Here is a 44,322-nt window from a genome sequence, read left to right on the forward strand (position 1 = left end):
TCATACAGCGTCAAAGCCTTATGCCATGCGGCTCAACGAATTGTTCAAGGCAGACTACTTACACCGTACCTTGCGCTTAAGCTCATTGGCCCGCTGACCATCGGCCTTTGCTTGTGCGGACATAGCGCGCGCGTCTTCGGCCTCGGCCAGCGATTGCGCCGCCGGCTACCGCCACTGCGCAGGCTCCTGCGGTACACGCCATTCTCGCGGCATCGGGTGCCTCTTGGCGTTCTCGTCCATCGCCGCGGTTGCCAGAAGTGCTTCAAGCCGCAGCAGTCCTTACCCTGCCCCCGCAGGGTGTGCTCAATGCATCGGCACGCCAGTGCGTCAATATTGCCGCGGACACACTTAGCTCCTTGGTCAAGCGCTGCACAGACATACTCTCCGGCGGAAACAGCCCCAACACCGCTTTGTCTTTAAATGATAACCGTACCGCCTAACCTCTACCGATTACCTATATCGCTCTGTTATTCCGATTTCTATCGAGGCAACATCTATTCCGACTCCAGAGGGCCTAGAACCCAAATTTGGCTTTTCCTGCACGCAATCTCGCCAATTTTCCCAAATAGAGATGCAGTATGCTGCCTTGCCAGTAAGGCTACCGGATACGCCTTATTGCCTATAACTCGCCGTGCACGTCAAATGAAATTGCTTCGTTTTACGAAACTTATATTCGTACATAATATGAACAATTTCTAATGAAACGTTACCGAACAAACCCGTGTCCCCATATTCCAAATCGTACCTCATGCAAATCATCCCAAATGCCCTTTCTTACGCATCATCCCTTCTACTTGATCAATGGTCATCTGTCGACGATGCCGCGAGGCGGGCACCGTGCAATGACGTCGATTACGGCGTTAGCACGCGTCTCGAAATTATTCCGGGCGATATATTCAGGACCGGCACGCTTCAGCTTTCGACACGGAGCATTGTCACACTCGCATCAACGAGCAAGAGCCTTGCAACTTTTGTGGAAGCATTGTTTCCGCAGATCTTCAACACGATCTCTGAGATAAGAGCCGTTCACACGGGCTGGACGCCGCTTCTTTCGTCCGACGTAATAACGAGTATTCAGGCACATCCTTGCAAAATGGATCAGACTGTTCTGCTCCGAAAATTAGTCATGGGAATACCAGCTTATAAAATATCTTTAGAACGTGCTCTGCCTTACGGTCTTTCTAACTTCAGTTCCGAATTGAACACCGTCATTGCCACAATTGAAAAGGAAATCAGTACGTCTACTCAATCAACTCAAGAAGCGTTGTCTCTGCTCGACATTTTGGTGATACGCTTTATGTCAGACAGCAGTTTTACACGAAACACGCTGGCAGATTCACTACTCCTTATCGATAAGCAATTATTGCCAGCAATGATCGTATCTGTGAACGCAGAACCGTTGTTGCGGCGCTTATCTTACGAAATATGTACATATCTCTGTGTTTGCCGTGAAGTGAATGCCTCGGATGAGGTCGCGGGTATCATTGCGGATAACTTATTCTTCGACCAAAATTGGACGCCTCCCGTATGGGATTCTGAATATTGGTATAGGCGAAGCAAAGGTAGATATGTGCGAATACAAATGAAGCGCAGCTTAGGAGCATTTACCCAATCTCGGCGGTCTGCTATCGACAAATGTATCGCGTCCGGCATCCATCTTGCACTCCCTTATCAACCCGGCGCGAAATTTGACGAGCTATGCCAGTCGTGGCGAAAAGACGATGTCGCTTTCGTCATCCAGGCAGAGGAAGCGACGATCGCTGCGGAACCGCATTACGATTTCGGAGACCAAATAATGCTAGCTACCCACCTTCGCTCCAAATGAGCCGTTTCTGCTACTGCACTTGATTTATGAGGCGGTTGCGGACCCTACAAGCGACAAGATGATGCTGTTGGCGAGACTGCCTCACTTTCCCGTACTGTCCGCTGTTAAAGTGTTTTGTGTATAGCGGGCGCTCATAATGAGCGTTCGGCAAATCGGTTTAACGCATGTAAGCACGCAATATTATGATGCATACGACGCAAATCGCGTCGTATGGTAGTCCCTCCATTTTTAATGGTCGTCGAGGGTAGAGGCTAGGCTGCGATTGTCAACTTCTGTTTCAGCGGAACGCCACCAATGGCTGTATTGGGCCGCTCGTGATTGTATGACCATAGCCACTTCGTCGCATAGCCTTGCAATTGCACGACGGTGTCGAAATGGTAATGGGGGCAAGCCAATCGTATCTCACGGTCTTGTTATATCGCTCGATGTAGGCATTCTGTTGTGGTTTTCCGGGCTGGATAAATTGCAGCAGGATGCCACGCCTTTCTGCCCAGTCTTTCAGTGCTTCGCTGACATATTCGGGCCCGTTGTCACAACTAATTTTCAGGGGTGTTCCACGCCATTCGATGACTTGATTCAACGACCGAATAACACGTAGTGCTGGCAACGAGAAGTCTACGTCGATGCACAATCCTTCACGATTGAAGTCATCAATCACATTGAACAACCGGATGCTACGGCCATCTGAGAGCTGGTCGTGCATTCAGTCCATCGATTAACACGCGTTCAATGCCGGCGGCACCGCCAAGGGCTCAGGCTGTTCGCGAACAAGGCGTTTGCGCGGTTTAATACGTAAATTCAGTTCCAACTCCCGGTATATCCGATAAACCCTCTTGTCGTCTAATTGGTCAACAATCCGATTCACTGTGGTCTTTGTCGTCTTCGTAGTCGCGTTCAGCACACGCTACAACATGCAGCCAGACGTCGCACTCGCTCCGATGTGATTCACGCTATCCTGACTGCGATAGCAAAGAAGGTGACGGAGTCGAGCATGGCGACGAACTCAGTTCAATCGGTAAGCCCACGACAACAATTACTGCGTTTAGCATTTAGGCAGACAGAACGACGCTTTTGTCTTTATACAGTTCTCCCGATTTCCAGATGCTCAGCATCACTGTGGACAGTTTTCGGGCCAATGCAACGACTGCCTTCTTATATCCTTTCGCCTGTCGAATCGTGCTGGCCCAGCGAGCCAGACTGGTTTCTTTTCCATATCGCGACAGCAGGCATGACGCCGCTTCGTACAACAACGACCGGGTTTGTCTATTGCCCTGTTTGGAAATGCCACCATTTCTGTCGACTTCGCCGGATTGATATTTTCGGGGCGTCAAGCCTAGGTAGGCGCCGACGTCCGCAACTCGGCGAAAGCGCGAGGGGTCGTCAATGGCCGTCTTGAACGACATCGCCGTCAATACACCAACACCGGGGATGGACATAAGTGCTTTGCAAACCGGGTCCCGAGCCGCTTGCTTCTCCAGCATTTTGCCGAACTCTCTGATTTGCCGGCTTACATGGCGCCACGTATCCAATAGCATTAGCGCAACCGATTTCACGGCTTCGACGGACGGATCGGCAGTCAAAACCTCCTGCCTGAAGACTTCATTACGTCCTGGTGAAAGGACCACGCCAAATGTCTTTAGCAAGCCTCGGATCTGATTATTTATCACCACTCGCACACGCACCAGTCGGTCGCGTTCGGTAAGTATCAGCCGTCGGTTATGACACTCCAGGGTTTTGACGTATGTCGGCCGGTACCAGCCCGTACGAACCAGATTGGCAATACCTCGCGCGTCGTTCTGATCGGTCTTGTTCAACTGCACGGTAAGTGCCGCATGGACATGACGAGCGTGAATGCAATCAATATCTACGTTAAGCCTTTTCAGCGAATGGAACAGCTAAACAGAGAGCGGGCCCGTTTCCATGCCTACCTTGACACTGCTGTAACCCTTTGTCTCAAGAAACTCCTTAATTAACTCTGGTCGCGTCTCGATCACGCCCTGGCGAACCACCTTTCCGTCGTCGTTGACAATACAAACCGATGTGTTTTTCTGCGCAACATCAAGCCCGACAAATGCGTTCATGGTAGTTCCCCAGACGTGGAAGTTGCGTTTAGATTACCGCATGTGATTCCAGGCAAACCCTTTGACGTTTCGCAGGTACAAAAAACATAATCCGAAGCCCCAATTGCGCTGATTGTGCGTCAGCTTCACCGGCCAATCAGCGATGACATCGTTTTCGGCGCATTGCTTGGATTCATAGCGGTAGCAGGTCTCGCTGATGCCGAACGCCATGCACGCCTGGCGAATATTCATCCCGCGTTCCTGTACAGCTCGTTGGGCCATCTCGCGTCGACGAGATGGCTTCACCACTTTTTTTCAAGCGCCTCGCGCACGACCTCCGCTTTCAGACGCTCTTCGGCATACATCTTCTTCAGTCGAGCGTTCTCGGCCTCTAACTCTTTCATTCGCGTCATTAGCGCCGCGTCCATGCCGCCGTACTTCGAGCGCCATTTGTAGAAGCTCGCGCTGCTCATTCCGTGCTCACGACAAAGCTCCGGCACGGGCGTTCCGGCCTCTGCCTGCTTCAATATCGCGATAATTTGGCTTTCTGTGAATCGGCACGTCTTTATGCAGAATTTCCTGTCAGTGCTACTGCGAGAAAATTCTACCCTGAACGACCGCTATTCTGTGGGGGACGACCGCCAAGTGGATGCTGGAAATCAAGGTAACGTGCAAGACGTTACGGAAAAGATGTGCGATGAGTCGCAATCGGCTATATCGCCGTGGCGGGCTTCATTATCCGCGTCGTCACGCCTGCCGGCGGGCGATGACGATATCCAATGTTGGCGCGCCTGCGATGATCGCAAGAAAGCGATCGATATTTCGATGCGCGCCTGGATGGGCGCGCGCATCAGCGACATAGGCTTCACCAAAAAAATGGACGCCATGCGCGGCGGCGTCACGATCGAGCCTGCCAAACAAGGGCAGCAGATACTGACATATTGCCATTGCGCCGCGCTGACCTTCCTTATTGAGGATACGCGTCTCTAGACGACCGGTCGGATCAATCAGGTCGATATGATCGATATCCGTGATCGGCGGCAGAAGGGCGATATTCTCCAGAAAATGGGGTCCTGCGTTAAGTCGCCTCGATTGTTTATCGCTTGTCATCGTATCCATGCCCTTTATTCGGCTTCCATTCCTGCCAATTTCTGGCTTCGCGTATTCGATATACCGTAGTTGCTGGCATGCGCCAGATCAAGCGGATACGTGTATAAGATGATCGGGCCGTAGTTCCGATAGCGTCGCAACCCCCATCCATGCAGACAAGGCCGTTACTTCGCCCATGCGCCGCGTGAGCAACGTTTCCACGGCTTGCTCGCCGTCGGTGGCAAGGGCGTACACAACCGGCCGCACGAGTATCGACATATTGGCCCCGAGTGCGCTCGCAACAAGCACATCGGCCGCATGCCGCACGCCGCCGTCGAACAGCACGGCCGTTGGTGGCGTACGCTTCAGTGCCGCGGCTACGCTCGAAAGGCAGGAAATCGACGGCGCCCACCGATACGATTGACGTACGCCGATATTCGATACCATGACGCCATCGGCACCAGCCGCCACCACGCTCGCGGCATCGTCGGCATGTAATACGCCTTTCACGATAAGCGCCCCCCCATCGGCATGAATCGCAGCCGCGAGTGTCTCCAATGCGTCGATGTTCCATCCGGGAAACGCCGGCAGATGCGCGACGCCGTTTTCCGCGCCGATCGTCGACCACCCACGCGCAGCGACTTCCGCCGCGACGTCAACGCCACCGGGATACAGCCCGGGTACCGGATGCGCGGCGGCCAGCACGGTCAGCACGACGCCTCGCGCGCCTGCCGCCAAGGCGCGTTGCGAAAGCGTGATCGCGCGGTCAAGCGGTCCCGCCGCACGAATCTGCAGCCAGTAATCCACGCCGGTCGCCTTGACAGTAGGTAATGGTGTAACCGCCTCTTCGGAGACAATAAGCGGTAAATGAAGACGGGCGCATACGCGTGCGATGGCCGCCACGCCATCGGATCCGAACAAGCGGTCCGCGGCAAACGCGCCGACGCCAAAGGGCGCGGCGTAGGCACGGCCGAACAAGGTACAGCGGATATCGACAGTCGAATGCCCAGTCAGAATGCGCGGCACCAGACGATAGTGCGCCAATGCCGATTCATTCGGATCTGTCGCTTCCGACGGCATATCCGTAGCTCGCCCGCACAAGTAACCGAACAGATGTTCACCCAATGCCTGTCGCGCGCTGTCTGACAAGTCACTCATCTGGTCCCTCCAGATAAGGCAGTGAGTGTTTGCGAAGATATCGGCGATGTTACGGCGCGGCGCGGCGCTGTATCCGAATCCTCAGGGTATACAGCGCTCGACTGTCCATCCGACTGCCCCGGATGCCGGAGGAAGGCAGCGAACTCATTGCTACGAGGAGACCGTAGGATATGCGGGTCACCCTGCTCCATGATGCGACCATCATGCAGGAACACAATCCGGTCGGCAACAGTGGCCGCAAAGCCCACATCATGCGTGCTAAGCAGCATCGTAATCCCGGTCTTCGCAAGCGAACGTATCGTTTCATTGACTTCACCGACGAGTTCAGGGTCCAACGCGGATGTCGGCTCATCGAGCAATATGATGCGCGGATCACTCGCCAGTGCCCGGGCGATGCCGACACGTTGCTGTTGCCCGCCAGATAGTTCGAATGGCATGCGATCCGCCAAATGTCCCAGGCCCACCTTGAGCAACGCGATGCGTCCTCGCCGGGCGGCATCGATGCGCGGCACCCGATGAACGCGAAGTGGTATCACTGCTGCATTTTCCAGCGCGCTCAAATGTTGGAACAACGCGAAGTTCTGGAACACAAGCCCGATACGCGCGGCGGCGCGCCGCGCTGGCACATGTCGTGCCGGAACCGGGCGGCCGCTGTCGTCTTCCGTCAGTGATTGACCGTCAACCCGGATTGATCCTGCCGCCAACGGATTAAGTGCAAGAATGGTCTTCAACAACGTGCTCTTGCCCGATCCCGACTTGCCTAGCAGCGCGACCACTTCGCCGGCACGCACCGAAAGATCAATGCCCTTCAATACCTCGTTGCCTTCATAGCGCACCTTCACCCCTTTCAGGACCAGTTGCGGGGACATGGATGTCGTGCTTGCCGCGTCCGTCGGCAATGCGTCCAATATGTGCGGATCATCGGAAGGCGTTTCATATTTCACCGGAGCCATGCGGGGCAATGGCCCCTTGTCACTAGCAAGCGGCGGACCATTCGATAAGCCGCACCGGTCATCGATGACCTGCGTGCCTGCCCCATCCGGCGGCTGCATCGATCGCGCCCGGATGGATTGTCCATGCTGCGCGGGATCAACCCTTTTTTCACACCATCTTTGCACTGCGGAAATCGCGGCCGAGAGCGCGATATACATCACCCCCGAAGCGAGCAACACCGGCAGGAACGCAAAATTCTGAGACACGATGGTCTGACTGCGCAGCGTCAGTTCGTTGACACCGACCACCGACGCGAGCGATGTCGATTTCAACAGCCCAACTGCCTCGTTGCCAAGCGTCGGTACGATGGCGCGCAATCCCTGTGGAATGACCACATACACCAACTCGCTCACCGTCGAGAATCCGAACGCTTTAGCGGCGAGACGTTGATCCCTGTCAACTGACTTGATACCACCTCGAACGATTTCTGCGCAAAACGCGGTCTCATTTATCGTCAAGGCAAGTAAGGCGCTCATGAATGGCGACAACGTGAGGCCCGCCTGCGGCAAGACGTTGAACAGTAGAATCAACTGCAGCAGTTGGGGCGTGCCACGAATAACGTAGATATAGGCCCGTACCGGATAACGCAGCCACGCCCAACGGGCATCAGAAGCGAGCGCCAGCATAAAACCAATGACGAGACCGCCGATCATCGCGCCCACAAGCAGTTCGATGGCAACGATGCAACCCTGAAGGAGAAACGGAAACGTCAAATAATGAAGGAAGTTTTGCATAAGACCTTAAGTCGCATCGGCGGCCGGGCGTTCGGATTTTCCGTCCTGGCCCCACTTATCCAATAAGGCACGCTCGATACCTTTCTGTTGAATGAGCTTCATTGCAGCCAATACGCCACTGCGCAATGCCGTGTTTTCCTTGGCAATGGGAAAGCCGTTCAGAATTGGCAGATCCACCGTGAAGGCCGTGGTCAGTCCGGGTGCGGAAGCTGCCAACGCTTTTGCATCCGATTCAGCCGTCAAATAAATATCCGCGCGGCCGCTTTCGACGGCTTGCACGCTGGCATCTGTCGTCTGCAGCAATAACAGATTGACCGCTGGCTTCTTTTCCGCCACGCATTTTTCGCTCAATGGCGGAACCAGACTTACAGCCTCGTAAGTGCCTGCCGCAGCCGCCACCGTACTGCCGCAGAGGTCGTTTATCGAATGCAATTTCTTTGGATTGCCCTGCTTCACGACTGACCCGTCGATCACCGCGAAAGACGAGATGAACGCTACCTGCTTGCGGCGCACATCGGTGACGTAGAGATTCGGCCCCATGTCGAAACGCCCTCCGGCGATGCCGGTCACGAGTACATTAAATGCCACATTCTGGAAGGTGTGCTCGAAGCCGAGGCACGCACCCATATAGGCAATCAGGTCGGGATCGAGACCAACGATCTTAGACGGATCATCTTTGTCGGGTGCTTCGAATCCCGCGGTATAACCGCCCAGCCCGACAGTCAGATGCTTGCCATTCAGCGTCGGATACGTTTTGCGTAGCGCCACGCATTCGCTGCTTGCGGCGAAGGTCTTGAGGGACGGCATATTGTCCGCACCCGCAGCGGTGACGTTACCCGAAAAAAAAGTCGACGCCAATATGGCTGCGCCCAATGCCCCTCCTGCCGTCAACTTAAAGACGGCAGGCGTTCCGCGGGATAGAAATTGGATCATCTGAAGACCTCTGACAATGAGTGGATTGAAAAGTGAGGTACGAAGAAAAGCATGTTTTTTCGGTTGCCAATTTTTGGTCAGATGGCGGGTAGAAGATGACGTGTCGGCCATAACGTCAGGCCGCGGACCATGGCGACGACCCGATCCTCGAAGGCGATATCGACATAGGGATCGTGGCGTGGGTTGATGCCTGGGAAAGCGTTACCTTCGGCCATTGATGGCTGCACCGGAACGCGAGCCACCAGGGCAACGGCCCAGTCGTTCACATCGGGCCCGAACAACGCCGCAGGTCGGCGCGACGCTTTGCGCAAGACACGTTCCGTGGGCACGTTCATCCGTTTCGCCAGACTCAGAAGGGCGGGCAAGAAGCGATGCTGGGACTGAAGACCGGGGCCGCGCGTTGCGCCTTCCGCCACATGATCGGTGGCGATCAAGTCGATGTCGTCAAAACAGCCTTGCAGCGCAATACATCGTGCGTCATCGAGCAGTGGCGGACGCACATTGAACGTGCCGCGTAGCGATGCCGTCATGGGTAGCAGATAATGCGGCGCACAGGCGAGCACGATCAATGCGTCATCGGTCGCCGCCGTGCCGGCGATAGCGCGCAGGCGGGAAATCGCATCTGGATGGGTAGCGTGCCGGATAACCACTGGCTTCCCCATCGCTACCGCACGTTCCACGACCCGTTCCGGGTCATCGGTGTACACCATCGGTAGCCAGTTCGCTCGCCATACCGCTTCCAGATTGCTATTGAATGTCGCGTCACGTCCGTAGAGCTTGCAGGCCGCTAAAACCGACGGGGGCGGTACGCGAGCGAATGCCGCAAACCAATCGACGAATCCGGTGTTGTCACAATCCGGCATGGCCGACAACAACAGGCGGATGCGTGGCATGTCGGCATCTTGCGCGGACCGCAGCAATGCTGCGGCATCCGCCGGATCGGCCATACGCTGCCAGGCGATGCTGGCGTTCAGGTTGGCAACGCCGCCCGCCAGGGCGATTTCGCGATCGGCTTCACTAAGATGTCCGCCGCGCAATGTCAGAAGCGTGTCCGCATCGTAGAGGGCAGGGTACGCGCGCCATTCGCGCGCATCGACGATGCGCGTATCAGCATCGCGCCATTTCGGGACGTTGAAAACCCGACGCTCGCCCAGCAGGCCCGCGTCGTCTCTCAGGTTTTCGAGCACCATTTGCATAGGGGTATACCGCTTCTTTTGCGGATTAGAATTTGTGTCGGATACCGACGACCGCTAGAACCTGCTTGCTGTTCGAGGAGGCGTCGTTGTAGTCGCCGACATTCGCCGTGGCGGCGACTACGGCGGTACCTGCCGAATTCAACGTTTGGCCACTTGCCTTCGTATAGCCCACGATGCCGTATACGTCGGTTCGCTTCGACAGGAAATAGTCGATGCCGGCAGCAATCTGGTGGTAATTCGCGGACGCGGCACCTGTTGCTTTGGTGAAGCCGTAATTGATGGCAGCGTTCAGGTCGGGACGGATTTGATAGGCCAGGTAGCCGCTCGCCACATTGAATTTCTCTGTATCGTGGAACACAGCGTTCGGCACATACGTTTTGTATTCGGAGTTGGAATAGCGGGCGCCCACGGTGAACTTGTCGAACGCATAAGACACCGCCGCATGCACGGTCTGGAAGGATCCGGCACGGGCCCCGTAACCGGCCGTCACCAGACTGCCGTCGTTGATGAAACCGCCTGATGTCGCGCTGCTGCCATTATCGTTCTTCGTGAACAAATATCCGCCCGCAAGGTGCAACCCGCCTGTCGCATACGAAAGCGCAGCACCGAATGTTTGCCCGCTGCTCATGCTGCCAGCAACACCACCAAAGCCATACAACGCCTCTGCCTGCATGCCACCAACCGTAGGCGAGACGTATTTCACCGTGTTGTTCACACGAATGCTGTTGTCGTTGTTGTCGGCATCCCCTGGTGTGGTGAAGAATGCACCAAACACGCCGTCGCCCGTGATGCCTTGGACTTGGTCCGTCACCGGGTCATACTGCCTTCCCATCGTTACCGTACCGTACTGCGTGCTGCCGAGGCCGACCCACGCTTGACGTCCGAACTCACGGCCGCCATTGCCCAAAGCGCCATTACTGAGATTGAAGCCATTCTCCAATTGGAACCGCGCGCTAATGCCGCCGCCGAGATCTTCGACACCCTTCAAGCCCCAACGGCTGCCTGACATGGTGCCACTTGCGGCCGCCCATTGGGTGCCACCGCCCACGTTATTGCCATATGCGATGCCTTCGTCCGTCACGCCATACAGCGTAACGCTGCTCTGCGCGAGTGCCGGTACTGCGATGAGCGCGCCCAAAAGCGCGAACGACGGGGCGACCAATGGTGTCAGTTTCATGCTTATTTTTCCGTATGCGTGGTTGGCTTATGTGAATGCGAGACCATCATAGGAATGACAAAATCCGGCAACAAACGAGATTTCCGCCGCCGAGTGATGAGAAGAAGTCATGCACCATCTTATGTAACGCGATCGAGCCAGGCCTTTACGGCGTGATTGAACACATCCGGTTGTTCAAAATAGGCTGAGTGACCGGCATCCTGTATTTCAAGGAATTCGGCGCCCGTCGTCGCGGCGGCAAGCGCGGCGATCTCCTGGGGCGGGAATAGCACGTCTTCGTTGCCTGCGACGAACAATATAGGTAGCCCGAGTGCCCCGAGCTCGGCCGGTGTCGCTTGCGCCTGCTCGCCCGTCAAGGACCGTACATTTGTCTCGTTAAAGCTTGCTAAAGCAGTGTAAAGGTAAGACTGTGCCGGCGCGCGTGCTTGAAACGTTGGCCCAAGCACACGCTCCAACTGCGTGAGTGCATTGGCGCGGGCGACAACAGGTGCCATCCTTGCCGCCATGTCTGGCGGCAATTGGAGGCCGACCATCGTATCGGCTAGAACCAATGCGCTGACTCGGGCTGGATGCCGTATCGCAAAGTGGATGGCTGTCCCGCCACCCATGGACTGAGCGATCAATACCACTCGGTCAAGCTGCAGCGCGTTGAGCAAGGCGTGCAAATCGTCGACGAATGCACCGCGACCCGCGGCTTCTGCATCGGTCGAGTTGCCAAAGCCACGGGCGTCCACGACCAGCAGACCGACCTGTGTACGCCAGGCGGCAATTTGATGGAACCAACTCGCGTGATTACCGCCTACGCCGTGAAGTAGTACCCACACCGGCTTGGCCGGCTTGACGGCCTGAGTTGCCACGACGGGAGCCTCTACGCCATGCAGTTCGTAATACAGGCGGCTTGCACCGCGATTCAGGTAAGGCATGCCACTTCCTCAGTTGGGGTGATGCGGAGGGCGTCTGCGCGCCACGACGGCAAACAAGGCCTCTATCGCCGCCGGTCGTGGAGCTAGTCATTATGCGTAGCGCTATGCATGCCGGACAAACGCCTTTTTCTCAGGTCACCATGACGTCAGATCATCCGTTTCATTGGGGTCGGCCAGCGTTTGCCTATTGGTTCGGCAAGGCATTGACGCGATATGCGATCCGAACCGCCGGGGATTCATGCCGGCATGTCGATGCCGCCGAGTCTGGCATGAGTTCACCTCATCGCGCTGCGCGAAAAACTCCGTTGTTCTTTGCATTTGCTCTGCCTAGAATGCATCGCCTAACCGGGAGACGTTTGATGATGGGCATGCAGGTTCGCCACGCGCTACGCGTTGGCATTGCCGGGCTCGGCACAGTAGGCAAGACATTGGTCGAGATGATCGAAGCGGGCGATCCCGCAATCCAGGTGACAGCGGTTGCCGCCCGGTCGCCCGAGCGGGCCCAGGCGTGGCTCGGCGAACGCCGCTGGCGCGTTGATGCCCCCGCGGTGGTTGGCTTCGACGCGATGCCAGCGCTGTGCGACGTCGTGGTCGAATGCGCCCCATCCCATCTGTTGGCCGCAATTGCCACTCCGATGCTTACCGCGGGTAAGATCGTCATCCCGCTGAGTGTGGGTGCATTGCTCGACCGCATGGACCTAGTCGACATTGCCCGGGGGACAGGGGGCCAGATTTGCGTACCAACCGGTGCGCTACTTGGTCTCGATGCCGTGACGGCGGCGGCGCAAGGTACCATACGGTCGGTTCGGATGGTGACGCGTAAGCCTGTAATCGGCTTGCTAGGTGCGCCGTTTCTCGAACAGAACGACATTGATATCGCCGATATCAAAGCACCGATGCGAATTTTCGAGGGCACACCACGTGAAGCGGCTGTTGGGTTTCCCGCCAATCTGAACGTGGCGGTGGCACTCGCACTCGCGGGGATCGGTCCGGACGCGACATCGCTTGAGATATGGGCGGATCCAGGATTGCAGCGCAATACACATACCATTACTGTCGATGCCGACTCGGCCAGTTTCACGATGACCATCGAGAATATCCCTAGCGAAAACCCGAAGACGGGCCGAATTACAGCGTTGAGCGTTCTGGCACTTCTACGCAAACTGCACGCGCCGTTGCGAGTGGGTACGTGATCAATCGCCCGGAAGAGCATGGACTGCCGCAGCGACCCCGGGTGGTCGATTGTGGCCATGCTCATGGCGAGCGCCCTCTTCTTTTTCAGGATCGGAAAATGATGAACAGCGACATCGGTAAAGATTGCGCAGTTGAACACGGGTTTTTTTGCGCCGCGACGTCTGGCACACGCCAACGTCTTCGTCTCGGACTACCAACGGGCTAGCCGGTTTTACCGGGACGTATTCGGTTTTGAAGAGGTGTATAGTCAGCCCGACAACAAGGCATCCTTCATCAGCAACGGCAATACCTATCATGACTTCGCGCTGGTGGACATCAATAGCCGCTACGCCAAGCCTGGTCAGAAACCGGATTTGAATCACTTTGCGTTCGAGGTCGAGAGCGAAGCTGCCCTGGTCGCCGGCTATAAGGCTGCCATCGCCTCTGGGGTGTCGTACAAATCGACCGAAGATCATGACGTTGCCCACTCTTTGTATCAAAAAGATCCCGATGGCAACGAAGTGGAAATCTATGCGGACATGGTCGCGGACTGGCGCTCCGAACGAAAAGGGGTGTTCAGCAAGAAAAAACCGATCTGGATTCCAGGAGAGACGAATATTCCATTGGACAAACACTATTATCCAGTCGATCCCGAAATTCGTTCTATCCCTGACTCCCTGGTGCATGGTCGACGCGTCACGCACATTGCACTGGTGACGCGCGATTACGCAGCCATGCTCGCCTTCTACACAGGTATTGTTGGCTTGCGCGTGATTGCAGGCGGCGGTGCCGACGAGTATGCGCTGCTCGCAGGTACGCACAGCATGGGTGATATCGTTTTGTATCGCCCCGGCCTGGCTTCGAATTTGCCCACCCATCATATCGGGGTGGAAGTCACGAGCCTGGCTGATCTGGACGCGGCAGCCACGCGTATTGCCGACTTTGGTGCGCAGGTGATCGGCCGCTTTTCACATCCGGCGCGCGACGTGGTTTTCGTTACTGATCCGGACGGTTTGCCGATCCAGCTGTATGTCAACAAAGCGTGGCGACCGGAAGTAATCGCAACGATTTCGCCGTCGGAACGGCCATATTTGGTGTGAATGCGCGTGGCATGCCGTTCCGTATTAGAGCGTGGCATAGATTCGGGGCGCATCGCCCTCCCCCGTCGTCGCTTCTGCCGGGGGCACGTCCGTCGCATCACGTTGGCTGAAAATCCAGTCGCGGAACGCCTGCACCGCGTCGGTATCGGCCTGGTGCTCGCGGCAGAGAAAGCAGTACGAACCCGCGCTTTCTTGCGCCAGATCCAGTGGCACGGCAAGCCGGCCGGCGTCGATGTCGGCGGCAGCCAATGCCTTCGGGACCAATGCGATACCGGCGCCGGCCAGTGCGGCCTCTAGTACCATGAAAAAATGCCCATGCGCGGGCGTTTGCTCCGGGATTGCGTACTCGATGCCGCTTGCACGAAACCAATCGGGCCATGCGTGAATCCGGGTGGCCATATGCAGCAGCGGTAATTGCGGAATCTCCAGCAACTGTTCGGCACGCTGGAGTGGGGGCAGACGTTCCAACAGGCTCTTGCTACATACGGGAATAAGAACGTCGGGCATCAAGGGATAGCAGCGGACATTGCTCCAATCCTCCGTCATCTGGATATCGATACGCGGCCGCGGGCCATTCGACGTCTGAGGAGAGTCCGGAATCTGCCCGACGCGGATGGCAACATCAATATCCTCGCGCCAGAAGTTGATCGGGCGAATGGAGGTGATCATCCGAATCTCGATATCGGGATGAGCAAGAGCAAAAGATGGGAGGCGCGGTATCAACCAACGCATCGCAAAAGTAGGGAGCACGTTTACATTCAAGATACGGTGACGCTCTCGATTCACCAGGCGCAGCGTCGCCTGCTCGACCCGGTCGAACGCCTCGCGTACAACCGGGAGGTACTCGCGACCGTGCTCGGTGAGATCGACGGTACGGGTAAGCCGTCGAAACAAGGATACCCCCAGCGCGTCCTCCAGGGACTTAATTTGACGGCTGATCGCACCTTGGGTGACGAACAATTCGTCCGCGGCGCGACTGAAGCTCAGGTGCCGTGCGGCCGCCTCGAATGCACGTAGCGAGTTCAGATTGGGAAGTCGTCGAGCCATTTTGTCGCGTTCTGGATGGTGCTGAGATAAGCAAACCGTGAATATTGTCGCACGCAAAAAAAACGAGAGGTCAATAAGATATTAAAGATACATCAGATGACCTGTGACATTTTTCGAATATGAATTTCACGCGCAGCCCTTGTTGTAGAAACGAAATAATTTCATGCACGTTGTTGTTTTTTATTACTTATTTATTTCCAGGCACATCGCCGTGACGCCTTGCCTGACCGCTTCCCTGATTGGATTACTCCCGGTTTATCGCCCATGACGACTCCACACCCTGTTTCTTCTCTGCCGCTGCCTTTTCTGTGCAACCCAGATTACCCATTTGCAGACGTTTGGCGTATGTCGCTGCAAGCCGCCATGCCGCATGAGCGAATCGTGCCGTTCTTCGCGCTGACTGACGCTGAAAGAGCCAAGTGCACAGTGGCCATCGCTGCCAATCCGCCGTCTGATCATGTACGCGCGTTACCGGCCTTACGATGGGTCCATAGCGTATGGGCGGGGGTGGAAGGTCTTGTTGCCGATCTATCGATTGACGCGGACACTCGTGTTGGCGGGCCGTTGCGGATCGTGCGGCTCGTCGATCCCGCCTTGGCAGAAACAATGTCGGAAGCGGTGCTGGCATGGACGCTCTATCTTCATCGCGATATGCCGTACTACGCGGCGCAACAGCGGACGCCCCAATGGTTGCAACGGGATTATGTTCGTGCGGCGGATAGATCGGTCGGGCTGCTCGGTGTCGGCGCATTGGGCGAGGCGGCTGCCAAGCGTCTGGTGGCTGCGGGTTTCAAGGTCAGTGGGTGGAGCCGCGGACGCAAGGCGATCGAGGGGGTGCAATGCTTGTGCGGTCCCGATGAAATGCATGCGATGCTGCAGACAAGCGACATTGTGATTTGCCTCCTGCCGCTGACCGCGGAAACGCGCGGCGTGTTAGGTTCGGAGGCACTCAGCGCGTTGAAACCCGGAGCCGCTTTGATCAATTTCGCCCGAGGCGCCATCGTCGATGACGATGCGCTTCGGGCAGCGCTTGATTCCGGTAGCATCTCTCATGCGGTACTGGATGTATTTGCGCAGGAGCCGCTTCCCACGGCCAGTTGGCATTGGTCACACGCACGGGTGACAGTGCTGCCGCATATCGCCGCCCCTACGGATCGACTCAGCGCGTCAGCCATCGTCGCCGCGAATATCGCGCGCTTTCGTAACAACGGCAGCATTCCTGAGGTCGTCGACTTTCAACGGGGTTATTGATCGCACTGCTCACGCAGGATACTGGGTTGCAAAGCCCACGTGCACTTTGTCGGCATCCTGCTCTAGCGTTTTGATCGAGTCGCTGAATACATCACTTTCGCGAGAAACACGGTCTGCCGAACACCGTATGTATGCCCGATTGTTACTTCGCAACCATGCCATAGCGCGCGAGGATCTTGTTCAAAGTGCCGTCGGCGCGCATTGCATCCAGTGCGGAATTGATCTTGTTAAGCAGATCCGTGTTACCTTTTTTCACACCAAATGCGACACCGAATGATTTCATTGGCTTGTAACTTTCCACGACATGCATGCCTTTAAGCGCCCCTGCCGCTTGCTGCGCCTTCACAATAGGGTAATCAGTCATGCCCAACGCGATACGCCCTAGCGAGACGTCACGCGCCATATCGGCGGGGTTGTCGTAGATCTTCACCTCTTTTGCAACGTTCATTTTGATAATCGAGTCAGCGTAGTCAGTGCCCGCCATGACGCCAACTATGTCGCCAGAAAAATCCTCGGCCGATTTATAGTCTTTTTTGTTTGTATCGCGTACGAAAATGCCTTCTCCAAAAGCCGTGACGACTTGCGAGAAGTCAATAACTTCCGCGCGTTTAGGCGTGGGCGTCATGCCCGCGACTATCATGTCGATTTTTCCAGCAATGACCGACTGGATCAATGCCGGGAAAGGCACAGATTGAAAATCGAGAGTCAACCCTTCTCGCTTTGCTATCTCCGCGGCAATCTCTGGCATATAGCCGGAAATCTTGCCAGTCTTGGTATCCAAATACGTGGTGGGGGCACTCGACGGAGGCGATCCGGCGATGAGTTGCGCGGAAAAAGCCGGTCCAACGGCGCCAATGGTAAGCGCCACGGCAACCAGCGTGCGTCGCATGCCGCTAGAAAGGCAAAAAATGCATTTTTTAAAAACCACCACCGTATTAGGAATCATGATGATATGTGTACCTGCGGGAGCAACGCGTTGAGAATACCGGCCAACCGCGGGAGCAGGCCGAATCACCTGACATCAATGTGCCCGTTCAGTATAGTGAAACTTTGCAGCGACGCAAGGAGATAAAAATAATCTAAAGAATAATGCCTATGCATGATGGAAACTACCAATCATATTCTTTTTGACCAATATTTTCGTTCACTATACTGCACCCTTCGACTTAATGATGAGCCGATACTTTCGACAGGAATCAATATTGTGCGGTGGTCCAACGTCGTCGAATTTTTTCCGTATCTGTTGCAGGGCGCATTGGTCAACATCCAGATTGGGATCCTTTCGTTGCTCTTAAGCATGCCATTAGGGTTGCTTTTAGCCGGCGGAAAATTGTCAAAGCACAAAGCCGTGTCTCTGCCAATGTCATGCGTCATCAATGTCGTTCGCGGCGTTCCGATGATCGTGCTGCTCTTCTACATATACTTCGTTTGCCCCGATATCGGAATCAGCCTTAGCTCGTTCTCTGCGGCTGTGGTCGGACTTGGATTTGCATATTCCACATATGTTGCGGAGATCTTCCGTTCCGGCATCTTGTCCGTCGATACGGGTCAGATTGAGGCGGCGCGTTCCATCGGCATGGGACGTTTTCACGCGTTCCGGCGGTTGGTATTGCCGCAAGCGTTCAAGGTCGCATTGCCGCCGTTATCGAGCACTATCGTGATGCTCATCAAGGACTCAGCCATCGCGTCGACAATCGCGGTGACCGAAATGACAAGACAGGGCCAATTGCTGGCGGCCTCAACTTTCGACAACAGCACGGTCTATACGATGGTGGCCTGCTTCTACCTGGTAATGACGCTCCCGTTGATGCAGTTGACGAAGTACATGGAAGCCAGGTATGGCAAACATCGCGGGAATTGACATGATTGAAATCACCAACGTCCATAAAAAGTTTGGCGCGGAGGAAGTGCTCAAGGGGATTTCAATGCACGTCGCCGAGGGCGAGGTTGTGTGCTTGATCGGTCCGTCCGGTTCGGGAAAATCAACGATCCTGCGATGCATTAATGGCCTTGAGACTTACGATAGCGGTCAGATCGCGGTATTTGACGAAATAGTCGATACGAGAAAGCGTTCGATTAACAAGCTGCGGCAAAAAATTGGGATGGTCTTTCAGCGTTTCAACCTATTCCCACATCGGACCGTGCTCGAAAACGTGATGGAGGGGCCGGTACAGGTGAACAAAGTACCAAAATCCGAAGCCCGTGCACGGGCTGCCGCATTGTTGGAGCAGGTTGGCCTTAAAGAGAAACTGCACCACTTCCCCGCCCAACTGTCTGGAGGGCAGCAGCAGCGTGTTGCCATTGCCCGTTCGCTGGCAATGGACCCCCGAGCCATTCTTTTCGATGAACCGACGTCTGCCCTAGATCCGGAGCGCGTGGGAGAAGTACTACAAGTCATGCGGAATCTTGCCGCCAACGGCATGACCATGGTTGTCGTAACCCACGAAATGCAATTTGCAAAAGAAGTGGCCGATCGCGTGTGCTTTCTGTCTGATGGAAAGATTCTCGAAGAGGGTCCGCCGGCCCAAGTGCTGGGCGATCCTCGCGAAGACCGCACCCGGGAGTTCCTGAAACGTATTCTCCGAACCGGAGAATAATGAATGAGATTCAGCAAAAATGCGTGTTCGGCAAAGTTAAGAATCGTGGCAGATGCACGGGCATGTCATCACTTGGCACAACGACGCTTGTAGGCGCATCACCATGAGAACCGGCGCGACTGCGAATTCTCGGATAGCTTCTATCGCGCGGTCAAGGAAATCACCCGGCGGTTCAGCGCCATTCTCGGCGGCTTTCGTATAATGGAAATCTGCAATGCTTAGACTTGAAGAAGTTTACGACACTCAGGAATTCTCGAGCACTGCCGATGTGGTCGTGCTTGGCGGCGGAATTATTGGAACATCAACGGCGTATGCATTGGCCCGGCGCGGCATTTCCGTCGTACTGGTCGACAAAGGCATCGTCGGCGGTGAGCAATCGGGGCGAAATTGGGGCTGGGTACGCCAGCAAAACCGGCACATATTCGAGTTACCACTTGCAATGCGTAGCCTCCGTCGCTGGGGCGAGTTGCGAGACGAAATCCAGATCGACCTAGGATTCCGCCGCGAAGGCATCCTGTACGCTAGTAACGATGAAAAAAGCATCGCCAAGTGGGAAGCGTGGGGTAACCGTGCGCGCGAATTGGGTTTCGTAAGCCATATGCTGAGCGCGTCTGAGATTGCAAATAAAGCGCCGCTAGGCAGCCCGCGCTACGGGGGCGGCGTCTGGTCCCCGGATGACGGACGCGCTGAACCGTCGCGAGCGGCACCGGCACTCGCTGAAGGGGCCAAGCGCCTGGGCGCGAAGATCTACCAAAACTGCGCGGCGCGCGGCCTTGATCTCACAGACGGACGAGTCACCGGTGTGTGGACCGAGCGTGGTCTGATCAAGGCCAACAGCGTAGTGTGTGCCGGGGGGGCATGGAGCAGCCGCTTCTGTAAGCGACACGGAGTGGCATTGCCCGCAGTAAACGTTATTGGCACGGCGATGCGTACGTCGGTTGCACCGAACGTCATCAACGGATGTTTCAATGGCCCGGATTTCGCACTCCGCCGACGGCTAGACGGTTCGTACACGCTGGCTATTCCTGGGTATGGCCGGATTGATCTCGCACCGCTCGGCATCAAGCATGCTTTGAAGTACTATCGCAACTATCGCAACGACCTCGGCAAGAAACTTAAATACCGTTTCTCGAAGCCTTGGTTCGAAGGCCCTGAAGCGTCGCACTCATGGGACTTCGATAGCGTTTCGCCGTTCGAACGCTGCCGCGTGCTGGACCCGAAACCCGATCTCGAATTTATCGACGCTGCGCTCAATAACGTTAAGCGTGCTATTCCAGCGTTCAAGGATATGAGGATTGTGCATGCATGGGCTGGTGCGATCGATACGACACCTGATCTGATCCCGGTCATCTCTGATGTACCGAAACTGCCCCGATTTTACGTCGCGAGCGGCTTCAGCGGTCATGGCTTTGCGTTGGGCCCGGCAGCGGGTGAACTGATCGCTGATATGGTCACGGGCGCCAAGCCTATAATGGATATTTCGCCGTACCGCTTGAGCCGTTTCATGGACGGTACACCCGTAAAGGTACCGGAAATGATGTAACGGGCGCGCCGACAAGGGTTGTGAGGTGTTCGGCGCTACGCACCTGCACCATGCCTGTATCGTTGCGAACGACGGCGGCCATCAAACCTAGGTCCTAATTCTCGATGGATTAGGGGGCGGGTTGGCAGCGCGACGGCTGAAAACGGGACGCCTTGCCGCAGCGCGACCTTTTCGCATAAATGGCGCTGTCGTCCGAGCGATTATCGAACGAGAGATAGACGCCTGCCCCGGCTATGTCTGGACGAGGATAGTGTCATTCGTGTGACTCGAGCGCCAGTAGTCGGCACACTACCGATGGCACGCCCCCTCGTCGTGCCTGACAGAATTTGCCAGTCTTGCCGCTTCCCCTCGAAACTCCTCCGTGTAGCGACGATTCGGCACGTTCTTTTCGCCCGTCCCGGCATTCGTTCAACAAATTATCTGACCTCTCTGCTGTACGTCGTTTCCGGGCATGGTCACTCCTTTTTCGTTACGTTGGACATCTGATTGCCGGGTGCAACATTGGTCAATCGAATGTGACCACATCCTTGAAAATCAGTTGACCCCAGCGATTTCCGCGTGCCTGCACAAGCAACCCACCTTCGGAAAGACCGCCAAGTTTGATGGGCGAAAAACCTAACTCATCCGCTAATGCGGCAACCCGCGCTGCCGCGGTGTCGTCGTCGCTTGCCAGGAACACGACACGACGCCCCCCCTTTACGGAAGGATCTTGACCGAGGACAGCAGAGCCCAAATGATTGAAGCCCTTAACCAGTTTTGCACCATTGAAGGCCTGCTCAACGGCCTTGGAGGATGGACGTCCTCCCAATTCCTCAGGAGACACGCCGTAAGCATTCGTCACGTCGATAATGGTCTTTCCATTCCAGGACGGAAGCACTTTTGCGACCTCCTGATGCGAATCGAAACGCACTGCCAGAAAGAGAATGTCGGCTTTAATGGCCTCCGACAGCTTTGTAGGAATGATCTTGGGTCCGATCGCGGCCGCGACGGATGCAAAATTTTCCGGGTCACGGGTGGCAGCAACGGACACTTCGATGCCTTTGCGGGCAAAGGCCTTGGCCAAAGCCTGGCCGATATTGCCAAATCCAATGATTGCGTACCGCATATATTTCCCCCTTTATTAGTGTTGTAACCACGCACGCCCTGCAGTGCTATGCGCCGTTGACCAAGTGCCGTAGAGCATCATGCGTTACAGTTGCGCTAGGCCACCGTCAACCGCGAGCTCACTGGCGGTCATGAAACTGCTATCAGTCGATGCGAGAAACGCTGCCGCAGCCCCAATCTCCGACGGATCAGCCATGCGCTGAAGCGGCGTCATCGACGCGTAGATTTTCTGGCCCTCTTCTCCAAGCGCTGCCTTCGCGAGGTCGGTCGCCGTTGCACCGGGCGACAAAACATTTACTCGGATGCCAGTGCCCTTCAGGTCTTCCGCCCAGGTCCGCGCCAAGTTACGTACTGCCGCTTTGCTCGCGCTATAGGCGGTCATTCCCGGTGCGCCAGTAGTACCCGCACTCGAGCCGGTCAGGATGATCGAGGCACCCGAACGCATCAACGGGAGCGCCTTCTGGATCGTGAAAATCGTTCCCTTCACATTGGTATCGAAAGTCGCATCGATGTGCTCGACAGTGATCTGACCGAGTACAGCCTGACTTCCTGCGCCTGCATTGGCAAAGACAATATCGAGTGTTCCGCGCTCTGCCTTCACTGCCGCATAGAGGCGGTCAAGGTCGTCCAGATCAGAAACCGAGCCTTTCACCGCGCGCGCATTCGGGCCGAGCTCGGCAACCGCGGCATCAAGCACTTCTTGCCGGCGGCCGAAGATGAAGACGAAAGCACCCTCTTCGATGAAACGCTTTGCTGCGGCAAAACCAATGCCTGTAGCGCCACCAGTGATAACTGCGACTTTACCTTGAAGCTTTTCCATGATTTCTCCTGTAGTGCTATCGAATAGCGTATGTATTCCAATTTTCACAATTTCGAGGTATCTTATGGATCACTGATCCACATTTATCATGGAATATATGGATCACTGATCCATTTGTCAAGAATTTATATGCGTGCCGATGCCAGAAAGAATTACAACCATGTCCTCGCCGTCGCCCGAAACGTCGTTGCTGAACATGGCGCAGATGCCTCTATGCGCGATATTGCCCGTCAGGCGGAGGTCGGCTTGGCGACGCTGCTGCGTCATTTCCCAACGCGGGAAGCCTTATTCGATGCGTTGCTACGTGAGAATTTGGACGCGCTGACACAGAAGGCGCTTGCACTTGAAACGTCAAAACCACCAGGCGACGCACTGATCTCGTGGTTTCGTGAAGGGGTAGCATTCGTTCACAGTTACAGCGGTGTCACGGCCTTGATGGCCAGCGCCCACGAGGACCCAGACTCCGCGCTCTACGCATCATGCAAAGCAGTACACGAATCGGGCGCACGACTATTGCTACGAGCCCAGAAACAGGGAGAGGCGCGAAGCGATATGGATGGCGTTGACTTGTTCGCTTTAATGTCGTCACTCGGCTGGCTCGCCGACCAACCCGCGTTCGAGCAACGAGGTGATCACCTCTTGGACCTCATTTCGAGCGCCATCCTGACAGATCGGCCTCGCAAAGTTATCAAGAAGGCAAGTGATCGCTAGAGAGATATCTGGGCACGGACGCTATAGCACGCCAGCATTAAGGCTCTGTCGCAAATAGGCCCAACGGATCGGTCAACGTATTCAGCTCAACAATCTGATGACCGGTGATTAGCAAGCGGAAAGGTCTGGAGGCGCTGTTCGATGGGCGACAGTTTGATCAAGAAATCATCATTCTCTGCGTGCGCCGGACTACCTTTAGTCATCAGCGTGCGCGGCGAAACATCGAGGAGCAGCGCACGCTTCTGCCACTTTCCGGAAGCTGGTTTAAGGGATTTTGCCAGAAGCCTACCCGACGCGAACCAGCAGCTTTCCAAAATTACCACCCTCTAGCATCGCCGCGAATGCATTCGGCGCACGCTCCAGGCCGTCAACGATATCTTCGCGATACTTAATTCTACCTGCGGCCACTAGCGGCCCAATCTCGCGCTCGAAGTTGGCGTAGTGCTCAGCGATGAATTCCGTCTGAATAAACCCGCGGACCAACAGGCTTTGCTTCAATATCGTCAGCATGGCACTCGGCAGTTGGTCGACGGCCTGACCACGCTCGTCGTTGTAGTACGCAACAAGGCCGCACACAGGTACACGCGCAAACTTGTTGAGCAAGGGCAGCGTTGCATTCCACACTTTTCCGCCCACCAGTTCGAAGTAGACGTCGATACCGTCAGGGCAGGCCTTGGCCAACTCGCTAGCGAAGTTTTCCGAACGGTGGTCGATAACACTATCGAAACCTATTTCCGAGCGCGCAAAATCGCACTTATCCTTGCCACCGGCAATACCCACCGCACGGGCGCCCCAGAGCTTCGCGAGCTGACCGACCATAGACCCGACTGGACCGGATGCAGCCGCAACCACAACGGTTTCACCCGGCTTCACTTGGCCAATTACCTTCAGTGCGCTGTATGCAGTAAAGCCAGGCATACCAACTGCCCCGACTGCAGTCGATGTCGGCGCACCGTGCGTATCAAAATGGTTGATAGCGGCGGCATTCACGACGGCGTGTGTGCACCAGCCAGTAAACGCACGTACAACGTCGCCAACCTGGAAGTTCTGATGCTTTGACTCGGTAACCTCACAAATTGCCTCACCATCCATTACGCCGTTGATCGGCACCGGTGGCGCATAAGATTTTGCATCGTCCATGCGCCCACGCATGTAAGGGTCGAGTGAGAGAAACTGCACGCGAAGCGCGACCTCTCCATCTGCCAGTGGTGGAAGCTCATACTGTTCCAGACGAAAGTTTTCTGGAATTGGACGCCCCTTCGGTCGGCTTGCTAGCACAATACGTTGGGCGAGAGACATAAAAACTCCTAACGAGGTAAGGGGAGGGTCCGGCCTGTACGACCTACCCCTTCATCAATGAATGTTGGCTGTCAGTGGGTGGCGCGACGCCTTCGATGACAAAGACACGATAATCAGCCCCGAGATGCCGGTGCGTCGCCGCATCCTGATACGCTGCACTTTCATACCAGCCCCGAGCCTCGTCGACGGATGCGAACTGCAGAATCACCACGCCATCCGGACGCGGTCCCTCTAACGCCATCAGGTCGCCGTAAAACGCGATTGGGGTGATGTGATGACCTGCACGCGCGCTTGGTGCCAGTTGCGCATACCTCGCCATTTCCTCTGGGTTGTTCACTCGCTCTCGAATCATTACGACATAGGCGCTCATCGTGACCTCACTTGCGAATCAGTACCGTCTTCGAATTCGTGAAAAGCAGGCGCTTTCCACTAGCCAGATTACACACACCGAAATGCGATACGGCGCTGACCTGCTTACCCGCGATGCCAGGGTATAAGGGCCATTGAATACGTTGTTGGCGACGACGCCTTCAAATACTGCAGGAATTAATCGTGCCGGGTTTTGATTTGGAGACTGGGTTCAATGCGAGAGCTGCTGGATGAGTAGCGCTGCGGCCGCTTCAGACGACGCCGGGTTCTGCCCCGTAATCAACAGTCCATCCTCAACCACATAGACGCCCCAATCAGGTCCTTTCGAATAGACACCACCGTTTGTCTTGAGCATATCCTCGACCAGGAACGGGACGACGTTGGTCAATCCAACCGCGTCTTCCTCGGTGTTCGAAAAGCCCGTAACGCTTTTCCCTGCTACAACCGGCTGACCATCTGCTGATTTGACGTGACGCAATACCCCAGGAGCATGGCAAACCAGGGCGACCGGCTTATTTACGGCGAAGAATGCTTCGATCAGGCCAATAGAGGCGCGGTCTTCGGCCAGGTCCCACAGCGGGCCGTGGCCGCCCGGATAGAACAAGGCATCGAAGTCGGCTTGCGAAACGCTATTCAAACGCACCGTTGTGGCCAATTGCGCTTTGGCGGCAGCGTCTGCCTCGAATCGATGCGTCAACGCCGTTTGGAACATTCGCTCATTGCTCTTCGGGTCCAACGGCGGCTGACCGCCCTTAGGCGAAGCCAATACAATTTCGGCGCCCGCATCCTTGAACGCGTAGTACGGTGCAGCCAACTCTTCCAGCCAGAAGCCAGTCTTCTTGCCCGTATTTCCCAGCGCTTCGTGAGAGGTCAGAACCATCAAAATCTTCATTTCGCATCTCCGGATCAACGTAAAAAACAAATTTAGTAGACCAGTCGTCTAGCAATAAGACACATTAAATTAGACTGGTCGTCTAGATTAATGTACAGCACATTCTGAATCTTTGCCTGAACCTTATTTTCCTGCTAACCCAAGAAGTAACTGAGTGGCTATCATTGCATTACGGAATGGCTTCTTGTTCCGAACAATTTTCGCCATGACACTCGCCCCAAGCCACATTTCGTAAAGGCTTTCGGCAATAACTCGCGCATCCGCCTGGACACTCAGCGAACCCTCGGCCACACCTGCCTCAATCGTGTCAGCAATGCGCCGTACAATGCGCGACGTCCCGCGGTCTAGTGCTGCGCGCATTGCGTCAGAGAAATCCGCCACCTCCGCGCCGAGTTTGACCGCCAAGCACTTTCCCTGACACTCAAGGACGGATTGGTTCTCCTCCCACTGCGTCCAGTAGCGGATCAACCGCTGCGCCATCGTCTGGTCCGCCGCACTCAAAAGCTCATCAACTTCTGCCAAATAGTCAGTGAAATAATGGTCGAGCAGCGCTTCACCGAATGCATCCTTGGATGCAAACCAATGGTAAAACGAGCCCTTCGGCACCCCACTCGCCGTTAAAATCTCATTCAAACCCACGCCGGAATACCCTTTGCCGGCCATAATGCGCCGGCCGGTTTCCAGGATTTTCCGACGGACATCCGACGTTTCGTGAGTAGCTGACGTGTTCATAGATCCACTATAGATCAGATTAGACCAGTCGTCTAGTCCCTCTACTAAGCGCCGCGAACAACAGTCATCAACGAATCTGGAACAGATAACCGCGGCGGCGATTGAGCATCGCCAGGTGAAGCTGCTCCCATATGTCTGAGTGTTGCCATTCGCGTAATCGGCGCCAGCACGTCATACCCGAGCCGAAACCCCGTTCTCGGGGGCGATTTTCCCGTCAATTGAAAGAGCGACTGATATCGCCCAAAGATTTTTCGTAGCATCAGTCAAGACCATTCGTCAGAATCATCGTCGGCTTAGCAGACGCCGTATTCTCGATCGAGATCTCATAATAGGTAAGTGGGCCGCAGACGTATGTTGATCCCCGCCCCACCGCGCGGAACCAGCACGGCTTATTATGCCAAGCTCGCAGGCGAATTAATGCTGCCGGTACCGATATGCCAAGGGACGGCGTAAGACACATCTTTAAATGATTAAGGGGCGGGTTGCCATTAGCCACTCATTGCGGTCACCCCGATGCTTTGTAAGTTGCTGCAGGGCTTCAGCGCTGAGCCCGTTTTCTGCCACGCTTATCCGCAGCAGGCGGTGATTCTTCGCTAAATCGCGGGCCTCCGACTCAGGCAGCCCCACATCATCGAGCGCAAGGTATTGCATTGTCGAGTGCGTGCCGAAAGCCGCCGCAAGTCCCCGGTCAATCGTGTTCCTGCTCAAGTCCAGACGCTTCAACGCTCGATTCTTAGCAAAATATACCAAGGTTGATGCATCGATTCGGGTGCGTTCGAGTCGGAGATTTTCCATCGACGGATGCGCCGCCAATGCACGTGCACCCTGGTTTCCAAGACGGTTGAAGCTGAGGTCGAGACTTTTTAGTCGAGGGTTTTGCGCAATGAGCGCTGCGCCGGGAGCATCCACATTGCAACAGATGGCTTCCAGATGACGCACAGAGGGATGACGCGCGAATGCCGCGATGCCTTCGCTATCGACCTCATTGAAGCTCAAGCTCAACGTTTGCACGGTGCGATTCCGCATGGCGAACGCGATTGCCCCATCCCTGAGAATGCCGCATGAACGCGCATGCAACGTGTTGAGTTGCGCGCCGCTGAGTGCTTCAAGCCCTAGATTGCCAATAGGATTTTCATCGATATCCAGTGCACGCAGTGTAGGTTGACGGGCAAGTGCTCTCGCGCCGTCGAAGCAAATGTTATTTCCCGAAACATCGAGCGATTGCAGGTGGGTGTTTGTAGCGATGACTCGCGCTTCCGGATCGTCGAGCCCCACTGAACGAAGTCCGACATGCTCCAGCGTCGTGTTGCCTGCCACATCACGCAAAACCGCCATGCCGAAGGCGTTCGCACTGACATCCAGGGCGCGGAGGCGTGGATTGACGAGCAGCGCACGTACCCCCGCGTCGTTGGCATGATTCGCCGCAATATTGATGCGCGTTAGCGTGGGATGCTCGGCGAGCGCGAGTGCGCCAACGTCGTGAACATCGCACTCCATGGCATCTAGCGATGTGAGCTTACTGCTTCCGTGCGCAACGGCCGTATCGGTCAATATACGCATGCCAGTATCCCCGAAGGGATTGCCGTTCAAGTTAAGCGATCTGAGTGCCGGATGCTGCGCGAACATGCGGGCGGAAGTGTGCGTCGCGCGATTGCCCTCCAGGTCGATATGCTGCAAACGAGGTAATGCACCGAGGAAGGATAGTGCATCGTCATCGTGACGGCCGTTCAGTAGCGATATCGTCCCAAGCTGTTTCATTTCCCCTACGTGCGATCGCAGCCCCGCTGCCGTGACGTTAGTGCAGCCTTCCAGGCGCAAGGATTTGAGGTTGCGCGGCAGTTTGCCCAGGTGCGCGTCGGTAACGGTCTCCCCTGATAAGGTAATGTCGTCGATCCCACCCGCGCCGTGGATCCGCAACGCTGTTTCGATATCGGCCGCCTACGTGATATGAAGTGACCGTGTGCCATACGCTGCTACGCGGTGAAGCACTGGCACGAGTCCTCTTGGATCGTGCTGCTTGCCTGCCGCAAGCCGAAGTGCCCGTCGACTCTCCCATCCCATCTGTTCACCGAAGCCGCGCAGCAGCGTCTCGGGAGTGCCCGGCAAACGGCGTCCCAGACCCTGTAGCGGACCTTCGGCCGAAGACATCCTGACCTGCTCCCCGCGATTAGTTTCTGAATGATGTAGAGTCCGTTCCAACGGGAGCGGAAATATGAAGAAGCGATTTACTGAAGAGCAAATCATCGGCATATTGAAGGAAGCCGAAGCGGGTTTGAAGGCACCGGAGCTGTGTCGCAAACACGGTATTTCTGAGGCGACTTACTACAACTGGAAGGCAAAGTTCGGCGGAATGACTGTGTCGGACGCCCAGCGCCTGAAGGCATTGGAGCTGGAGAATAACCGGTTGAAGCGGCTGCTCGCGGACTCCATGCTGGACAATGCAGCGCTCAAGGACCTTGTGCGCCAAAAGTAGCAAGCCCGCAGGCCAAGCGCGAGGCGGTTCGCCGGTTGATGACCGAACGCGCTATGGGAATCACCCGTGCCTGCGGGCTAGTAGGAATCTCGCGCTCGCTGTTTTATTACGAGTCTACGCGAGCCAGCGACACTGAGTTGAAGGAGCGTATGGCTGCCATTGCGGCGAGCAAGCGACGATACGGCTATCGCCGTATTCACGTGCTGCTGCGCCGTGAAGGCTGGGCGGCGAACCATAAGAAGATATGGCGGCTGTACAGCTTGGCCGGATTAGGCGTGCGCCGGCGTAAGCGCAAAAAAATAGCCGCGGTTGAACGCGTCGTTCGGCCGTTGCCGAGTGGACCGAATCAAAGCTGGTCGATGGACTTTGTTTCTGATGGATTGGCATATGGAAGGCGGTTCCGTTGCTTGAATGTTGTCGATGACTACACGCGTGAATGCTTGGCTATCGAGGTCGATACGTCTCTGCCAGGAATACGCGTCAAACAGGTGATGCAACGCCTAAGCGAAATGCGAGGGTTACCGCTGTCGATTACCGTGGACAACGGGCCGGAATTTGCAGGGAAAGTGCTTGATGCTTGGGCCTACGAGGCTGGCGTCACCTTGTCGTTCATCCGACCTGGCAAGCCTGTGGAGAATGCCTATATCGAGAGCTTCAACGGCAAATTCCGAGATGAATGTTTAAATGAACACGGGTTCACGTCGATGCGCCACGCGAAGGAAATGATTGAAGCGTGGCGAGTCGAATATAACGTCGAGCGACCACACAGTTCACTCGGTTATCTGACGCCTGAGCAGTTCGCCGCTGCGCACGGCCAGAAAGGGTTTTTAACGACGGACTCTACAGCCGTTTCGGACTAATGCTGGGGGCAGGTCAATCCTGCTCGTCAAGACGGGGCGTTGCCGGCCCGTCGCAGATGACGGGGCATTGTCCGGAGCGCTGGTCGCACCGCTTCCGCCTGCTTCACCCATGCCAATACGTGTGTCCATGATTACCCTCTATTGAAAAAGGGCATTTCATCGAAAGCGGCGCTGCGACGCGGTAGCAAAGCGAAGCGACGCGCGTCCAGCCGTAGGCGTCGCATGGGCCCTTGAGCAAAACTTGCTTGGACATTGTCACGTGACGGTACTCACGCCGCGGATTGGTCCTTCAGTTCCAAGGCGCGCGGTGTCGCAACTTTTCGCCAAGAAAGACCAGATTCTCGATCAGAATCTGGTCGAGAATTTTTGGTCGTTCTATAAACGCAAGGCCGATCATCTAAGCCGGTGCTAGGTAAGGCTGGCAGGCCAAACTGTCACCAATAAGTGGCACTCCCTTATCTTCATTGTTTCCTGGCAGTCATCGACGAACCGCACGTTGCCCGCACTGTGCAGAAGGGGCGGACGTCGCGCTTACGACGAAGTGATTGACACTCCAGTGCAAAATGCAGGGTAGTTGCAGGTAGCGCACTTCATTCAGTTCGAGTGATCTCGAGGAGATTCATGGGTGCCCACAGTAGAACGACTAGCCGATTAATGCTTTGACGCCGAGCACGGCGATGAATATGGGGACCAAGGTCAGCGTGTACCTTATCCACTTTGATCGTCCGATTCGGCCACTCTCGGATAGATGCCGTACGCCCGACGTGATGAGATACGCTAGCACGCCGATGACAAGCGCGGAAAAAATTGCGTGTTTGTTCATGTTCAAGATTTTATGTAGGCTGATCTGGTCTTAGGCTGCATCGATAAGTTGCCCAACGACAGACCGATGCCAGTCCATGGTCGCAAATAATAGACTCTTTTATTTCTTAAGGACGCTATGTTAATGACGTCAGAATGAGCGTACCTTTGCTTGCCCATCCGCTATAAAGCGAATCAACATCGTCAACCTCGATGCAGTCGAAATCATTGCGATCGCCTGTCGTCGATGCTGGCAAAGCGCTGGGACAATTGTGCACTTCTTCCGACATTATTTGAGCTGTATCATCCGCGTTGATTGTCGAACTTCGACCATACCAGGGACGCAAGCCTGGACACACAGACTTTGACCGGAGTATGCGCGGTATCGAGCACAATGTCAGCCGCGAGAGGTGCCTCATAGGGTGCGGAAACACCGGTGAAGGCCGGAATTTTTCCACTGCGCGCTTTTGCATAAAGGCCCTTCGGGTCCCGGCTTTCGCACACGTCCAGTGATGTCGACACATATACCTCCACAAAGCGATCTTCCCCAATGATCACGCGCGCCATTTCGCGATCGGCGAGCCTGGGCGAAATTAGTGAGGTGATAACAATCAGGCCAGCATCATTCATGAGTGCCGCAACCTCCGACACCCGGCGAATGTTTTCGTTGCGGTCATCATCGGAGAACCCTAGGTCGCGGTTTAAGCGGTGACGCACATTGTCACCATCCAGTACATAGCACGCGTGACCCAACATGACCAATTCGCGCTCCAGCGCATAAGCGATAGTCGACTTGCCAGATGCAGGCAACCCTGTGAGCCAGACGGTCAACGGTTCCTGGCTCAATAGCGCTGCCCTGTCACGCAAGCTGACATAGCCTGACGCGAGTTTGATATGGCGGATCGCTGCTAGATGATGTTCCATGGAGTAATCCTGCCTCCGTAAGAAGTCCGTAGCCAACTGTTCAGTAGCATGCTAAAGCAAGGCAGTCTGCGTATGAGTGCACGTGCGCCAGGCTAATCAGCCCGTATGCTGTGGGTACCGGTGCGGTTCGTGAGATTGTCCAAATAATTGCGCAGCCGGGCTTCGCGCTCAGCGGGATCCGAAGGAAGCGCCCGCTTCTGCGTACCCGTTGCTCTCCCATGCAAACGAGGATAGGGTTGCTCCGGAATAGCCACGCCCAGGAACGCACACAACGGCGCCCAACCTGCTTCCGATGAAACCACGAGCAGTCGCTCTGCTGGGACGGCATCAATGACGGCCTGATTCCAGCGCCGAAAGTAGTCGGTCATGAACGCACGATCGCCGATCTTGTCACCAAAATCCCGCCTCAGAAACCGACTCAACGCTTGTCCCGATTCCCCGAAAAGAGACGCTCCGCTCGCCTGGGAAAAAATGGTCTGGTGGACAGATTCGAACCAATCATCGGCGTCGCGGACCGAAAGGATGACCTTTGCATCCGGTGCAGTTGTCAGCAACTCTTGCCAAAAACAACAGCCGGGGTAATCCACCGTGGCCACGTAGCCATCGAAAATCGCATCCCAATCCGGCTTTCCCTGTATCGCGTCGATCCACAACGGCACCGATTTTCGCGCTGTAGCGCCAACTTCCATAGCGTGATAGCAGGGACCAAAGCCGAGGTATTCCAACGCAATCTTTAATGACAGCGTCCCTGTGCGCCCCAGCCCTGCCCCGATTAGTTTCAATGCCAATTCGACGCTCCCCATCCCGGCCATGCCACCTTGAAATCCTCCGCCGGCTCTGCCCTCGCTAACCGGCGACCGCATCAACTGACGCGCTTATAGACGGAGATTTGCGTTCGACTTTTCGCGTTGAACGGTTCCTGATTCCAGCCGCCCCATCTCGTGTGAAGCCTCATTCCTGCAACACGCGCCATCAGATCCAATTCGGAAGGCCAGACATACCGTCGCCGATGCGTATAGATTCGCGGAACCGCTTCGCCGAGCACGATCACGCGTTGGTCGATCACTTGGCGCACCAAGTCCGTCTTGGAGCACATAAGCATAACTGAATCGTTCTCTGAATCATCCGCCGAGGGCACGTCGAATACGTCGTCAAGGCTACCCGCGCCGTTGAATATGCTGGGGCCTGGGACAGCTGTCTGAACGACAAACGCACCGTCGCCGGTCAGCTTCTTGCTGACGTTCTCGAAGCAACGCAATTGCTCCTCCGCGCTCAGCAAGTAGCCGAAAGACATCACCACGTAGATCAGAGCGAATGGCCCATCGAGCGGAACATCCGCAAAATCCCCGCATACCACCGATAACCGCTCGGCTCCCGGCTTCTCCCTGAGTTTATCGAGCATTCCGGTCGAATTGTCCACGCCATATACATTCAGGCCTTTTGCTGACAACGGTAACGCGATCCGGCCGGTGCCGATTGCCAGCTCGAGCACGTCTGCGCCGCCAGCGATCCGCGAAAGTGTCTCGACACAATCGGCCTTCGAGTTCTCCGGCCAGCGATCATGCCAACTGTCATAAAACGCGGCGTAGGAATCGTAGCTAGTCGGCGCGGCATTCAGCATGTCCGGCAGCCCCCATCGCTTTGTTGCAAAATCGCCCGCTCCGCTGTCGCTAACCACCGGGCGCAATCCTTGCCCAACTCAGCCGTGGCGTGACGATCGTATTCGTCGCTCGACTCGGGCGGTAATACGCCTTGCCACCGTCCGCTCTGTCCTTTGCTGAAGAATGCACGGCCGCCATCCTTCCAGAGAGCCGAACCCTGCGGCACGTATCGCGCCGCGTGATGCTTCATGTAGTCGAAGCTGCAGTGCTTCAATAGCTCAGGCCACCGCGACGGGTCGACCGGAGTTGCGATGAATTCCGCGATTCGCCGGAACTCTCCCGGCATGTCGTTCACGAGATTCGCAAAATGCACGAAGAGCACATTGGGAAGGTGCCGGACAGCCCACCATGAGCGCACGTTTTCCCAAAATGGCCAGAACGGTTGCCCATTCATGTTCAGCCAGCCGTTGAAATAAGCAACGACCGAGGAGGGAGGCGCGGAAACAACTCGCAAACGGCCCGTCTGTCCCGTCGATGCGTCCAGGCTCGCCTGAGCATTCTGAGAAATTGCCAACTGATGATCGTAAAGACTCAACGCAATGTCGCGGCCATCGCGGGCGATATAGAGATACTTAGCGCTTTTCGAGAAGACAAGCGCATCGACCGGCAGATGCGTTTTTAAAAAACGACGGTGAGTTTGCGACTCCACGCGGTCCAGCTTGATCTGCTTTTCCGGAAAAACGGAGTCTAGCCACGGCGATATCACGGAAACATCCGTCTCCTCCGCGCCGTCAAATATCAGTTGCGCCACCATCTGCTGCAGCAGTGTCGTACCAGCTTTAGCATAGCTGGCAATGACGATATCGTCGTCCCGGAACCGGAAATCGTTCCAGACCGTCGAATCGAAAAACTTGTTTTCGTACTCCCGCTGCTTTTCCGGGTAGCGTATATCGTTCATCCTGGTCTCGGTCTCGATCTCGTTCAGTGCTCGTTTCGGGGGCAACGCCCAGGGCTAGTCGAATTGGCATTCGCGCGCGCGGCATGGGGCCAACGTCTCAGCGTCGCACGTAAGCGAACGCCTATGGGACGAAGCACCAACGCAGGATAAGGTCGAACGTTGGTGTCCGGTACCGGCTCGATATCGAAGCCGTGCATGAGCGACGCAATAACGACGATCATCTGCGTAATTGACAGATGGCTGCCGATGCACTTGCGCGGGCCGGTGCCAAAAGGGAAGTAGGCATAGCTTGGCAAACCGGCCATATCTGTCTGATCGAGCCAACGATGCGGCCGGTATTCGTCCGGGCTCTCGAAATAGCGCGGATCGCGATGGCTGACCCACTGACTGACCGTGAGCAACGTTCCAGCGGGAACCTCGAAGCCGGCGAGCGAACAATCACGTGTGGCGACGCGCCCGGTCATCCATGCCGGCGGATACAGCCGAAGCGATTCTTTGACGACTGCCTCGGTGAACGGGAGCCTAGAGATGTCGGAAGCGGCGAGCAAATGACCCTGCAGCACCGCGTCGATTTCATACTGAAGTTCGCGTCTGATCTCGGCGTGCGATGCCAGCAAGTAGAGCGTCCAGGTCAAACCAGCGGCCAGGGGTTCGAGGCCGGACATGATCATCGTCGCCATCTCGTCGCGCACCCATGCTGAATCCCCGTGCTCTCCTTCAGAAAGCATCGTGCCGAGCAGGCAAACGCGGTTTGACGGCGACCGGCGGTAGCGTTCGACGATCTCCCCTATCGTCTCGCCCAACTCGGCCCGCGACCTGCGCAGGCGCAGGTTGTTCGGCGTGGGGATGCAAAGCGGAAGCCGGAATGGACTGCGCATCAGTTTCATGATCGCATCGACCGTATCCAAGACTCGCTTGGTTTCGCGCGGATCAGCGGAACCGTCGAATAAAAAGCGGCTTCCAATCTCCATGCAGAGTTGCACCATGTCTTCACGCACATCAAACCTTAGCGGTTCCTGGCGCCATGAAGCAAGAAGCAAATGGCTGGCGGAGCTGGCTTGCTCCACACTCTGAAGAATCGGATCGCTTTGAAATGCCGGTCGAAGCTTGCGTCGCTTATCGGCCCACTCCGATCCGGAACTGTTCATCACCGAAGCCGGAAAAGCGGAATGATTCTGAGTCGTATCGTATGGATCGGTTTTGGAAAAGGTACCGTCTTTATTGTGGAAGATCGTGTGAATCAGATCGGGACGGTTGACAAAGTAGGTCTGCTTGGCGACGCGAACCACGTCCCCATATTCTCTCGAACAATTAAGCAAGAAACTCAACGGGTCTTGCGAAAACGCAATACGGTTACCCAAGACCGGCCCGCCTTTAGGGCCAGGAGGAATACGTTGATAGCTGATCACGGATTCGCTTTGAGCGGCACGGCAAAGGTTAGACAAGGACCCCATCCTTTGCCGCGCGGGACTTAGTAGGTGTAGATATAACCCAGCTTTTGCCAACCGAACATGCGAACCAATTTCGTAATCCCGCCAATCATGCTTTTCATGGGGAACCTCATGGTATGAATTGAGAGTGTGATTGCAACACAAACACTATGCGCAGCAATCGAGGTTAGTCTAGCATACGAATTATGGATTGAGCGCGATACTGCCTCGTCTTGCCATGAACAAAAGTTAATCGTGGATTTTCTCAATATCCACGCCTGGTAGTAAGTCTAGGACAAAGACAGGAGCGTCGCCACCATGCGAGCTAGGATTCTTGACGTTAGTGAGGGCGAGGTGCAAATGTAGCGTTTTGCCGCGCTAAGACCCAGCACCGGCGCCCTTGGCCGAAGAGGACTTGGGGACTTCGATCATCACGCGCTCGTGGAAAGAATGGATTTGCATAAGGTACCTCGTTGCTCGCTGATTTGACAATAAGAGGTGTCGCAGCGCATATTGGCACGTAAGATCGAAGTGCCGCCTTGACCCATTCCAGCTTCGATTCTTCGTCGTAGCGCCCGCGTCCATCACTGCGGCGTAGTAAAACACGTAACCCCGAATCTTAATCGGTCATGAAAGGTTTCCTTCTAATTGATGGAAACCTTTTTCTTACACGCCATGATGCTTCGGTACGGCGTCGGTCATTTATCACTTACTGTTAAGAAAGAAGCGTTTCAATGAGCGAGCCGAGTTCGCGCAGATGGACGGGCTTCGGCAGGAATTCGTCAAACAAGTGCTTACTTGCACGCAGCGCGGTTGATTCGTAAGCGCTAACGCCGAGAATAGCCGGCCGGAAGTCGGCCTCGGCGGTCGGTGCGATCGTACGGATGAGCCGCGCTACCTCGACGCCGCTTAGATCGGGCAATTCCAGATCGAGTACGACAATATCGTAGCGACCCGTGCCGAAGCGCGCCACGCCGTCTTGCCCGGTGCCACACAGATCAGCATCGATGCCGAGGGTTAATAGCATGGCACCGAGCGTTTCGCGTGCGTTGTCGTTGTCGTCTATTACCAGTGCTCTACAGTGCCGATGCAAAGCCGCTTGCGGCAACGCGGGCGCTTCGTCGCTTGGCCGACCGGCCGTCTCCAAACTAGACAGCTCCGTCGGCAGCGTTACCACGAACTCGCTCCCTTCTCCTAGTGCGCTGCGCACGTCTACACGCCCGCGCAGCGTCGTGACGATTTCTCGAACGACGGCGAGCCCTATGCCGATGCCGTCCACGTGCAGTCCAACCACGTTGTTCGCGCGATAGAACGGCTCAAAGATCTTTGACATATGCTGCTGTGCGATGCCGCTACCAGTGTCACGTACAGCGATCTTCAGTTGCTGATTAGGCGCGGCGTTGGTGAGTGTGATCGACACGTGGACCGATCCCGAGAGTGTGTATTTGAGCGCGTTCTCGACCAGGTTTGACAGCACCTGTCGCAGCAGCTTGCGGTCGGAGCGAATCGTGAGTCCACACGGTTCTATTCTTTGGGTGAACGTTATCTGCCGCGTCGCGATTTTCTCGCGAAACGGATCGAGTGTCTCGGCGAGCAGTGACGCCATGCCGACAGTTTCCAGTTCAGCGCGCCGCTTCGTTGAGCGTAGCTTAATGTAGTCCGTCAAGTCCTTGACAAGCGCTTCGAGTGATAGCGCGGCATTATGCAGTCGCCGGATTGTTTTCAGATTTGCGTCTGACTGCGAGCGCGCCAGCAAGATTTCGATCGACCCAGAAAGCGCCTGCAGTGGCGTGCGCAGTTCATGACTGACCATACCAAGGAAAGCATTCTTCGCATCTATCATCTCAAGCGCACGATCGGACGCTTTGCGCTCCGCGTCGAGTGCTGCCTCCTGCCGGTCGAACAGATCGTCATGCGTACGCATCGTGTAGAAAAGCAGCAGTAACAGCGCGCACAGTAGTACGCCAAGCACAATGCCAAGAATGAGTATAGCGTGCTGTTTTTCCTTCAATTGATGGAACGTGAAGTCGCGCTGCTCAATCTCGATTGCGCGGAAGTAGTTGGCGAGCTCGTTAACCTTGGGCCAGGATGCATTGACTTCGTTAAGCACGTGATGCGTGTTCTCAGGCGAAGCGGACAGCAGCGGCACTTGGTGCTTCAGTTGCATCATGAACTCGCCTAGCGTGTTTATCTCGTCGCGCGCGCGCGGTATGCGCAACCAGTACTCGGACAACTCGGATGGACGCTGTAAGAATCCGAACGATGCCAATAGACTATCGAGTTGTATCTGCAAATGGTCGAAATTGTCGTCCTCGTGCGTTGCGTAAAGGATCATTTGGCGCTCGAACCGCGCATAGACGTTCCGGTATTGCGCAGCGGTCCAAAACACTCCCTCGAGTGGCCCTTCGCGTACGCCCTCGCTAACCGAGGTGGCGAGCAGATCCCCGACTAAAAACGCCCACACCATGCATCCTACAAGCCACAATGAACTGAGGGCCAAGATAATTTTTCTGTTTCTCCACCGCCAACGTTTCATGTCACTTCACGATCAGACCGATAATTTGCCACGCGAACTTGGCCTCGCCAAGTGGTGTCTTCAGTTCGTCAGGATACTGGTCACGCGGGTACATAAGCCAAAGCGGTCCGTAGCTGTCGTTGCTGAGCAACTTGCCATTCATCGTCCGGGCAAGGATTACGCCGTACTTGTCCGCGTCCGACAAAGGAATCGTGTACGTGTATTCGTCAACACAGATGAGTTCGATCTGAGAGCCGCGGGCGACAACCGTCTTCAGAATGTCTGACAGGCGTGGGCCGGTGAAGGTCGCCTTCGGCGTCCAGCTTGTTGACGTGACGATTGTATGCTGCGGAAGCGCCATGAGCGCCTTCTCAGAAAATACGTATGCAGTTTTGCCCGGCTGGTTGGTCCGGCCGATTTTGCCGCTGACATTGAGCGTGAAAGACGACGTCGCCCAAGATGCGGCCGCCATGCCAAGAAGGCAGGCCATAAGCATACTCCTGGCCCAGATAATAGAAATTCGCATGTTTTCTCTTCGGTGTTGTTGTGGATAATGGCCAACCGGTTCTTGCTTTGGACTCAGTTGGCGGCAGCCGGCAGCGCGATTTTCAATTCACGTGCCACCTCGGCGAATAGGATGGGCAGGCGCACCGGCTTTTCTTCACAACGGACGTTGTAATTCGACACGATGTATGCAATATCGTCCTCGCTTACTTCCCCAGTTGCCATCTTGCCAGTCAGAAGAAAGATCGGGGCGTCGCCATTCTCACTCGAGCGGATATCACGTACAAGTTCGGCAGCAGTCTGGTCACCGAGCATCCAATCGAGGATGTAGCCGTCGAAATCCTCGACTCCCATTGCACTGCGAAACGTATCACCATCGTAGTATGGAATCGCATTCACGCCTTTCTCGGCAAAATACTCGCATACCGTTTCAGCGACATCCCGGGAGTCGTCCACTACGGCGATGCGCACCGCATACACGCTCTGCTCGGCCGACCGCAGTTCAATAAGGTCGACTGGATACGTGTGGCCCTCGCCCACAACATTTTGCCGCTCCGTTACGATCCATTCTCCTAACGACTGCTGTGCAACGAAATTTGTTTCGCTCTGGCTGCTGCTTTTCGAGATGGCGGCGCGGCAGCGAAAACGCCGCGACTCGATCACGAGCGTCGCGTCAATCATTTCGGCCTCTACTGGCTGCGCCACGCTGTCGTCGAGCAGGACCGCGGGTGGCACGCCGAAATGCCTTGCAATGTCCTGCAACTGCGACAGGTTCCATGGAATCAAGCCTTTCATCTTGCGCGTGACAACGGAGAAACTGAGGCCTAGCACGCTCGAAATCGTTGTATTGTGACTTCTCGGTGGAATCCCATTCCGGTTCAGGAGGTCACGGACCTTGTCAGCAGTCATGCGATCGACGTTGGAATGCTCGCTATGGGACATCTGGATGGAGATAGTAAGAGGTGTAAAAGAGAAAAATCATAGCAAAAGTGACGCGTCATGCAAACTATAAGTAGAAATTCGCCTTGACATCTTAATTTTCCTCACTATGATTGCATATCAAGCAAGTTTAATTGACATGCTCTGTAGGGTGGACGGATATCAGTATGCACGGCGGCGAGCGGTAGACGTGACAATGCGCAAGGCGCTAAGGGCATGATCTCCGTTTATCTGACACATGCTGAGGTTGAGGTTGTCGACACTTTAGCGCTTACTGGGGCAAGCATCCAGGCTACAGGTCAGCTAACTGTAATAACCAGATTGAGACGTTCGCTTTAATTGCATAGGCATGCTAATTTAACTGGCTTTCGATGGGGTAGAGAATTCCGAAGTAAATCTAACCGCGCATTAGTTCTGGAGATAGCTATGAGTCGTTTAAGCGTTGTCAATCATGTCATCTCGTTAGTCGGTCTATGCTCCCTGCTGGGCTCACCGTTGGCGATCGCCTCGGCGAAGCAATCGTTACCTGCTGTGCAAGTGATTGAATCCTCCATTCCGGTCTCTGCGACGTACCTGCAAAACCGCACGCCGTTTTCGGCCGTATCGGAAATGACAACACGGGAGCCACATCAGTTGCAAACGGCGCTTGTCGATTCTTGTGAAGATCCATGGTATTGGCGCAGCGGCATCGAGGAATTGACCTGCGGTTTCTCAGGACAGGGATGGTGGAACTGACGGCCATGGCGAAATAGCGGCTGTCGATATTGCTATGTAGCACTACTGATAGACCGTCTACAATAAGGCCACTAGCGATTGTCGCCTAGCTGATTTTCGCGCTAGGCGACACTTTAAGACGTACCACCAAAGATAAGTCGCTTTGAGTAAAAAGAATGGATACTGTTTAGATAGCAATAAAATTCCAACAATATTTATATATAAAATAATAAATTTAATATATATTAAATTAAAAGATTAATAATATTAATTATTCAGATGTGCTGCCTGTGCTAGTGGAAACGAAGCGGCAGAGCCTCCGTTTCGCTATCCTCGCTAATCAACGACAATCATGCTAGACAGATGAATCGCGAATTCGCAACTCGATGGATTTTTTGAGTCGCACCTGTCGACGCATCAAGTACGTGCATTCAAGCCAGACTCAAGAGCGTATCAAATGGGCATTTAAGCAATGGGGGTAAGTCGTAATACGATCATGTTTGCCGCATTTTGTGATTGGCACGTTGCCGACGCCAAAAGATTTGGATACTCAACCTTCTGGGTCAACAGAGCTGGCGCACCCGCGGAGACGCTAGGGGTTTCAGCGGATGGGATTGGCGAGAATCTTATTGATCTCACGGGTTTCGCCGCTCGATGGGGGAACGTTGGAATTCCATGACATTATGCGGTCAATGAGGGGTACGGTTACTTCGTGTGGTCTGCGCGAAAAGGTGGCGTTTTTACTGCCCGTTATAGAAGGAACAGTTCGCTCGCCTACGATCTCGGCGGCAGTCATGCGTGCCAGAAAAAGTCAGTACGCGTTTTGAACGGGCGTAGAAAAATGCCGTTTTCGCCATCCACTTTCGGCTGACGTGAGAATGCCTAACCACGACACAAGGAAGTCCAGGATGTTTTTAAGCAGTGTATATGCTGTTGCAGCCGCATTAATGGCATGCGCAATTGTTAACTATCTCGTCTTCGGACAGGGCAAGTATAAGATGACCTCGGAAGAGGTGGAGGCTTACAAGCTTACCTTCAGCAAGAAGCGAAGGCTGCCGATGCCTATGACAAGACACCTGAAGGAAAGGCGGAAATTCGTCGCAGATTTGCGCACGATGTTCAAAGCCAAGCCGACCAGGAAGCGACTGAAGGGGCTTAGCTTCAAAAGCGTATGGCTCGCGACTATCGCCCGCCGGCCAAACAGGAAGATCAGTGCTATCGCCCTGTAGGATCAGGTCCAATTGGACTCATTATGGGTATGGTGCCTTGCAACTGACGAAGTTCAGGATCACTAAGCTTGGAACGCACATCTCAACGGCGAAGCATTGACGGTCAGTATTATAAATGTCGAAATTAAGAATCGTGATAACTGCATTCCTAATAGTTCAGGCCATAGGCACGGCGACGGCGACTTCCACTGGCGCGCTTGGCGGAAGCGCTGGTCCTACTGGTCACGAACTTTTTGATAAAGGTGACGGCTACCTCTGGGTATTGATATACAATGCGCACAACGACGGATTTCAATGTTCCGTCAACTTCATCACGTTAAAAGGAACCTACTCTATTCACGGCCCTCTCGATGCCGAGATGGCAAAGGCCGATACGGGCAGTTTGTGGTTCGATAGCCCCGCCATTCCTGCGACTCCGGAAATGAGGAAAGTGACGCTTGCGGTGCATGGAAGTGATGGTGCTTTTAACTGGCCAGCCCTTCAAAAAACGATGAGCCAAACGGATCACGGAACGCTCATAGTTTTGGTGAAAATGTCCTCAATGTTTACTCAGAAATCCGACGCTGATAACATCACCGTCTCACTGGATGGTAACGAAGTGTTCAAAACCAAGCTTGTTGGGCTTCAAGCCGCTTATGCTAAGCTGAACACTTGTATTTCGAAAATGTCTAATAAGTAATACTGATTAGATATTTCTCGAAATGCGATTCATGATTGGACAGCGCTTATCATGGCAAATTATCGAAGGTCGGAGGACATTGTCACGTTAGCACCCCAGTGATTTAAAAGTGGTGTTTTGTGACGCCAGTTCGCAATGGAGTTTCGATGTATTGTTCAAAACAGTTGTCGAGCCTCGCGCTTTTTCTCATCTCTTTTGCAGTGAGCTGTGTAGTCGAATCGGTGAGGAATCCCGCAAAGCAATAATGAACGTCGCTCGAATCAATACGTATCGACGAAATAGACTTTATCTTCACTCCTAATTTATAGAATAGCGCATATGAAATACTGGACAGCTTTTTTACTTCTTTTCTTTTTAACTACCGGCACATCCATTAATTGCGCGATGGCGGCACGGACGCCGGAGCAAATTGCTGCTGAGCAGGCAAAACTTGAACAGCAGCTCGCTCCGATGCAGAAAAACCTTGATTCGCAAACTGTAAACGAAAAGAAATGGGAGGCAACGCACCCCAAAGAGGCAGCGGAGAGAAGACGTTTAATACAGCAGGACAAGGACGATTACGATAGCAACGTGGCTTATGAGCAAAGAAAGCAAATGATTCACGAGCTGCAAAAACCTAAACAATCAAATTGCATGCGCCCAATAGGTTCTGGACCAAACGGGCTGATCATGGGAATGGGGCCTTGCGACTGAGAAGGCGCCGCAGCTTGAAAAGGGATGGTCACATTATGGGTGCGATCGGGTAAGCTCGCTAGATGTGACCAACACAGTAATACTGAACCCACGGGAATGTGACCCGCCCATTTTCCTAAGACCGCTCGGTTCTAGCAATAATGGCAGTGGTTGAATCGTTTTTCGTAACTCCAAACGGAATTGCGCGCGCTCGGCGACCAACTTCTTCAGCCGATTGTTCTCGACCTGCAATGCCTTCGGCCGCTTTACGTCGTCGCTGCCCATCTCGCCAAAAAGCTTGCGCCAAGCATATATCGATGCGTCGCTTACGCCGTGCCACTTCGCCACCTCGGCGATTGGCACGCTGTCGGCCTCTCGCAATATCCGAACAATCTGCTCATCGCTATATCGACTCTTCTTCATGACGCACTCCGTCTCGATGCGCCATTATCCTAGATCAATTTGGTCTCAGCATCCCGGGGCAGGTCAGGCTTGGGCGACCTGGGCTTTGGGGCCGAGGTGAAGGACGCGCGTAAGCGGCTGGTTATCCCATCTGGCATTCGGTATGAGCGCGTAAGAGCATACGTGTCCACGATCATGGATGCGGACACGTGTACCCTAATAAAGAGCCGTCCCGTAAAGGACGAACCCATCGTACCTATTCCCCTGAATTTCGCGCCGACTTGGTCGCTCAAAGTCAGCAACTCGGCATGTCGTGCTCCGCCCTTGCGATCTCCCACGGCATGAATCCCAATGTGCTGCGTCGTTGGATCAAGGAGGCTGGCCAGAAACCCGCACCGAAGATGGCAATGCAGCACATCGATACGGTGCCGGCATTCATCCCGTTGCCAATCGCGGTCACGCCACCTGCGCCCGATAGCCCCGCGGTGCCGATGCGCATCGAAGTGCTGCGCAACGGCATCACGATTGCCATTGATTGGCCTGCTGAGCGCCTGAACGACAGTGCCGCCTGGGTGCGGGAGATTTTACGGTGATCCGTATCGACGCCATCTGGCTCGCCATCGAGCCCATGGACATGCGTGCCGGCACCGAGACCGCACTGGCACGCGTGGTCAAGGTCTTCGGCGCCGCACACCCGCACCATGCCTATGTGTTCGCCAATGGCCGAGCCAATCGGATCAAGGTGCTTGTGCATGATGGATTTGGCGTGTGGCTGGCAGCCAGGCGTTTGAACACGGGCCGCTTCGTCTGGCCGCAACGTAGCGTCGGGCAACCATTGCCACTGTCCTCGGAACAACTCGCAGCACTGGTGCTCGGCCTGCCTTGGCAACGCCTT

General features: G+C 55.2%; 44 protein-coding genes and 4 pseudogenes. 16 read left to right on the forward strand and 32 right to left on the reverse strand.

The features are described 5' to 3' along the window. Positions 1–748: 748 nt before the first annotated feature. Entirely contained in the window at positions 749–1,825 is a 1,077-nt protein-coding gene (locus WM40_RS21795) for a hypothetical protein (RefSeq protein ID WP_046153972.1), read from the forward strand. 251 nt (positions 1,826–2,076) lie between these two features. Here WM40_RS21795 and WM40_RS21800 read toward each other — a convergent pair. The 11 genes and pseudogenes from WM40_RS21800 to WM40_RS21850 all read right to left on the reverse strand — a co-directional run. After that, positions 2,077–2,660: pseudogene (locus WM40_RS21800) on the reverse strand (DDE-type integrase/transposase/recombinase); the annotation flags it as partial. Positions 2,661–2,874: 214 nt separating this feature from the next. Then, a complete protein-coding gene (locus WM40_RS21805; RefSeq protein WP_330218171.1) occupies positions 2,875–3,720 on the reverse strand; it encodes an IS110 family RNA-guided transposase in 846 nt (281 codons plus the stop codon). Further along, positions 3,721–3,906: a hypothetical protein gene (locus WM40_RS28200; protein WP_052738456.1), complete on the reverse strand. Its 186-nt coding sequence runs from the start codon at positions 3,904–3,906 to the stop codon at positions 3,721–3,723. It abuts the gene before it with no gap. 36 nt (positions 3,907–3,942) lie between these two features. Next, positions 3,943–4,454, reverse strand: a pseudogene (locus tag WM40_RS29020) (transposase); the annotation flags it as partial. A gap of 178 nt (positions 4,455–4,632) precedes the next feature. Beyond that, positions 4,633–5,004 (reverse strand): DUF2322 family protein, encoded by a 372-nt coding sequence (locus tag WM40_RS21820; RefSeq protein WP_024905872.1) that lies wholly within the window; start codon positions 5,002–5,004, stop codon positions 4,633–4,635. Positions 5,005–5,082: 78 nt separating this feature from the next. After that, positions 5,083–6,132 (reverse strand): alpha-hydroxy acid oxidase, encoded by a 1,050-nt coding sequence (locus WM40_RS21825; protein ID WP_046153974.1) that lies wholly within the window; start codon positions 6,130–6,132, stop codon positions 5,083–5,085. Further along, positions 6,129–7,859: an amino acid ABC transporter permease/ATP-binding protein gene (locus tag WM40_RS21830; RefSeq protein ID WP_024905870.1), complete on the reverse strand. Its 1,731-nt coding sequence runs from the start codon at positions 7,857–7,859 to the stop codon at positions 6,129–6,131. Before WM40_RS21830 ends, WM40_RS21825 begins: the two co-directional genes overlap by 4 nt. Before the next feature lie 6 nt (positions 7,860–7,865). Next, a complete protein-coding gene (locus tag WM40_RS21835) occupies positions 7,866–8,792 on the reverse strand; it encodes a transporter substrate-binding domain-containing protein (protein ID WP_046153975.1) in 927 nt (308 codons plus the stop codon). 77 nt (positions 8,793–8,869) lie between these two features. Beyond that, a complete protein-coding gene (locus WM40_RS21840; RefSeq protein WP_157685894.1) occupies positions 8,870–9,982 on the reverse strand; it encodes an amidohydrolase family protein in 1,113 nt (370 codons plus the stop codon). A gap of 31 nt (positions 9,983–10,013) precedes the next feature. After that, positions 10,014–11,165 (reverse strand): porin, encoded by a 1,152-nt coding sequence (locus WM40_RS21845; protein ID WP_024905867.1) that lies wholly within the window; start codon positions 11,163–11,165, stop codon positions 10,014–10,016. Positions 11,166–11,284: 119 nt separating this feature from the next. Continuing rightward, positions 11,285–12,088 (reverse strand): alpha/beta fold hydrolase, encoded by an 804-nt coding sequence (locus WM40_RS21850; RefSeq protein WP_024905866.1) that lies wholly within the window; start codon positions 12,086–12,088, stop codon positions 11,285–11,287. Between the two features lie 368 nt (positions 12,089–12,456). Here WM40_RS21850 and WM40_RS21855 point away from each other — a divergent pair, with 368 nt between their 5' ends. Then, the gene (locus tag WM40_RS21855; RefSeq protein ID WP_036013149.1) at positions 12,457–13,281 is read left to right on the forward strand and encodes an aspartate dehydrogenase; all 825 of its coding nucleotides are present in this window, start codon (positions 12,457–12,459) and stop codon (positions 13,279–13,281) included. Between the two features lie 132 nt (positions 13,282–13,413). Then, positions 13,414–14,361: a VOC family protein gene (locus WM40_RS21860; protein ID WP_052738457.1), complete on the forward strand. Its 948-nt coding sequence runs from the start codon at positions 13,414–13,416 to the stop codon at positions 14,359–14,361. Between the two features lie 24 nt (positions 14,362–14,385). Here WM40_RS21860 and WM40_RS21865 read toward each other — a convergent pair whose 3' ends face one another. Beyond that, the gene (locus WM40_RS21865; RefSeq protein ID WP_024905863.1) at positions 14,386–15,408 is read right to left on the reverse strand and encodes a LysR substrate-binding domain-containing protein; all 1,023 of its coding nucleotides are present in this window, start codon (positions 15,406–15,408) and stop codon (positions 14,386–14,388) included. A 264-nt stretch (positions 15,409–15,672) separates the two neighbouring features. Here WM40_RS21865 and WM40_RS21870 point away from each other — a divergent pair, with 264 nt between their 5' ends. Next, complete coding sequence (locus tag WM40_RS21870) at positions 15,673–16,659, forward strand: 2-hydroxyacid dehydrogenase (RefSeq protein WP_024905862.1); 987 nt, start codon at positions 15,673–15,675, stop codon at positions 16,657–16,659. A gap of 142 nt (positions 16,660–16,801) precedes the next feature. Here the strand turns inward: WM40_RS21870 and WM40_RS21875 are convergent, their stop codons facing one another. Next, on the reverse strand, positions 16,802–17,605 hold the full coding sequence (locus tag WM40_RS21875) for a substrate-binding periplasmic protein (RefSeq protein ID WP_201779165.1): 804 nt from the start codon (positions 17,603–17,605) through the stop codon (positions 16,802–16,804). 258 nt (positions 17,606–17,863) lie between these two features. Here WM40_RS21875 and WM40_RS21880 point away from each other — a divergent pair, with 258 nt between their 5' ends. The 3 genes from WM40_RS21880 to WM40_RS21890 all read left to right on the forward strand — a co-directional run bounded on the left by WM40_RS21880 (position 17,864) and on the right by WM40_RS21890 (position 20,799). Next, the gene (locus WM40_RS21880; RefSeq protein ID WP_046153976.1) at positions 17,864–18,520 is read left to right on the forward strand and encodes an amino acid ABC transporter permease; all 657 of its coding nucleotides are present in this window, start codon (positions 17,864–17,866) and stop codon (positions 18,518–18,520) included. Position 18,521: 1 nt separating this feature from the next. Further along, entirely contained in the window at positions 18,522–19,256 is a 735-nt protein-coding gene (locus WM40_RS21885; RefSeq protein WP_024905859.1) for an amino acid ABC transporter ATP-binding protein, read from the forward strand. A 214-nt stretch (positions 19,257–19,470) separates the two neighbouring features. After that, on the forward strand, positions 19,471–20,799 hold the full coding sequence (locus WM40_RS21890) for an NAD(P)/FAD-dependent oxidoreductase (protein ID WP_024905858.1): 1,329 nt from the start codon (positions 19,471–19,473) through the stop codon (positions 20,797–20,799). A 505-nt stretch (positions 20,800–21,304) separates the two neighbouring features. Here WM40_RS21890 and WM40_RS21895 read toward each other — a convergent pair. Both WM40_RS21895 and WM40_RS21900 read right to left on the reverse strand, forming a co-directional pair. After that, positions 21,305–21,904 carry an NADPH-dependent F420 reductase gene (locus WM40_RS21895; RefSeq protein WP_024905857.1) on the reverse strand — a complete coding sequence of 200 codons (600 nt, stop codon included), beginning with the start codon at positions 21,902–21,904 and terminating at the stop codon, positions 21,305–21,307. An 84-nt stretch (positions 21,905–21,988) separates the two neighbouring features. After that, complete coding sequence (locus WM40_RS21900) at positions 21,989–22,723, reverse strand: SDR family NAD(P)-dependent oxidoreductase (protein WP_024905856.1); 735 nt, start codon at positions 22,721–22,723, stop codon at positions 21,989–21,991. A 129-nt stretch (positions 22,724–22,852) separates the two neighbouring features. Between WM40_RS21900 and WM40_RS21905 the strand changes: the two genes are divergently transcribed. Both WM40_RS21905 and WM40_RS32775 read left to right on the forward strand, forming a co-directional pair. Next, positions 22,853–23,434, forward strand: coding sequence for a TetR/AcrR family transcriptional regulator (locus WM40_RS21905; RefSeq protein WP_024905855.1), 582 nt, complete (start codon positions 22,853–22,855; stop codon positions 23,432–23,434). A 107-nt stretch (positions 23,435–23,541) separates the two neighbouring features. Then, positions 23,542–23,619: pseudogene (locus WM40_RS32775) on the forward strand (IS6 family transposase); the annotation flags it as partial. Between the two features lie 100 nt (positions 23,620–23,719). On the opposite strand, the gene WM40_RS21910 reads toward WM40_RS32775, so the two are convergent. From WM40_RS21910 to WM40_RS30325, 7 genes and pseudogenes are all read right to left on the reverse strand, one after another. Further along, positions 23,720–24,733 carry an NADP-dependent oxidoreductase gene (locus WM40_RS21910; protein WP_024905854.1) on the reverse strand — a complete coding sequence of 338 codons (1,014 nt, stop codon included), beginning with the start codon at positions 24,731–24,733 and terminating at the stop codon, positions 23,720–23,722. A 43-nt stretch (positions 24,734–24,776) separates the two neighbouring features. After that, positions 24,777–25,103 carry a DUF1330 domain-containing protein gene (locus WM40_RS21915; RefSeq protein ID WP_024905853.1) on the reverse strand — a complete coding sequence of 109 codons (327 nt, stop codon included), beginning with the start codon at positions 25,101–25,103 and terminating at the stop codon, positions 24,777–24,779. A gap of 210 nt (positions 25,104–25,313) precedes the next feature. Then, the gene (locus tag WM40_RS21920) at positions 25,314–25,994 is read right to left on the reverse strand and encodes a type 1 glutamine amidotransferase domain-containing protein (protein ID WP_024905852.1); all 681 of its coding nucleotides are present in this window, start codon (positions 25,992–25,994) and stop codon (positions 25,314–25,316) included. Between the two features lie 123 nt (positions 25,995–26,117). Next, the gene (locus tag WM40_RS21925; RefSeq protein ID WP_024905851.1) at positions 26,118–26,726 is read right to left on the reverse strand and encodes a TetR/AcrR family transcriptional regulator; all 609 of its coding nucleotides are present in this window, start codon (positions 26,724–26,726) and stop codon (positions 26,118–26,120) included. Positions 26,727–26,817: 91 nt separating this feature from the next. After that, a pseudogene (locus WM40_RS29025) lies at positions 26,818–26,937 on the reverse strand (IS5/IS1182 family transposase); the annotation flags it as partial. Between the two features lie 251 nt (positions 26,938–27,188). Further along, positions 27,189–28,643: a leucine-rich repeat domain-containing protein gene (locus WM40_RS21930; protein WP_046153977.1), complete on the reverse strand. Its 1,455-nt coding sequence runs from the start codon at positions 28,641–28,643 to the stop codon at positions 27,189–27,191. Between the two features lie 21 nt (positions 28,644–28,664). Beyond that, entirely contained in the window at positions 28,665–28,874 is a 210-nt protein-coding gene (locus tag WM40_RS30325; RefSeq protein ID WP_157685895.1) for a hypothetical protein, read from the reverse strand. Positions 28,875–28,938: 64 nt separating this feature from the next. Between WM40_RS30325 and WM40_RS29030 the strand changes: the two genes are divergently transcribed. Continuing rightward, a protein-coding gene (locus WM40_RS29030; RefSeq protein WP_413783819.1) for an IS3 family transposase occupies positions 28,939–30,059 on the forward strand; the annotation gives its coding sequence in 2 pieces (ribosomal slippage) (positions 28,939–29,179 and positions 29,179–30,059; 1,122 coding nt in all). A gap of 643 nt (positions 30,060–30,702) precedes the next feature. On the opposite strand, the gene WM40_RS31735 is transcribed toward WM40_RS29030, so the two are convergent. From WM40_RS31735 to WM40_RS21985, 9 genes are all read right to left on the reverse strand, one after another. Continuing rightward, on the reverse strand, positions 30,703–30,882 hold the full coding sequence (locus tag WM40_RS31735; protein WP_024905848.1) for a hypothetical protein: 180 nt from the start codon (positions 30,880–30,882) through the stop codon (positions 30,703–30,705). Positions 30,883–31,163: 281 nt separating this feature from the next. Continuing rightward, positions 31,164–31,784: an adenylyl-sulfate kinase gene (gene cysC / locus WM40_RS21950; protein ID WP_046153980.1), complete on the reverse strand. Its 621-nt coding sequence runs from the start codon at positions 31,782–31,784 to the stop codon at positions 31,164–31,166. A 92-nt stretch (positions 31,785–31,876) separates the two neighbouring features. Next, complete coding sequence (locus WM40_RS21955; RefSeq protein WP_024905846.1) at positions 31,877–32,572, reverse strand: sulfotransferase family protein; 696 nt, start codon at positions 32,570–32,572, stop codon at positions 31,877–31,879. A 74-nt stretch (positions 32,573–32,646) separates the two neighbouring features. After that, positions 32,647–33,405, reverse strand: a complete 759-nt coding sequence (locus WM40_RS21960) for a class I SAM-dependent DNA methyltransferase (protein ID WP_024905845.1) — start codon at positions 33,403–33,405, stop codon at positions 32,647–32,649. Beyond that, entirely contained in the window at positions 33,399–34,343 is a 945-nt protein-coding gene (locus WM40_RS21965; RefSeq protein WP_024905844.1) for a sulfotransferase domain-containing protein, read from the reverse strand. The genes WM40_RS21960 and WM40_RS21965 overlap by 7 nt, the downstream gene beginning before the upstream one ends. A gap of 23 nt (positions 34,344–34,366) precedes the next feature. After that, on the reverse strand, positions 34,367–35,797 hold the full coding sequence (locus WM40_RS21970; RefSeq protein WP_046153981.1) for a cytochrome P450: 1,431 nt from the start codon (positions 35,795–35,797) through the stop codon (positions 34,367–34,369). 691 nt (positions 35,798–36,488) lie between these two features. Further along, positions 36,489–38,309 carry a hybrid sensor histidine kinase/response regulator AtsR gene (atsR, locus tag WM40_RS21975; protein ID WP_046153982.1) on the reverse strand — a complete coding sequence of 607 codons (1,821 nt, stop codon included), beginning with the start codon at positions 38,307–38,309 and terminating at the stop codon, positions 36,489–36,491. A 1-nt stretch (position 38,310) separates the two neighbouring features. Then, a complete protein-coding gene (locus WM40_RS21980; protein WP_024905841.1) occupies positions 38,311–38,814 on the reverse strand; it encodes a putative pterin-binding protein in 504 nt (167 codons plus the stop codon). Positions 38,815–38,867: 53 nt separating this feature from the next. After that, complete coding sequence (locus tag WM40_RS21985; protein WP_046153983.1) at positions 38,868–39,734, reverse strand: response regulator; 867 nt, start codon at positions 39,732–39,734, stop codon at positions 38,868–38,870. Positions 39,735–40,157: 423 nt separating this feature from the next. Between WM40_RS21985 and WM40_RS21990 the strand changes: the two genes are divergently transcribed. The 4 genes from WM40_RS21990 (at position 40,158) to WM40_RS22005 (ending at position 43,046) form a co-directional block, all read left to right on the forward strand. Further along, positions 40,158–40,466 (forward strand): hypothetical protein, encoded by a 309-nt coding sequence (locus WM40_RS21990; RefSeq protein ID WP_024905839.1) that lies wholly within the window; start codon positions 40,158–40,160, stop codon positions 40,464–40,466. Positions 40,467–41,353: 887 nt separating this feature from the next. Next, the gene (locus WM40_RS21995; protein WP_157685897.1) at positions 41,354–41,674 is read left to right on the forward strand and encodes a hypothetical protein; all 321 of its coding nucleotides are present in this window, start codon (positions 41,354–41,356) and stop codon (positions 41,672–41,674) included. A 133-nt stretch (positions 41,675–41,807) separates the two neighbouring features. Further along, on the forward strand, positions 41,808–42,353 hold the full coding sequence (locus WM40_RS22000; protein ID WP_162199111.1) for a hypothetical protein: 546 nt from the start codon (positions 41,808–41,810) through the stop codon (positions 42,351–42,353). 318 nt (positions 42,354–42,671) lie between these two features. Continuing rightward, positions 42,672–43,046, forward strand: coding sequence for a hypothetical protein (locus WM40_RS22005; RefSeq protein ID WP_024905836.1), 375 nt, complete (start codon positions 42,672–42,674; stop codon positions 43,044–43,046). 33 nt (positions 43,047–43,079) lie between these two features. Here WM40_RS22005 and WM40_RS32590 read toward each other — a convergent pair whose 3' ends face one another. Next, entirely contained in the window at positions 43,080–43,448 is a 369-nt protein-coding gene (locus WM40_RS32590) for a transposase (protein WP_024905835.1), read from the reverse strand. 188 nt (positions 43,449–43,636) lie between these two features. Between WM40_RS32590 and WM40_RS22015 the strand changes: the two genes are divergently transcribed. Both WM40_RS22015 and tnpB read left to right on the forward strand, forming a co-directional pair. Beyond that, complete coding sequence (locus WM40_RS22015) at positions 43,637–44,020, forward strand: transposase (protein WP_046153986.1); 384 nt, start codon at positions 43,637–43,639, stop codon at positions 44,018–44,020. Then, the coding region (tnpB, locus tag WM40_RS22020) for an IS66 family insertion sequence element accessory protein TnpB (RefSeq protein ID WP_046153987.1) at positions 44,017–44,322 on the forward strand (306 nt) is incomplete at its 3' end. The genes WM40_RS22015 and tnpB, both read left to right, overlap by 4 nt.

It is taken from the genome of Robbsia andropogonis, from assembly GCF_000970345.1.
Taxonomy (GTDB): Bacteria; Pseudomonadota; Gammaproteobacteria; order Burkholderiales; family Burkholderiaceae; genus Robbsia; species Robbsia andropogonis.

Coding starts and splice junctions, on each gene's coding strand:
- WM40_RS21795 (WP_046153972.1), top strand. CDS start 749: ATGCAAATCATCCCAAATGCCCTTTCTTACGCATCATCCCTTCTACTT.
- WM40_RS28200 (WP_052738456.1), bottom strand. CDS start 3,906: ATGAACGCATTTGTCGGGCTTGATGTTGCGCAGAAAAACACATCGGTT.
- WM40_RS21820 (WP_024905872.1), bottom strand. CDS start 5,004: ATGGATACGATGACAAGCGATAAACAATCGAGGCGACTTAACGCAGGA.
- WM40_RS21825 (WP_046153974.1), bottom strand. CDS start 6,132: ATGAGTGACTTGTCAGACAGCGCGCGACAGGCATTGGGTGAACATCTG.
- WM40_RS21830 (WP_024905870.1), bottom strand. CDS start 7,859: ATGCAAAACTTCCTTCATTATTTGACGTTTCCGTTTCTCCTTCAGGGT.
- WM40_RS21835 (WP_046153975.1), bottom strand. CDS start 8,792: ATGATCCAATTTCTATCCCGCGGAACGCCTGCCGTCTTTAAGTTGACG.
- WM40_RS21840 (WP_157685894.1), bottom strand. CDS start 9,982: ATGGTGCTCGAAAACCTGAGAGACGACGCGGGCCTGCTGGGCGAGCGT.
- WM40_RS21845 (WP_024905867.1), bottom strand. CDS start 11,165: ATGAAACTGACACCATTGGTCGCCCCGTCGTTCGCGCTTTTGGGCGCG.
- WM40_RS21850 (WP_024905866.1), bottom strand. CDS start 12,088: ATGCCTTACCTGAATCGCGGTGCAAGCCGCCTGTATTACGAACTGCAT.
- WM40_RS21855 (WP_036013149.1), top strand. CDS start 12,457: ATGCAGGTTCGCCACGCGCTACGCGTTGGCATTGCCGGGCTCGGCACA.
- WM40_RS21865 (WP_024905863.1), bottom strand. CDS start 15,408: ATGGCTCGACGACTTCCCAATCTGAACTCGCTACGTGCATTCGAGGCG.
- WM40_RS21870 (WP_024905862.1), top strand. CDS start 15,673: ATGACGACTCCACACCCTGTTTCTTCTCTGCCGCTGCCTTTTCTGTGC.
- WM40_RS21875 (WP_201779165.1), bottom strand. CDS start 17,605: ATGATTCCTAATACGGTGGTGGTTTTTAAAAAATGCATTTTTTGCCTT.
- WM40_RS21885 (WP_024905859.1), top strand. CDS start 18,522: ATGATTGAAATCACCAACGTCCATAAAAAGTTTGGCGCGGAGGAAGTG.
- WM40_RS21890 (WP_024905858.1), top strand. CDS start 19,471: ATGCTTAGACTTGAAGAAGTTTACGACACTCAGGAATTCTCGAGCACT.
- WM40_RS21895 (WP_024905857.1), bottom strand. CDS start 21,904: ATGCGGTACGCAATCATTGGATTTGGCAATATCGGCCAGGCTTTGGCC.
- WM40_RS21900 (WP_024905856.1), bottom strand. CDS start 22,723: ATGGAAAAGCTTCAAGGTAAAGTCGCAGTTATCACTGGTGGCGCTACA.
- WM40_RS21905 (WP_024905855.1), top strand. CDS start 22,853: ATGCGTGCCGATGCCAGAAAGAATTACAACCATGTCCTCGCCGTCGCC.
- WM40_RS21910 (WP_024905854.1), bottom strand. CDS start 24,733: ATGTCTCTCGCCCAACGTATTGTGCTAGCAAGCCGACCGAAGGGGCGT.
- WM40_RS21915 (WP_024905853.1), bottom strand. CDS start 25,103: ATGAGCGCCTATGTCGTAATGATTCGAGAGCGAGTGAACAACCCAGAG.
- WM40_RS21920 (WP_024905852.1), bottom strand. CDS start 25,994: ATGAAGATTTTGATGGTTCTGACCTCTCACGAAGCGCTGGGAAATACG.
- WM40_RS21925 (WP_024905851.1), bottom strand. CDS start 26,726: ATGAACACGTCAGCTACTCACGAAACGTCGGATGTCCGTCGGAAAATC.
- WM40_RS30325 (WP_157685895.1), bottom strand. CDS start 28,874: ATGTCTTCGGCCGAAGGTCCGCTACAGGGTCTGGGACGCCGTTTGCCG.
- WM40_RS31735 (WP_024905848.1), bottom strand. CDS start 30,882: ATGAACAAACACGCAATTTTTTCCGCGCTTGTCATCGGCGTGCTAGCG.
- cysC (WP_046153980.1), bottom strand. CDS start 31,784: ATGGAACATCATCTAGCAGCGATCCGCCATATCAAACTCGCGTCAGGC.
- WM40_RS21960 (WP_024905845.1), bottom strand. CDS start 33,405: ATGCTGAATGCCGCGCCGACTAGCTACGATTCCTACGCCGCGTTTTAT.
- WM40_RS21965 (WP_024905844.1), bottom strand. CDS start 34,343: ATGAACGATATACGCTACCCGGAAAAGCAGCGGGAGTACGAAAACAAG.
- WM40_RS21970 (WP_046153981.1), bottom strand. CDS start 35,797: ATGGGGTCCTTGTCTAACCTTTGCCGTGCCGCTCAAAGCGAATCCGTG.
- atsR (WP_046153982.1), bottom strand. CDS start 38,309: ATGAAACGTTGGCGGTGGAGAAACAGAAAAATTATCTTGGCCCTCAGT.
- WM40_RS21980 (WP_024905841.1), bottom strand. CDS start 38,814: ATGCGAATTTCTATTATCTGGGCCAGGAGTATGCTTATGGCCTGCCTT.
- WM40_RS21985 (WP_046153983.1), bottom strand. CDS start 39,734: ATGTCCCATAGCGAGCATTCCAACGTCGATCGCATGACTGCTGACAAG.
- WM40_RS21990 (WP_024905839.1), top strand. CDS start 40,158: ATGAGTCGTTTAAGCGTTGTCAATCATGTCATCTCGTTAGTCGGTCTA.
- WM40_RS21995 (WP_157685897.1), top strand. CDS start 41,354: ATGTTTTTAAGCAGTGTATATGCTGTTGCAGCCGCATTAATGGCATGC.
- WM40_RS22005 (WP_024905836.1), top strand. CDS start 42,672: ATGAAATACTGGACAGCTTTTTTACTTCTTTTCTTTTTAACTACCGGC.
- WM40_RS32590 (WP_024905835.1), bottom strand. CDS start 43,448: ATGAAGAAGAGTCGATATAGCGATGAGCAGATTGTTCGGATATTGCGA.